Raw genomic sequence first — 57671 nt, forward strand, 5'->3', positions numbered from 1 at the left:
CAATAGTAAAAACATAGGAGAACAACATGTTACCAGTATTATCAAAAGATAAATTATTCAAATTAGCGCCATCCATATTCACACAAGCCAGCTCTTATAAAACGAGTACCAAGTACTCGCCCATTTCAACCGAGCAAATCATTGATAAATTAATGTCAGAAGGTTTTTTCCCCACTTGGGCAACCCAGACCAAAAGCCAGAACCAAGAAGCGAAAGTATTTGCAAAACACATGCTCCGTTTTCAACGCCATGATGTCCTGCAAAATAATCAGGGGCTTTATCCCGAATTGGTTCTTATTAACTCTCATGATGGTTTGTCTTCTTATCGCTTAATGGCGGGTCTTTTTCGGGTTGTGTGCAGTAATGGAATGATCGCTGGACAAGCGTATAACGAAATTAGAATTAAACATCAGGGGGATGTTCTTGGGAATGTCATTGAAGGCACCTACAAAGTGATTGAGACAGCAAATAACATGCTTGATGTATCCGATGATATGGCTTCCATTCACTTGAATGACGATGAAAAAATGATTTTTGCAGAAGCTGCTCACTCACTAAAATTCTCTGATACAGAGGGGGGTATTATCGTTAATCCTAAGAGTTTATTGCAACCAAGGCGTTATGTAGATCAAAAAGATAATGATTTGTTTACCGTGTTTAATGTCCTGCAAGAAAACTTAATTAAAGGTGGGATCCGTGGCCATCGTTTAAATAAATACGGTTACACCACTCGAACCAAAACCAGAGAAGTAAAAGCCATTGATCAAAATGTGAAATTAAATCGTGCGTTATGGACTCTTACTGAAAAAATGATGGAAATAAAAAGATAAGCAGGCATTGATGAGCAAAGGAGTATTCCTTTGTTCATCATTCTACGGATGACAAGCAAATCAATCAATTTTAAAGGACAATTATGAAATTAAGATTATATCATGGACGCAATACCCCAGAACAAGAAATGGATGATTGGGGATTTGAAGGCGCAACCCTTAATGATGTTGATGTGATTATATGGACTTATGGAGTACCAAGGATCTTTTTTGTTACTGAGAGCGCATTGAAGGAGGCCATGGATTTAACGGGGTGGGATGAATTAGGGAATGGTTTAGAAATGTGCGTTTATGAGGATTTAATCAAAACCAAAGAGGGATACTTTGGAGATTGGGAATTACTTTGAATTGCAAGAGGTGTTTTTTGCTAGTCTTTATGCCTCATCTTGTTAGTTTTATACCTTGAATATGCTTTGATAATTAATAGAATGTTGATTGATAAGATCACCAAATAATAAAAAATTTGGTGATCTAAAATAAGAACATCCAATTTGTTAATGATTACAGTTAAAGAGCTCTTTATGTAAGAAAAAATAGCTTTACTATTTATCAGAAAAACAATGAATAAAAGAAACGCCAACTTCCGTTTAATTAAAGAAAAACATAAGACTATAGAATGTGCTTTTATTTGAAGAGATCGAATATTCATTTTTAGGATAATACCCTACCTGACACAAGTGCGACTGCTTCTAAAGGTATGATTTTCGACTCATCATCAGCACACTTTATCTCGCTAATTTTTGCGACTATTTTCCCTGATTTATAATCAGTTTTTAAAATGGAATCAGAGATTGCGGTGCACGAAATGGGGTTGATATTTATTTTAAACTGTAATTGATTAGGACTATCAGAATCATGAAAGGGAGCGATGACAAATGCACTAAAAATTTTGCCCATAGGTATGGATTTTGATTCCTTAATCTCCGGTGTTGAAAATTTAAATTTTTTGATGACTACAACTTCCCCCATCTTGCTTGATGGCACATAAATTTTTTTTGATTCTGAGGTAATTTCTTTTTTATGTTCAGACAGTAATTTGAGATATTCATTCTTATTAATAAAAGCGACAGGGATGAGCCAATCCATAATAGCAATTACTGCCTTATCCAGAAAAGTTGGCTCAACACCTCGATTTTTCGCGGCAAGTTCGGATAACTCTTTTATAGTAATATAGGTTTGTTTTTCTTTCTGCTCTAGTTTTGATTGGACTGAATAAGAGTGAAAAACAAATATGCTAATAATAGCTATGGGTACTATGTATTTACACGTTTTTTTAATACTGTTTTTCACTTGAATATCCTTTTTTAAATTGATTATGCTAAAGTTAATTTTTTCTCTTTTCTGTATTGCTTCCATTCTTTGTCTTTAGAGAAAATCATCGTAGATGATTCTTCAAAAAAATGGCTAATGTTATCAATACCAGCCCATAAGCAGTATTCTTTTATTTCTGAGTAAATATCTTTACTGATTTCGATCTTAATTTTTTCAGTTTCAGGTGCTTTTCTTGCGCTGATTAAAGCCATAATAAATCCTCAATTTAATATAAAAATTAGTGTCTTTTAATAACGATTGTTAAATGGATCATAATTGCTGCTATTGTACGTTGAATAATGATGATAATCATTATTCCAATAATTGTCTCTATCGGATGCACTGGAACCAAAAGAATTTCCCATGCTGTCTAAAGCTCCAATCATTGGTAATCCTGTAGCAGGATTAATTTCTGTATTATTTGATTTGGAGCAAGAACGAAAAGAATTCTGTTTAGCATACTTTGCTTTTTCATTTTCAGTCCATTCGCTATATGGTCGAAAATGAATGATTTTAGCAATTTTTTTCAGAATTTTTTTTAATATGCCCATGATATAAATATCCCTGTTCAGTGACACGATTATAGATAAGAGAATCCGTGAATCACAAGTACGCAATTATTATGCGCTTCCCAAAATATTAATTTAAATAAACTATACTAAAATGGCCAGTGAAACACACACAAAAAAAGCAAAACCAAATAAAAAAGAACACACCCCTCGCAATGTTTATTGCTTAAAACATTTTATTATTATTCAGTAGCTTACGTGCGGATTGGCATTTTAAGATCTGCTAACACCCCTATTTTATATAGGTGTGCATCCACTCTTTAATAATAATCAATAAGTTATAAAATATCAACACCTAATCCACACCTATTGAATGAGTAAAAAATATCTATTGAACGAATATACACACCTATTCGACACCCATTATTAAATGATACAATTATTCTAAACCAGGTAAAAACAATGCACAGAACCTGCATTATAAATTTAAAAGAGGATTGTATGCCCAAGGCTTATTGTTATCTAAATCAAAGAATCATTGATCAGCTCGAAACAATTAAAAAAGATGAAGGACATGATTCATCATCCCAAACCATGAAAGAAATGATCGAATTAGGAATTAAGGTATACCTACACAATAAAGATAATCCAGTAATCAGCGAAGATGAAAAAAGACGCTTAGAAAAAGAGGAGGAATTGAATCGTCAACACACGACTCATCTTTTAAGATTACTGGGAATAAGTGCTGATATTTTTCGCTGTGTTTATGATAAAAATAAACTTTCAGGTGAATCAAATAATGCCGAAGAACATATCGCAGAACTTAAGAAGAAAGTAGATAATTTCATTGAAGGATATATCAATAATTAAGTTAGTATTAATGGTATTTACCAGTTAAATTTAAAAATAATATGGCTTATTTTAAGCTTCAAATTTTACTCTGAATAAGTCATTAATTGTTTCATCTGGAAATATGTTGTCAATCCAATTAAAGCAAATGCCACTAATGAAATAGCCAAACTACCATAATAAAATAGTTCATTCCCTTTAGGAAAATGAACTATTCGATCAATGTATATGATAAACATAAAATACAAGAACCAGATTAAAAATAAACATAAAGTCAATCCATTTTTTACATTAAAATAATAGCAATGAATACGACTTAATATTGCTAAAACCATAAAAATTGGAAACGATATAAAGTAAAAAATCATTTGCATTCCAGATGGCTCATAAGCAACCTGAAGCAGGTTATTCACTTTGGTGGAGCACGCTATTGAAACATAGAGATAAATGAGGTAGACCGATGATCCATTTATCAATAAAAGAGAAATTACTCCAAACATTTTTTTCATATAAAATTCCTAGATGCACTGCGTTCAAGTAATTAATATATTTCCATTTCTCCTCGCTGCAGGGTTTTCAGTTTCTCAATTGGATTATTTTTATTTTCAGGAAGTTCGAGATTCATTTGTCGAGAAATGCTCTCAAGACACTTCTTAATTTGATCTTGATTCATATCTATTTTATTAGGGCAGCCAATAAATTTATCGACATTCGTTGCTTTATTTAATATATCTACCACTCCTTGAACCCCACTGCTTTTATTCACATCATTAAAGTCTTTTTGATGTAACGGAATGGCAATTTCTACAGTTTTTCCATGCTGTTTTAATCGTTCAATGGTTTGAATGATTACCTTATCTTCTTTAATTGATTTGCCATCATTATCCATACAAATGACTATTTTATCTGTAAGTAATGCCATATCGATATTTACAAAATTTTCTTTCCCAAGAGTCGCTATAACCCGTTCATTTTGAACTGCATCTCTAACGCTTAATCCGGTTTCCACCCCTTCTGTAATGTAGGTGACACTTTCATGTCCTTTACCCTCGCTTAAAACGACGCCAACGCCTGCTTTTGAGCCATAAGATTTCTTGGGTTTTATCTTCATTATTGCTTTATTTGCTGTTTCATTATCCAGGTATACCACTTCAACGCAGGCCACTTTATTGTCTTTGTCTCGTGCAATATTTAACAGTGCTGGCCTGTAGCGTACTTCCTCAGTATCTTTGGTATAGACATTAGGATGAAATCGAATATTTTCCCCAGATACATTATGTATCTTTCTAATTTCTTTTAAATACCTTTCTGCTATAGTGCCTGATATAGGTTTGGATTCTCGCACCAATTGCAAACCATAATCTGATGTTTTTCTTTTCTTATCAGTGTCTTTCACTTGAAAATTATTGGGGTTTTTGTTTGCTATTTTAATACGTTCCTTTAGGTCATCACCTGTTAATTTGGCGGCATATTCAAGGCTTTCTTTAAAATTTAGATTCAATGTTTTTTGGATCAAATGAAGCATGTTTCCTTTTTCTTGTGTTTCAAAGTTATGCCAAACTCCTCTTTTTTCTCCGCTTAAACAGAGGCTTAAGCTGCCGTGAGTACCATATCGATATTCTGTTTTGGAAGAAAGCGCTTGATTAGGCTGCCCTAGCAATGATTCTATTACCAGCTCTGCCTGCTCGGATAAGTGTTGTGACAGCATATTCGCATCATAACGAGGCTCCTGGTTCTTCATTATGGGCATTCTTTGCGCTGCTTTGAGTGATGTTGATGGTGCATTGGGTATTGGGGGCTTTGTTTGGACATTCAGATGGTTAAGTGATTCCAATGCAGAAGTTTTCTCAGGAGTAACGCGAAGTTGTTTTTGCAGCTTTTTATGATCGTCTGTATAAATCATTGCCTGCAAGGAGCCTCGCGTTACCATAATATAAAACGACCGCAGGTGATTTACTTGCGCATTTTTAGTCTCAGCAACCCCAATAACAAATGGGGATGAAGCTCCTTGAATTGAATAGCTGGTAGCCGTATAACTATAATCCCAATGGGAGTCGCTCATCAATTTTTTTTGCAGCACGTGTTCCACACCACTACTGTCTTTTACGGTAAATGACTCATTATTTACCGCCGTCACCTGTACCCTTTCATTAGCGAATCGACCTAGAGTCTTATCGGATTTTTTAAAATGAATTTTTTCACCAACTGAAACCCTTCCTGGCATCGATTGAAACAATTCAATTTTCCAGTCTTTATTTTCTTTTTCAGGAACAAAGAGGCATTTATTTCCTTTCGCATCGTTTAATACTACCACTTTCGCTGATTCATCTACTGAAACCACTTTGAAATAGTGCTCCGCTTTCTTTAAAAAATACTCCTCTTGCTTTTTTAAGCAATCCCGATATGTTTCGCAATAATAAAGCTCTGCAGTAGTGTAATTAGTGCTTAACAGTCTCGGAAATTCTTTGTTTTCGGAGCCTAAAGTAGATTCTTTCATAAGGGCATCTCTTATCAAACCATTTGCAACTTCCCGTTTTTTATTTTCATGAATGATAACAATCGTGTTATCACGGCATGATGGTGTACGAGATAAATAATCTCCTACAGCCATTTCGATGGGGTTCTTTTGCTTTAATTCTTCCTGGAATGGATCTATTGATTGCTGTTGTGTGTTTTCCAGTTGCAGGTAGTCTTTGGTCGAATCGCCTGTTTCAATAATTGAAGAGGTAATGCTATGGTAAGGACTATCCGCTTTAGTGCGGGTGATTGAGTCTAAGGGTTGATTGGCTAACTGAGCTAAGGCCTTGTCAATATCACCGGCGATTAATGTTTCGATTGCTTTTTTGTATTCGATAACTTGTTGTCTTACCAAATCATCCATACAGGCCACCCTGATGCTTCCCTCTTGAATTAATATCTTACTTGGCTTACCGCTTTCAATACTTTGATGTTGGCTAATATCGCCAAGCATTGCACAACGAGCGCCAGAATGATGAATTTTTTGCATGAGGTTTGCGCAATCTCGATTAGAGACCATGGATGATTCATCGATAAGAACAAGTGTTTTTTTGCTTAATGTCGATTCCTGTTCTTGTTCAATAAGGAAACTCTTTAATGTTTGGGCTTCAATTCCCAGAGCCCTCATTTCTTTTACAGCCTGGTGAGTGGGCGCAACCGCAATTAGTTCAACCTCTTCATGAGTCATTGATTGGGCATGCTTGATGGTATCAATAGCACTGCGAGTCATGGTTGTTTTTCCAGTTCCTGCATACCCCTGAATCATAATAAACTGATCGGATGTAGTCGTGATTAACTCACAAGCTTCTTTTTGGCCTTTGGTAAGATCTGTCAGTTCTAGTTGTTTTTGCGCTTCATCACTGCTCATCAATGGCTTAAGAATGTTAATACCCGCTTTAACATTCTTTATAATCGATTCTTCAAATGCCACCGCTTCTTTGGTGGTCAAAAACTCGTTCCCTCCAGATATTAAGTCGCCACTGTTTATGGCATTACCCAGGACGTTATCTATTTCATTAAGACCTGCTTTTCCAATAGCCTGATGAACGGCCACTTCAAGTAAATCTGATCGAGTAAAGGCTGCCTCTCGTTCTGAAAGGTGAGCAATTGCAAAGTGCAGCGCTTTTTCCGCATCACTTTTTTGGGGTTTTTTAGCGGTTAATAGGGTTAAGGCCTGCTCTAGTGAACTGAGTAGATCACTCGTGGTTCTATGGTCAATAATCTGTGCACCATGATTTGTTTTGGCGGCATCCAAAGTCAGCGATATCGCGGAGGATTTTGTCGCACTTTTCATGGCAAATCGATTTGCCTTGTCCACATTATCCGTAATAATCATTACGTTTTCTTTACTGGATTCGCATAAAAGCGACATGGTATTTTGTTTGAGCGCATAGGCTGGCAGTGTCATAATGGTTTGTTTCACGGGTTTAAGATCATCGGAATACATGGTTTTGGCATAGGCATGGCTCAATGGGAAATGCTTTTCGTTACTCGTGATAAGATGAATGCTTCTTTTCCCATCTCTTATTTTTATTCCATGTCGGGTAAATGCAGTAACCTCATATTGGTTTCCTATTTTTAATCCTTCAAAGGATAAACTGGCAGTGGCCACTAATTGATCCCCGATTCCTACCGATAAAGGTGTTTGTTCATAAATCTGCATGGAATCTGTAATATTTTTAGCAGCAAGTAGTGATCTTGCCCCATTGGAATTACGAACAATCAATTGATTGTCTTTTTCATTAATACCGAGTACCGTGAATTTTTTTGATTCCGTACGGGTGTTATGGATTAATATCCAATTGGACTGATAACTTTTAGCCAGTTTTTTTTCACTGAGGGTCAAGGGAATACGGGTTAATGTATTTATAGTCTTTTCATCTGATGAAATCTCTCCCTGCTCTTTTAACTGAGTACGGATTGCTTCATTGACTTCTTTAGCTTCGAGCTTTGAGACAGTAAAGACTTTTGTATTTTGCCTCTGGATTACTGGCAAGTTACAGTACATTTGCGCTGTTTTAAGAATACGTCCCTCAACGGTTTGGGCTTCTATAAGATTGATGCTGGTGGCCGGCACCTTTCTGTCATCAACCTCAAATGATTTTATACAGGCTTTATCAAGCAAGTCGGGAATATCGGATTTAAAGCCAGACAGAGATTGTGATTTTTCCAGAAAAATGACCTTGGCACATCGCTTATCGGCAATAGATAATAAAGTATTCATCTCGTCAGGAGCCAGGCGCTGTGCTTCATCCACAATCAGTACTTCGCGCTCCTTTTTACTATGAAAAAAGGGCAATTTATGTTCTGAACCATGACGATAATTAAAGCCTGCTACTGTTTCACACAAATCCTGTTTCCCAATAGATAAAATCCATTGCCACAGTGTAGGCGCTGATTTGGCCATATCCTTATTGATTGTATTGGCAGAAAAAGCAGAGGGACAAAGGATACGAATTATTTTGGAATCCTGTGAATAATCAATTAAAGTACTTAAAAGCTCACGCGAGGTAGCGCTTTGCTGCTTGATGCGTACAACTCCATCTTTATTAAATAAGGCTTGAGTTACTGCCTTTTGAATGGACTCATTATCGGTGAGTTTGCACACTTTATCCATATTTCGTTCGATGCCTTTTTTTTGGTGTGTGAAGTTCACGATTTTTTTTATGAGCTCTTGTTCTTTGTTAATGAGCTTACTCGTTGTAAAAGAGGAGTTTTCTGCATTAAGAGCAATCAGATTTTGTGCATCAATTTCTTGATCAATCCGTGACATCAGCGCTTCAAAGCCCTGTTCACCTAAGGAAAAATAGAGACTTGTCTGTAACACTTCCTGATAGGTAAATGTAAGTTTTTTCTCTTCTAAATGCGCAATTGCATCAAGAACACTTCTATCGAGTTCTTGATTATTGGACATGGCTTCTTTAGGCGTATGCGATTCTTTGGTTTTATCCTTTAAAGTGGCCAGATAGGTGGCAGGATTTACTCCCAGCGCTTCACTTTCTGCTTTCCATCGCATGCGTAATTCCTCTGGGGAAACCACTTCCTTTGACTTTCTTGAATCCAGAGTTGCTCTGTCATATGCTTTTAACGAATTTGAGTGCATCCCTTTAATGTGTTCTTCAACCTGGGTACGGCGTTTAGACATTCGTTCCAGCAATGTCTTATCAAAATGTTTGATTTCAAATAAACCATGGGCATCGCCTGTATGTTCTATTTCGAGCCCCATTTCTTTTAAACCAAGAGCAATTTCAGACCGGTACACAAGCCCTAAAAAGATTTGGTTGTCCATAATCCATTCCATAGTGCCGTGATTACGACTGATATCAGAGGCTAAAGCACGCCACTTGCCATCAAGACGTTCAGTAAAATTCATCAAAAGTGCATGCACATGGAGCTGAGGATCAAGCTCTCGGGAGGTGTCATGGAGGATGGTCGCAAAACACAGATTGCCAGTCTTTTCATACTCCATACCCTCTTTTCCTGATTTGCGTGCTTCGGCAGCTTCCTTCTCAATGAGTTTTAATACCGTTTTTACGGCATTTAAATGCAAATCAATAAACTCTTTATGGCCACAAACCAAACCAAGATAGGACACCGATTTAGGCGCGGAGAAGGTCAGATCATATCCGCCACGATGCTTGATTTCGCCGGATTGGGTTTTGAGGCCAATGACATCGCCGCTCGGTAATGCACCACGAACAACGGCCTCAAGGGATAGTACGTTAACCTCTCCAGAAAGGTTTTGTCGCTCAGCACTTAACCCCACCCATTCGGTGGTCAATTGATTTGAAAAGTAATAATTTTCCTTATCAAAATAATAACCTGGCATTTTAATCGGTTTAACTCGCAGACTTAACATAATTTATTCCTCTATCAAAAAATAGATTCAATCTCGTATTCACCTTGGAAACGCTTGGAATTAGTCGACTCTTGCGCATTAAAGCGACTGTCTGAGGACTCATTAACAACAGGCACATGTTTAATGCTGGTATTAGAAACAGGAAGAGACGGTATGGCACGAGGTAGAAAACCTGAAGCCTTCGCGCTTCTTTTTTGATAATGAAGCTCCAATTTTGTTATAGGATATTGACCTGGCAATCGCAGATAACAAGTAAGCGGATCAAGCCCCATAATTTCAGGATAAGTCACCAAGGGTCGTGTAATACGGTTTTTTCCTAAGGAAATCCCATCACGAATGGAGTTAGCTCCATAAGAATAATTTTCTCGGGTATCATCAATTTCCTCATCCCCAAGTTCCTTACTGACAAGTTGCGCCATTTCATGACTTGGACTTGCAAAAAAGGCTCGGGTATTCAGCAAGTCAAAAATTTCAGCCGCCCCACTACGCCCATATACCTTCTCCAATTGACTAAAGCTCTGCATTCCCAGCAGAAAACAGCCGCCAAATTTCCTGACTTCAGCAATGGTTTCACCCAATAAGGGTAATTTGTGCAGGCTTGGTAATTCATCACAAATAAACCAAATTCGCCTGTTCGCATCTTCTGGCAAGCTCAAAAGTGTCAGGGATGCCATGGCAATCCACATCGAAATCAATGGTTTTAAAGATTTATGCTGTTCCCCATTGCTTGATATAAAAAGCCAGCCCTCCAAATCTTTATTTAACAGATAATCACGAATGGAAAAGGAAGGCTTACCAGATTCATCAAGCCCACTTAACGACTGCATTGATTTAAGGTAGGTTGTGATGACGGAGCGAATGGAGATGGCTGTTTTTTCTATTTTATTACTGACCAAAGTCGCTGCAGCCGTGCCGTTGAGATAAGGTTCCAACTCACTAAACTCGCCCGTTACCAGTAACCCTAACAGCTTGGATAGGGAACGTTCCTTATCCTCACGCATTTGACTTGCAAGACAGGCAAACACGGTGCGTGCTGCATTAACCCAAAATGGATCGTTTTCTCCATGCATGGGGATGAGGCTTTCTGCCATGTTTTCCAGTAATTCATCTTTTGGGGCTTCCAGCCATAAATCCCAATTAGCACAGCGTGCATCAAAAGGATTAAGTAAAACATCATGATCTTCCTGAAAATAAGCCTGAGTAAACGTGCATCCCTTGTCATAGACAATGACTCGGTCGCCTCGTGCACGTAAACAATCCATCAATTTCATAATGAACTGACTTTTCCCCATCCCAACCGTGCCATGAACCAATAAATGCTGCACCTCTGCACCTTGCAACAGGGGAAATCCATCAAGATGTAAATCAGATGCTTTTCTTTGCTTTATGATCTGTTTTTTAAGTGTTTCTGATGGGACTAAACTAGCCCCTCGTATAAATTGGTTTTGTGTTTGTACCTTTCCTCGATAAATGAAATATCGGCTCACCAAAAGTGCCACAATCAACGATAGGGGAAAACTCCATAGAGTTGACTGTAACAGGAGTGTCAGTAAACGATCGGAGGTAGCAGAAAAATAGTGATTGTGGAGAAGCTGTTCGACAGTTTGTGATGCATACCCCCCTTTAACAGGGATAGAAAATACATGTGGCACCCCTGCCAGGTGATAAAAATGAGCCGCATGATAGGACACAGTCTGTCTTATCATTCCATGTGGCGCAAAGATACAGGTCATTACAATGCTTAACCCTGCCCAAATGAATAAGTAAACATGAAAGAGCGCTTTGTTAATCTGAAACCACATCCGCAGATTATGGAATGAGATCTGGCCGCCCCGTGTATAATGTTTGTAATTGGATTCATGGCGCATTATATCTTCCTCCAGCTTGTTTTGGGCAAAGCAGCGGCTTCCACTGCTTGTATTTGTGGTTAAAAATTATTCTTTTTGATGTGTTTTGTTTATTTTAAGGGTATTGCCGCACTGGCATTTTTGTCCTTATCAAAATAATTCTTTATGAGAGTAAACAGCACGCTGATGCCTATCCTATTGAGCTCCATTTCAACAAGGATGCTCGTTAAAATCCCGCTGATGAAAAACGCGCCAAAGGATATGAAGAAGGCAGCACTGGGAAACAAGAACAGTGAAGGAATCAAAACAATCCCCGCAAATATTCGATAGGCTATAGTTCCAGCCCTTCTTATTTGTTTTACAATCAATGAGCCTGTTCTTAGTTTGTGTTTCAATTGATAGTCAATCAAAATGTATTGATTTAATGTGCTGTAAATGAATAGAAAAACAAAAAGGCATAGTCCTAGAGCCATTAATGGCAGCCAGAAAAACATGTAGATGAGCTCGTGCGTTGAAATCTCCACCATCAATACGTTCCAATAAAAAGGGAGTGGAAGTAAAAATCCTAGAAGTATTGTTCCATATAGTTTAAAAAAAACATGCAAAAACAAACGCCTGTTCGCCTGGTAATACTCCTTGGCCGGCATAATATCCACGTCCAATGTTTTTAATGTTTCTATATCCAAGGCGATGGCCTCTTTTAATTCTTGTGAATTCATTTCTTCATTATTCATGGATAAGCTCCTTCTTTGGGGCTGATTTATCATGATGATCAACCCATTTAGTAAAATAGGCGAGGTATAACTGCGTTGACGTTACTTTGCCCCAGTTTTTTCCCCTCGCCTACATCGTTGTTCGTTGTTTCAACCGCTTGCTGGTATTGACTCTTTAAACGCCCTCCTCCACTGCTTGTTTTATTTACCGCCGCATCGACCTGATTATTAATTTTTTGCTGCATGCTTTCGGCTCTTGATGCATCCATGCCAACTCCCAGAGTCCTTCCAGAATCCTCCAATGCATTACTGTTTTTGTGGTAGTCCGCTCTCATTTGTGACTCTTTGGTACTTAATGGATTTGCTGCATCCTGATAAAAGGAGTCAATCCGAGCATTTTTAGAAGCATTGCCGTATCGTGCGATTAAACCTTCTCGTTGTTCACTGATAAACTCATTAGCTAGCATTTGTAATTGTTTTAATGAAGCCAGATCTGAAGGATTAGAATACAATTCATCTCGTGCCTTTTCTCCAATGCGGTGTGCCACAAAGCCAGGAAATGCCTGATTAAGATCGGTTGTAATCTGATCGGAGTTTGATTCCACATAACTCCTGGCCGTGCTAATGCGAGCGGCTTTAGACATCGAGGCATCGTAGTTTTGACTTGCCGTTTGTGCTTCCCGCAAGTCAGTACCCATTTGATTCGAAAGGCTTGCCCCTTCCGAATGGCTGTTATCAAAATGATGGTTTTGTGCAAACTGGCTCACGTAATTAAGCGCCTGATTAAAGTCTTCTGCTTCCTTCGCTGACATGCTGCTGTCCGTACCCTCATGGTAACGATCACTACTCGTTGATGACCTATCGAACTTGGCATGACTATCAGCACCTCCTGTTGCTCCAAAAGCAAATCGCCCAATACTTCCCAGCATACTTTTTTCACTTGCGACTCCGACGTGGGCATTTAATCCAGCTGAGGTCATATGAGCCAGCGCATCCTCTTGGCTTATCCCTTCGCGCTTAGCTACATCCGAGGCAATATGCGTCATGGTCGATAAGGCCTGGCTGTATTGACCGGATTCGCTTTCAGATACTCCATCGCCTAAACGCATATCATGTCCCTGCATTTTCGATAATTGTACGGCACTGTGCGCAAAACTGGATAAGGACGTTTGATAATGCTGGCTTTCATTGGCTGCAGCCTGCCTGGATTCCTCAAAAGCCTGATTTAAAGAGCCACTTAAGGCCTTTGTATCTGAAATGTGTACGGGTCCTCGTGACATCCCAGGACTTACATCAAAAACAGCATCTCCATGGCCTGTGGTCGTCTTAAGCACTCCACTTCCCAATTGTTCCGTGTGCATCCCATGCATGTTCGTCCAATTGGTATCGTGCTTGTTAGCCGAAACATTATTGGCGCTGGTATTTTCATAGTTCATATTCCAACCGCTGTAACTTGCCATTGAGATGTTACCTGCAGCTGCAGATTGTGCTTCACTGACTGACAAAGATTGTGCCATACCACCAAAATGCTGGGAGGAGGTACTTAAAATCTGTCCCAATCCTTTCGTGATGTACAGGGCAATAACAGGAACACTTGCCGCCAATGCGCCTGCCGTATAGGCGAAATTACTGTGCATGCTCGCTAATGAATCGATATTAGAGAAGGTCACACCTCCGGTTTTTTGACCAAACAAAGTAATGGTAGTACTTGAGGCCATAGAAACAAACCAATGAAAAATAATAAACATCGGCGGCCATGACCAAAGGTAGATTTGAGATTGTACCCACAAGAAATAAGCGTTACTCAGGGTCGGGAAAAATGAAATTAAAACAACTAATGGAAAAATACACAGCGTTAGCATCCACATCACGGTCATATAGTAAGGCAGGCGAAATCCTGCAAGCCAAAAGCTATTGGCTTCGGCAATGTGCATTTTTTGAGTGCTGTCCGTATTGGTGTAATTCATGAGTGCCGCATCAGCTCCTGAAAAAGCAAAAGCATCGGCAGCAGCATCTCGGGTCGCATTAATTAAGATATTCTGCGTAAGTGTTTCAGCCGCATCTTCGGTAATGTTCATGTAATATTTGTGAGCAGCTTGCAGCCGGTCACCAAAAGTCTTTTCGCCTGGTAAAGAACTGCTGTCCGTGTTGCGTGATCCTAAAGCACCTGTGGTTACCAGATGATTAAGACGCTCCAACTCTAATTTGGCTGCAACGGGCAATCGAGTTTTTAAATTGGCTGCTGCATCAGCACAACTTAAATTGTCTCCATTGTGCAGAATCACCCGATAAATAGGCGATGGGCTCTCAAAATAGGTTTTAGATAGATGAGCACTTTGGGTAAGCTCCTGAGGGCTTAATTGGTGACTTGCCAAAAGTTTTGCCGTAAACACGCATTGACGGATATAGGACGATAGGTCTTGTGCCAAATCAGGCGACATGGAGAGCCTTGTCTGGGTTGCCGCAAGCCAGGTTCTTGCACCAAAAATCATTCCGGTTTTGTTGTACTCCAGGCTATCTGGCATGTGAAATACATCACTAAAAGCAGTTGTTATTCCGTACCCCATGCCACTAATGACTGCTGCAGGTAATGCAACACCTAAAGGCACATGATCAACTGTTAAGGCCTCTCCTGCTCCTTCGGCTGTCTGCATGTCAATTATAGCCACAGGCACTTTAATGCCTAGCACGCAATACATGACTAAAAAGGTGGTCAGCACAAAGCGAGTTAATGATTCGAGCTTTTTCCCCATCACGTACTGATAACCGACCATACCAACGGATAGAATCATGATAATGTCACACGCCGTACTAAAGGTAGATTCAGTAAGCAAAGCGGCCATACCATCAAGCAACTCTTTTAAATAAATCCCATTTTGTGGGGTGTAGATTAATAATGGGCTCATTGTGCCCCTCCGGTATATGATTTTCTTAAGATGGGATTAAGGGCATTAAGCGCCTGCTTCACGTTGTTTTGAACCAATTGATTGGTGGTCAGTGCGGCATTAAAACGTGCTCGTGATTCGCTATTAAAATTATCTACAAATTGTTGGGCTACCTGCAGGTTTTTAAATAATTTCTCTTCATGATCACTACCTAAATCACGCCCTGCAAGGGATGCTCGAATCACTTCAAGTGAATTTGCAAGATACTGGGCAAGCAAATCCGTTGCTACACTCTGAGCAAGTTCATAACTGCTTTGTATGCCGATATTCTGTTGTGCACTGGCTGAAATGAGCTGAAATACAGACGGCTGGGTTAGTTCAATTAACCCTTTTTGTTGTGGCGTTAAGGCCGTCCCTGATTTGATATTCTCATAAACTCCCTGCAGGATGGCTTGTACCTGAGAAACCAGAGCATCTTTGCTGCTGATCTCCTGGCTTCCTTTCACATTGATGGCAACACATTTTATGGGTTTGTTTGAATCAGTGCACTTATAGCTGGGTAATTTGCCTCCATAGAGCAAGGCTTTTACAAAATCCTGATTAGTCGCTAAAGAGGGATACGTTTGCATCCCTCCTTTGGCATCAAATACCAGTGTTCCTGAAATCGACATATAGACTTCTGAAATTTCTGTATCTGATTTGATGAATTCATTCAGTTGTAATGCATCCCAAACTACGTTGGTATTCAAAAGAGCCCTGTCTTTATATTCTGAATCGTTTTTTGCCTGTTCCAATCGCTTTTCAATCTCCCCTCCTGTCGAACATTTATGTCGGGCTTCTGCCCAATCGGTGTATACATTACGATTACGCCCGATGTCCTCACACAAACGCTGATGTGCCGCTCTATTTTTGGGATAAAGCGCTGCAGTCAGGTTTTCTCCCATCTCACACGAATTAAAATTTGTCCCATTAATGTCATTTGCCAGCTTTTGCATGTATTGCATGGCATGAGCAATTTCAGGCAGCTCGGTCTCCAGTGCAAGGTTCATTGCATAGCCTGCCCCGTTACTTAAAATATTCTGCATGAAGGAAACAATCTGCTCTGATTTAATAAAGGAAAAACCACCTGCAAAAATATCAATTCCGCCACATCCTGAGCGAAACCCAGGTACATCAACGTGAGCTATCTGAATGGAACGCACCTGATTTCTGGCATAGACAGAGCCTAATGATGCAAATCCTGCTGCCTGTGATTCATAGGAATGGCTACCCGTGACATTCGCAGAATAACCAAGATTATTAAAAAAATGATTTAAATCGGCACTGGCTGATGCATGAACACCATTTCCTGTCACGCAAGTAAAAGACGCAACAACGGTTAGCACAAGAGCTCTAATCATTAAATTTCTCCTCAATGTGTTGCTTTAATTCATGTACTCTTTGTGCCAGCTGATAAGGAGTTGCTTCTCCAAACAAGACAGCGTAGGCCTCCAGGGTATGTCGATTGACTAAAAACAAGGCGGGAACCGTAGGCTTATACCCTCCTGATACATAGAATGTTTGAAAAAGCTCAGGTGTTAATGGTGTGGTATCGAGTCCATCCAGGGACTCTCCATCCAGGCTAAAAGCACGAACCTTAATATGGAATGTTTCTGAAAAATCCTTTAAAACAGGGGAGAATTTTTTACAATGTGGGCAGGTGCTTCGATAAATAAATGCAAAATAATAATTTTGGGATAAATCTTTAGCTTCAGCTGATTCCTTCTGTGCAAAAGCTTTAGGGGCTTGCTTTTTCAATAACAGTGCATTGAGTTCTTCAACTGCCACATTGGCGTGCAATGGATTAATTACAGAACAAAGCAGTAAAAAAATGATGCGGACAATCATGCTTCAAACCCCTCATAGCTGTATCGTTTGTAATGAGTCGCCACATCCAGCAGGCGTTCTTTTAACTCGGTTGTGGAGACGAAACCATAAGATAAAGGCGACATTTTTTGTGTTTTTAAATCAACAAGAAACAGTGCGGGCATGTAGCGTGACTGTAAATTCATTGTTTTTTGTATTTCATGAAGAGGTATGTTTTTAGGATTAGGCAAACCTTCAATGGGTTGTCCATCTGTTGTGACCGAAATCATTGAAAAGTGGGTCTGATTGACGAATGGCACAAGATGAGTGATGAATTTTTGCGAAATGGAACTGTTCCCTTTGTAAAAAAGGATTAATCCATAACGTTTAGCCCCTTCTCGGACTACCCTCTCCATTAAAAGATTCATTGAATCATTGCGAATGGCCACAGCCGTATTGTCAGTTGGAAAATTTAAGGAATGATCCAGCTCAGGATGAGACAACAGCACCTGTTGCCAGTACTGGACAAATTTCTGATTGTTTTTGGCATACACCTGCTGGGCTTTCATGTACTCATAGGTTGCATCAAATGATGGGGCAATTAATGCCGTTGCGAGCTTATTCATGGTGGCTTTGCGGACTTCCATGAGCTCTTCATATGGAGTCAGCGCAGGCTTTGACACCTTTGGAATTTGAACAGGTTTCATCTGAGGTTCTTTGTTTTCTGTACTGTACCAATGAAACCCATGAGCAGGTGGACTTACTAAATCAGCCATGGCCGGCATGGAAAGTAACATTAAAATAATAGTAAATAATCTCATTTTTGTTCTGCCTTTTTCTGGACTCGCCGTTTGATTTCATCCATTGCTTTTGAAGCGTCGGGGCTATTTAAAACGACATCGCCTACAATTCCTGCTTCTTTTGTTGGTTGTCCTTGGGGAAATGGATAGACAGGGTTTAAAAAATCGATGCGCCCCATGTCAAGGCTTTGTAATTCATTCACACTGAGCCCCGCGCAGCGTGTATGCTCCGCATCTCCTAAAGCATTGGGATTTAATTGTCTTAAACGTCCTTCGGCCTGGATAATGCGCGCCATTTTGCTGTCAAAGACACAATAGGTGCGTTTGTGCTCCAGACAGGTGCCAAAAATGGGATCTTTCTGACTGCAGAATTCGCCTACGTAATGAGCCAGATAATTGAGTTTGGCTTTGCCTAAAGCCTTATCTTCTTCACGACACAAATCGATATGGAGTTTGTCAGCCCAGCCTTCATTCGAACAACAATCAATAATGTCCCAAACCCAGATTTTGCACTGAACGGGATGGCCTGAAAATAAGGTGGCCTGCGTTTTACCAAACTCAGCGCCAGCAGCTCCTGCAACGGCCATGGGTGCCATGGCCTCTCCAAAACCATCATTCTGAGTCGCAGCATGTTCCGTGCAGTCTCCATCGGCACAAAAGAGATCACGCACACAAGCCACAGGCTGTGGGCAGACTGTCTCATCGCAACGATATACCTGCTCATAGAGTGAACAGGCATTATTGTTCATTAATGTACAGCGCGAGCTTGCCTGTAAGCATCCTTTTTCACGTTGCGTTTTACATTCATCAGCTGCAGCGGATGCGCATTGATATCGTGCATTAAGCTCCCAGCAATCGCGGGTGACGGGCAGGCCATTAATGACACGGGTTGGATTGGAATCAGTACACTGCTCTTGTGTTTTTTGACATAGGTTGTTTGTCTCAAGAGCAGCGCATTCATTATCCCAGTGCTCTTCTTCCACATAGGATTTAGAATGAGCATTAATCGTCAATGCCACTTGAATTGGGTAATAGCGACTGAACTTATCTGAAATATACAGGGTGATTACTCCTCCATTCTGGCAGGTTGGAAGTCCCACAACACGCACCCAATGAGCAGAACCACCATTATTTAGAATGGAGTGTACTGTGGCTTTCATCTCCTCGCAGGGATGATTTAATTTAACAGGATTGGTTAAATGTCCTCCTGCGCTATTGGTCATCGCACCCGTTATAAGATTAACCGCTATGAGTCCAGTCCATTTTTTATGAACCCATACCTCAAAGTCAGCTCTTTGACTCCATCGTTCTGTGTTCACGGTTACTTTGCGTTTTTTTAAACACTGTTGTTCTGGTAATTGCCTTGATGTATGACAGATTTCCTCATGCGACTTAATCTCACAAGCCTGTGGCTTTTCATCGCATTTAATCCGCTCATTAGATTGTCCATGGGTAATCGCATAACTTTCTTCTTCAATTAATTTGGCGTTTTTAATCGCTTCATTTTTAGTATTGATTTCAAACTGGCGCTGACCAAAATGCTCGGTCACAGTATGTCCACCGGCATCATTTTTTAAGGCATTCGCAGCCAAGGTACTTAAATCCGTTTTTTCAGTTTCAACCCCCTGATAATGAAGCGATTGCGAGGGATTTTCCGTATAGTCTTTGAAGGTATTCTGGGGCTTAAATTCATTCATGGCGCTCAGTGGCTGATTCCCCAAAGATTTTGCGTATTCTTTTAATTTCTGAAAGTCCTGCGCTGTTGTATTGGCAGCTGAGAACGTGCCAAATCCAAAAATACAGACGATGGCCAACATGCATCTAAACATGGCCTTTCTCCAATATGGTGGCCGCTAATGTGGCTCCTGCATCTCCTTTCTGGGCGATGAGCTCCAGTCCTTTTTTTATGCTTGCATTGCCATAGACTACATCAAAGGGTTGATTGGCACAGAACTGCCCTGAACCGCAAGACTTGGAGGGCTCTGTGACTACAAGCGCTGGAACCGTTGTAATGTGGAATTGACTAAACCAGACCGGATCAATAGAAATTCCCTTAAAGTTTAAATGCTGCTTTTGAGCTTCGCTATTAAGGCGTTTAAATGTTTCTATGGTTTGTTTAAAATCACCATCCACTAAGCCATTAATGACCACGGGAATATGAAACCGTGCTGCTTCATCGCTCAATGCAAATAGAAGTGAGTCGGGCATGGAAAAGGATACAAATAAAATGGCACCTTCTACTCTCTGCGGTTTTTGATTGCTTTGTAAACCGTCCGCGCTGCGTTGCATGAGTGTATCAATCAATGATTGGTGCTCTGATTGATTCCGTGAGGACGTACGATTTAGCATTTCGATTGTCTTACTCGAAATGGTTGATACTTGGTGAGCCCCCTCCTCTTGATACTGCCTTAATTCATCATTAGTGTTTGCAAAACATCCGCCAATCCCGGTCAGAAACAGGATAATGATTTTAATGTAGTGCGCCATTAAAGGCCTCCTTATAAAAAACAACAATTTCTCTTGCGCCAAATCATGAAGCCAAAATTATCCCCATCTCCAGGGTAGGTATGTCCGGCCTCCCAGGTAATGACTGAACGGCCAAAGGGCTGGCAGCGTTTCGCATCAGGTAATGTATTGACTAACTGGTAGCGATACCGGCTTTTAGGCAAAATGGAAGAGTGATAGGTGCGACAAAGTGCAGGCCAATCTTTACCGACCGAATCTTTAATTGCTCCAAGGCGATGAAGCTTAAAGTCGGTGCGTTCTGCCAGGAGCGTTGCGGCACTGATGGGACTTGCCTGATTTGCCACAAAACCATTGAGCGGATAGGTAGATCCTTGAGCGCCCTGGCACCAGAATAGAGAATCCATGGCCGTTCCTGCCAATGCTTTGGTTGCATCTGCTGCACAAGACGCCCGTACTGGCGATGTGGTAAATAAGGTGGCCTCTGGATTAAGAACAAAAGCAAACTCAGAGTCATTCCATGTTGGATCAAGTTCACTCAAATACATCACATCAAAATCTTCTGTCTCCATACAGCCGATGGATGTAAGTACCTGCAGCCAATACATCAGAGGGTATTTGTACCAATGCACGTAATAAAATGCGCCTCGCCCATCCGTATCGGGCATTTGTGAACCACCAAGACCCTGGTCTTTAATATGTAGTTGCACCCCAAGATTCACCATGCAATATGGCTTTCGTGTCACATCGACTAACGCAAAGGGTTCCCAATAACCTATAGTAACTCCTAAAAGTTGTAATTTGTTTGGGCAGGAACAGATAGGGTTCCCAGGATTTTTAGTATCAGGATACTGGCTTTTTACTACTTCGGAGGAACCAATGGTTAAAGGGAACAAACAATCCCAGCAAATGTCGGTAATAGGATTGACAAAATGCCCTTTACACTGCGATGCGTGCAATGAACAGATGAAGAATAAGCCTGCAGCAATTGAACAGAAAAGTCGTTTATTCATCATTCACTCCAATTTCTTTAATTTGCCAATCAAGACCTACCTGACTGACTATGCTTGGAACGTGTTGAAGCTGCAGCCGAGATGAAATGATGCCGTTCACATCAAAATAAATTCGACCAAAAAGCTCTGCAGCAACTCGAACATCACCACCGGTTAAAATGAACTTAACGTGCTTAAAATCGGTGTAATGGTTCTTAACCCAGGCAACCTGTCTTGCATCATCCGCATTAAAGAAAATCAGGGTTTTGAGGAAGTGAACGCGCTCAAATGGGTTTATCCGCGTTCCTGCTTTTGCAATTAAATACCCATCAGGAGTCCAGATATCATGAGATACAGTCACTGCCGGTGAGATGCGAAACGTCTTAGGCGTGCGAGTCGTGCTCAATGCCAAAGGGTGTGGTCTCATCGCCTGACGCGCTGCTTTCTGCTCTAAATCACGCTGAACATGCTCTAAATCACCACTTTGCTGTAATGCATTGAGTTTGTTCATAATGACTTTTCTTATATCCTCTTCTCTAACAGGGAATGTCTGGCCATACTGACCAATATTTTTTGCATGACTTACAGGCTCTAATAAGAAGGCCAGACCAAGAATCAGGGCTAAAAACCGTTTGTTAGTGCGCTTCATGCTTTATCCTTGCTATGGTCAAAGCAATGAGCTCGTCTGTTACATCCACTTGGGAGGGTTTGTAACCAGTCAATACAGGTGCACTGACTAAGGTTACCCGGTGAGACCTTCCATAGTCCTTGATGACTTCTGGAAGGGCTCGTGAAAAGCGATCCATAATGTTTAATTGTTCTTCATGAGTCAGTTTAGAACGGGCAAGCAGCACCGAAGGTGCCTCTATGGCACGATTCATATCAACCACCAAAAGAGGTAACGGCTTAGGCCACATCATAAACATACCCGCCAGGACTCCAATGAACCCACAAACTCCTGCAATGACCCAATATGTGGTGTTTAAGCGATTAAATGGCATAACCCCTCCCATAATGCAGTTCTGCGACATGCGATACCGCATCAAGAAATGCAATCCCTTGTGCCACATAATTAATGACCGCCTGATAATCATCTCCATCAGAAGATAAAAGCACGCGAGTAAATGGATCAACGAACAAGCGATGAAAGGAGGAAATACCGTTGGCGCGCAACAAAACTTGCGAAAAACCAGCTTCTTTCGCTATTGGGAATGATTTCAGAATAGTCATCTCGTAGTCCGAAAAAGTCTCATGCTTTTTTTGATGCTCTAAAAGCGGTGATTCTTCTTGTAAAAAAACAAGCTTTAAAGCGGAGTTCTCCCATGCGGCACGAGCTTCTGAAAATTCAAAATAATCCTCAATCCCCTGAGTAATCGTGACAAATGATGCTTTATGCCGCCGACCAGTACGAAAGCCTTTGGTAATAAAGTTCACTGCAATTAAATCCCCTGTAAAAAAAGACCAGGCTTCATCAATGATGCACATCTTTTGTTTGTTCCTGTCCGAGTTGAACATACGTCTTTGAAACTGAGAAATAACGGACAGGAGAACCGGTGCGCGAATGCTTTGATTGTCTTCAATTTCCTTCAAATCAACTACAATTATGCGGGCATCAGGCGATAACTGGGATGGTTCATTAAACGCCTTTCCATGCTCTGAGGCAGAACAGTAACGCTGAAGGTTTTTAGACAAAATGCGCGCTGTAGGATAGGTTTCGCGGTCGTGCTCGTACAATGACAATAAGACTCCTGCAACCTCATCAATGCGCGTTTGATTCTGAGTTGTTCCAAAAGCGGTTAAAATGGCTTCTCTTAAAGTGCCTCTGTCGTCATCTGTAGCACCGCTGGTCGGGCAAGTTAATAATTCAAACAAGGCAATAATGTCATCAATCTCTCGTAAAATGTCCGTAACATGGGTAAAGGGATTCATCGCCAAATTGCTGTATTCAAGATAAGTCCCACCAAGCGCCTCACACAGTTTTCTGTAGCTTCCACCTACATCAATAATAAAAATATCCCCGCCATTAAATAAAATATTGAGCATCAGCATCTGAATGAAAAAACTTTTACCACCGCCCGATGTTCCGGTTACAGCCATATTGTAATTGCTGCCAAATGCACCCGAGAAAGGATCGATGCAGGCAAACTGATCGCGCATGGTGGGCAACAAAATACCCTTGCCCACCCCGCGCCAGTCAGAAAGAATTGGCATGTATTGGGTTGCATTCCATGAAGAAATTGGCCACATCATGGTTGGAAGAGAAAAATCCTTAGCCAGATTTCCTGTGAAAAAAAACGGCATCGAGACTAAAAAATACGGACATTGCATACGTTTACACAATGCCAATTTAATGTCATTGAACGCAAATACCGTGCGAGCAGCCTCCACATCACGCTCTTTTTCATGAGGTCTTGAAAAAAGAACCACGTTATAAAGCATCTTTACAGAACGAGTCTTCTGTGAGGATAAATCATCTCGAAAAGTACGCCATACTCTTGCCTGCTCCTCAGTTCCCGCTACATTCAAGGCATAATCACTTTTAGATTTTTTATCCAAATCACGGGTCTTGCGGTTCGCTCTACCCTGAGCACGTCCCTGCTCTTCAACCAGATAGATGACCGAGATGATGTGATTACAGGATATTCTTTTATCAGGATGAAAAATGTTGCTGGTATTATTGATGTTCTCCCATAAACAATACTGACGAGGGAGGCGATCAATGGTCAGAACAGATACAGCTGTTTCATAAGCATGTCCAGTTTCATTAGCCCCTTGAATTACTACTTCATTGTTTTTAATTTCAATATCAAAGTCATGAGACAGTGCCTGCTCTTTAAGTAATTTGGTTTTGTCGTATATAACAGGGCGTGGGGTAATTGCATCAGGGCAATTATCCAGATAAAACTGAAGCAAATGCAAAAAATCAGTCGCATCTGCTTGCTTAAATCCAATTTTTGCAGCACTTAAGGATGCTTCAAATGAAACGCGAAACTGGCCAAAACAGGCTTTTAAATCGTTCTCAGATTCTTTTTTGATTTTATCAATGACGATATAGCAATCCGTATGCGTTAATCGAGGTGCAAGCATCGTGTTGGTTTTAAAACCGTGTATGGCGGCTTTTTGATAAAATGCCTTAAGGTTCTCTCCTAACAGGCTTAAATTTTCAAATTCGCTTTTTGTGAACTGCGAAGTAAATGCCTCAATATCTTTCCCTACCTGATTGTGTTTGACGCAAATCAACTGCAAGGTGAACTCATGAGACACTTTAGATTGAAGCAGCGCATCCAGCTGCTCTGCTATGTGTTCATTCGCACCCGTTAAAGGGACAATGCGATAAATTAAACCCGCATTGTGTTCATTAAAAAACAGCTTCGATTCCTCATCAAAATATTGATAAGGTAATAGCTCCTCAGTAAAAGAAGGATATTGATGCGCCTTGAGGTCAAAAGCGGCTCCGTTATCGGCTAGCCCTTTGTCATTCCAGGTCTCCTTTAGCAACTGATAAGTATCTTGAACCCATTCTATAGCGTTTGTAAGCATTGCTTCTCTCCTGTATTCGTGCCAGCGCCTATTTATAATCTGAATACAGATCTTGAATTCTTGCCTGCTGCACGAATTGACCATCGGGTGTATAGCGTTTTTCCTGCACCATACGATTCACCATTTCCATACTTTGACAACCACCCCTGTCAGAAAAAGGACATCTTGCATCCTGATTGTCGAGGATGGATTTCGAGCAGGCACATAACTGCGACACTAAGAAAAGGGTACTCAATAAAAATAGAGGTTTAGTCATGAAGTGGCTCCTCATTTTGTACGGTTGAAAATAATGGGGTAGAGGGTTGTCCTGGTTGATTTAAGAGGGGATTCTCAACAGGATTAACGGTTTGAACCATGGGCTCTTGATTATTGGACTGCATCAATGAAGCGCCATTCACAGGGTGTGTATTTAATTCATAGGCACGGCTTACAGTGGTTGTAACCCCAGACTCGTTTTGGGCATGTCCTTCATTGATAGCGCGTCCTGACTCGTACACCTGATGTTCTTTGTCTATCCAAAAGCCTTTAGTAAATAAAACGGACACACGACGACCAGCACGTGCCACAACCAGTGGATGATAAATATCAGCAATGCGCATTACATAGTCTGAAATACGATTGGCAGGATTACTAAGCGCACCACCAGCAGCCGATTGAGCAAGGGTTGATGCCTGCCCGTAGGTCGTAATGGTGCCAGCCCCCGGATTGATTGTTTGAGCGGTATTTAAATTCTTTAAGCCATCACCAAATCCTGCCAGCATGCCTGCCGCTGCCGAATAGGTTAAGAGCGGCTTTGTTTTTAGAATGGATGTTCCGCGTAAATCCTGCATGGCATCCAAATCAAATACAGAGCCGTAGGCCTTTTGTTCAAAATTGATGTTGTTTCCTGCGCAAGACAGTGTTTCTAAATGCATCACCACGGAACTTCCTGATAAATCACCATAAGTGGATACCAGGGCGACACAGTCTTCCAGATGAGAACGCTGATTGTTGGGCATGATTCCTCCGCTGGTAAGGCGGATTAAAGCAGTTCCCATGTTTTTTGAGCCGTTTATTCCTGCATCACCTAAAACCCCAGTCAGCAACACCCCTTCAACAAAGGTTCCCGCCCAAACATAATTTTTAGAGGTTCGCACTTCCTTGTTTTTTTTCTTCCGGTTGTTAAATTGCACTGTTTCCAGTCCTGATTTTGCGAGCAGTTCGCGCTCTGCCTGATGCTTTTTCTTTTGCTGTGCTTCCATTTCTTCACGAGTTGGCGGCCTAACGGTGACCAGGCTTGCCTGACGGGTAGAAACCAGTGCAACCTGTAATTGTTCGTTCATTTTTTTATTTTCTTCTTCAAGGTGTGAAAGCTGTTCTTTCATGGCCTGGATCAAAGCTTTTGTTTCCGAATTTTCTGTTTTCACAGGTGCTGCTTCCTGCTGTTTTTTATGATGTTCTGCCACTAACTCTTTTAAAGAATCAATTTGTTGCTGCTGTTGCAGAAGGAGTGCTTCGTCACTGCCCTGATTAAAAGTACTTTCAAAAATACTCTCGAACGGAGCTTCTTCCTGGTGGACTGGTTTTTTTTTCTCAGCTGATGAGTAACAATAAAATCCATAGGATGCCCCACCCACCAGTAATAAAATGGCTGCGTGCTTCAATTGTTCCTTTTTGGCCAGTTTATTGGCGTTTTGAGGTTTTAGCGTCAACCATTGTTTTATTTTTTTAAACATTACCTACTCTCCTTCCAACTCATTTTAAGCAGCTTCTGGTTTATCCCTGATTGCTGTATAACCCATATAAATAAGCGATTTTTTTAGGTGGGAGCGCCTCATCACTTAATGACAGGGATTCTGCGTCCTTATGGGCAAATAAGGCGGTTGTAAGCGCCAGCTCATGATTTGATGTATTTTCTAACCGATAGATAAAGCCGGTGAAACGCTTCCCCTGATATTGTTTTTCAAGAGTTACCTTAATGTTTTTTTTAATGTAAAAAGAACGTGGAGTAATTCGTTTCTCATTAAATTCTTTGGGGGTCTCCCCTGCTTTCATGGCAGCGATTGCCTCATCTACTTCACTGGCATCAGGGGTATCCAGTTTCACAAATTTCAATTTTGTTTGAGCGCGCGGCACAAGCCTTAAGGTTTTTCCAACCGATTCATCAGGTGTCAGGGTAAGTGATACGTGATGTCCTTTATCTGTAGTTAGGAACAGGGTAATGGGAACTTGAAAATTGGGCTTTATATACACCGAAGAATCCGTGCTTTCAGGGTTATCCATCTCACTTTTATCTACTGTAATAGCATGCTCTGGGTAACTTAATTTAGTGATCGATTCCCCTTCAACAAACACACGATTAAAGTTAATACTCGATAAGGTCAGATTAAACTGCTCTCCTTCTTCAAAAGCGATGACCGAAGGAGCTGTGCTTGCACAAACAATTCCTGAGCACAAACAACTTATAAGAAGAATGTTTTTTTTAACTTGATCATAAATTGAGTTAGTCATGGTGTATCTCCTGAATGGACACAAGATTTAAAAGGCCTGATTGATGTGAAAACTGCACTCGATACATTTTGTGTTGTGGCTTTAATTGAAGCCCATGGCTTGTGCGATACAATTGCCCTTCGATTTGACCTTGATTTTTAGAGACATCCACGGATACTTTTTCAACATAAAAAACTGAGCTTACATTTTTTTCATGTACTGTTTTTCGCTCGGCATCCAATAGTTTGGAAAACGATTCCTGGTATTTCGCTGGAATCAGATGAGACAGCATGGTGTAGCGTGCATCAATGGTCTCAGGATTGTAGGTCAGGCGTAAGTCAGCAGCTTTCTGCGTCATTTCTTTCAGGTATTCGGGTGAATAGCCTTTATCACCAATGCTAAACTCTAGACCAGTACACACTGGAAGCCAGTGAACCTGCTTATGCAGTAAGGTATAAAAATTTAAGGCGCAAAGGACAATAATTGCAAACGTACTCGATAGCGCCCAAATCAGTGTCAGCTTGAATAACAGTCTGTTTTTTGCAATCGCATTATCACGAAATGAAGTATCCATTAAATCACCTGATATAAATTCGGTTGGCAGAATCGGGAAAAGCTCGAAATACAAGGGACGTTAACCTGTGAGGCAGCGACCAGTATACGATGGCAAACAGACTCCGCAGAGGCAGTCCTCCATACTTGATATGCATCGCAACGCTTAGGGCTGCGCCTATCATAAAAAGCTGATAGGCAAGTCCTGTTAAAAGCCCAATTCCCGTGAGTAAAAAAATGGGCAGGCCTGTGGTAACAGGAATACCCGCAATTTTAGGCTCATCAGAGAGCATAAAGGTTTGGTAGTTGCGAGCCATTATTTCAATGCCCAGTGAGTAAACACCATCAATACAGGAACACCCGCAAGGACTGCGATATTTTTGGTTTTGATGTAGGCATAAGCCCCTGCAAGCCCTTCTGCTAACAAAAGAAAATAAGGGAGATCTGAATCCGCTCCAAAGGTTGCCTTTACTTCCTCTTTTAATCCAGAAAGCCGATTCTCAGCAGCAAAACAGGAGTCTGGCATCAAACACAACAGTGCCAAACCAATCATTAAAAAAGGGAGCAGCTGCCTGGCATACAGATATCCTTTAATGCTCAAATCGTTCATTGCTGTTCTATAGTTCATCACATTCTCCTTTTTTGGTTAAAAAAATCCCCCTGAGCCCCAATTTGTGCTCATTTTTTATTCTTTTTATTTAATGAATCGTGTTTTTGTGGTTTTATAAAGAGCGCTTATCCATCCATGGTTACTCCTTTATCAAGCATGCTTTGACTTAATAGGTGGTTGTTCTTTTTAAGTTCAACTAAAATTTGCGTCAGTAGGTGATTTGCAGAATCCAGTTTTTTGAACAAAGCCACATACTCAACTGCTTTTGCTATGTCAGGAACCTCCTTATCCATTGCTAGCAAAAGCGTAAAAAGCGCTCCACTGGAAAGAATGTGTTTAAAATATTCGACATCCTGTTCATCATTTTCAGTTGAAACGGCAGTCAGATTCTGATTAATCTTAAAATTGTTTTCAGGCAGTGTTGTGGGCTCTGCATGAATAACTCCACTCACAACGATGAGGGTCATCGACAGCATGAGTGTTTTAATTGGGTTCATTGAGCGCTCCTTTTATTTTTGTTATGAACTTAAGCTTTTAAAATTAGTCCGATGTTTGGTCTGTTTCTGGTATGTTGATGTTCTCAAGTTCACTTTTCATCACAATAACTCGTGCAAGATAGGGTTTTACCTTCGGTGATAAATGTGTACAGTAGCTTCTTACATTGCTGATTGCTTTTAATTCATTGTATCCATAAGCCATAGAAACAACTGCACTGTCTTTTTTATGATGCTGCAATTGGGCTCCTGCTGATTCCAGGTAGGCTGCAGCAATTGCGACATCTCCAGAACATAAATCGGAATTGTTTTCTTTGGCAATCTGGTTGAGTTGATAAGACGTATCAAAAATTGGTCTTTCTAAATCGTAGTGATTCGAACTGGTTGCAACAGCACAGGGTGAACCCAGTGCGGTGATGATAAGTCCTGCTATTACATTGATTCTCATTACTATTCCCTCTTTAACTCATTATTGTTTTTTAAATCCTATGCACTTTTTTCATGAAGCTCTAATCAGGCTGCATCAAAAAATGCCCGCTAATGTTTTTACCAGACCTTGTTCCAATGCGGGTCGTGCTTCTGCAAAACTCAGATTGACTTTATCGGCATTGGATACCACCCGCGTTCTATAGCGTTGGTAATCACTGTGTTTGCTCAATGTCTGTGTGGTTCCAGATGCAGTGCCATTTTGAAGGTTGGAATTAAACTGCTCATGAACAGTACCTTTTCCAACGCGCTCAGAAATTTGTACATCGGTAATCATCGTGTAATTCACTGCCTTGACTAGAGAATCTGCAGCCAAACCAATAATTCCCCCACCAATACCTGCACCAATCATGGTGCTTGAATGACCGCTTAATGCACCCAGTGCAGTTCCTGTTGCTGCCCCTGCCAATGCACTGCCATACCCGCCACCTAGCGCGGATTGGCTTGCAGACGCGCTCATTTTTCCCACCTTAAGAATATTGGCCTGCAGCAGGTAATGGGCTTTGGATGGATTTCCAACCACTTTATAGCCATGTTCTTCTAATGCCTGCTTTAGTGACTTATCAATGGATAATGACTCTTGAGAAGTATTCTTAATTGTGATGTAAATCGTTTTTTGACTTTGAGCCACAGGATCAAGAAAAATCGTTTGGCTGAGTTTTGTATCTGTTTCTAAGTTACGATGTTCGATCACTGTTGATGTTGCAGCACAGCTCACCAACAGGGCAAAAGATCCAGTTAAAGCTAAAGTGGTAATTGCCTTTTGTATCTGGTTAATGCATGGTTTCATATTATTCCCTTAACTCGTTAGTATGGTGATTTGAATGGTTAATGAGTCTGTACGCCCCGTGCTTCCTTCCACTGACCAGGCTTATTTAAAAACAGAGATTGTTCTTTTTTAATTTTTTGATGTATTTCCTGACGATGAATAATTACATCTTGTGGTGCATCGAACCCTAAGCGGACTTGATTACCCTTAACACCGAGCACGGTGATATAAATGTCATCATTGATTAGTACGGTTTCGCCTATTCTACGTGTAAGTATTAACATGCTGTGTTCCTTTTATTGGTTAGTGAATTGAATATTCTTTTTTTTGTGAATCAATCTCGAATCGAAGCGCTTCGCATGCCAATCGTGCCTCCATTGCAATGTGCCAGAAATCGCATTCAGGGATTTCCTGATAGGCCAGAGCTAATGACTCAGAGCAGGCGTTTAAAAGACAGTACAGCTCTTCCTTTGTAAACAGTTTTAAACATGGAATTTGTTTCATCATGCAACTCCCAATAACTGGCGAATTTTCGCAAGGTGTGTTGTTGCAATGTCTTTTGATTGAGGCAAAGTGCACAGCACCTTCTCTTTAATTTCCGGGATCTGGTGTCCTTGTCTCATTAAATGACATACCCGTTCATATGCCTCTTTAAATACTGCAAAAGAATGGCCTTCATTATCAATTTCCAGAAATTTAAGCCCCAGTCTTTTGGCAGTAAATTTAACCACTGCATGACTCCAGTTTGGGTTCGTTGAATAAGCGCTGTTTAAAACCTCCCTATGCGCCTCGGCAGCAGAAGGCAGGCGCAAATCACTATAAAAGCCAAGACACAAAGCTCGAAACTGCAGGCAATTGGGTGGAAATTCACAAAACTTGTCGCCTTTACTCAATGTCATTAATCGCTCCACACCACTGTCTAATGCTTTTGGAGTTAAATCTTTAAGTGCAGCAAACCAAACTCCTGTATCATTCACTCCATGCTTACTGATAAAAAGTTGCCCGTATATTGCAGTCAGCTTCATCCAGAGGCTGGACAAGTGTTCCTTCGATAAATGAACCGGAGTTGAGTTCATTGCCTGAGGTGTCCCAGAGTGAGTCGATTGAAATGCCATGATGTTCGCTGACTCGCTCAAGTGCTGTTTGGTTAAGAGTGCTTTGATTTGTACCACGCTCATTGTGATGACTCCTTAATTGTCCTTGTGCCTTTTGTAGTTGTTTTTGCATGTATTGGGCATCTCGCTCAAGCCAGTTAATGAATACTGGATTAAAGTCAGCCCATAGAGTGTTTTGTTTTTTGTTGTGCTTGATAAACGCCTGAATTTCTTCTTTGTCAGTTACTTTGGTTAGTCCCATGGAAAATGCCATTTCGATGGTTTTTGTGTTTGGGTAAAAGTCATCGCAAATTGGTTTTTTGCTGCAACAAAAATCATTGCTCGCAATTTCAGTTTGTTTGTTTGAGTTAGTTATATTAAATATATTAATATTCTTTGCAGAGCTCTTTAGTGTGTTAGCTTCTCTGTTAACTTCTATGTTAGATTTTCCCTCTGAATCTCCTTCTCTATCAGAATCTATAAGGGATTTAGGTGAATTAAGATCTGTGTTAACTTCTTTCTTTATAATCAATTGATTATAGATCTTAGGGACCTCTGGGAATATAAATTTTAAATTTTGCCCTTCAGTTATAACTTGAAAGTATTCGCTACACTCATGTTCTATAGACTTTATGAAATTTCTGATGGTTTGCTTAGATGGAACACCACTGTTGATTCGACCTGGAGCGGTTTTAATCTCTAAGGATCTTGATAGATCACGATAACTAATGTCAGATACAATTCCCGTAAGAGGATTTGCAAGATTTAATAGTTCATAAATAATTAATCTAGGACCATAGGGTAATAATTGAAACTTTTTTTCTATTTGTTTCCTAGCATTAATGTATAACTCAACATCAAACTTCATCAACAAATCCTTTTATTTATCTAATTTATTAGATAAGACTATCAGCCAATGGTAAAAATTACAATAATTTTTTTACCATTAAGGTAAATTTATAATGATTTGTCATACCTAATATGCTATAACGCATTGTATTTTGATGTTTTTTATACTATTTTTTTGGTAAATTCTTACGAAGATTTATTAACCATTTTGGTATATCATAGAATAAACATGCACCTGACTGAATTATTTAAATATGAGCAATCCTGTAATAGACAATGTTTCATCCCCCGAGTCTCGGGGCAAGAGAATAAGATTCATACGCGAGCATCTCCTGTCTTTTACACGAGAAGATTTTTGTCGCGATTCTAATTTTACTGCTCAATCATTAAAAGGATGGGAATTAGCATGGGGAGGAGGTTTATCCCAGCAGGGGGCTGTAAAAATCGTTAAACGAGCTAAAGAGTTAAATATTTATTGCACAGAATCATGGTTAATGCATGGCATTGGTAAAAATGCCACAAAAATCACAAAAGATTTAGATATCCAAGAGGGTGACGAAAGCCACATAGCTAAAGAATTACTACTATTCAGAGAACTACAACACTCTATTGACACCGTTATAAAAGATGATGGCATGATCCCTCTCTTATACCCTGGGAATTATGTTGGCGGTATAATAGTCAACAACATTGAGAGTGCCATTGGCAAAGATTGTATTATTATTGCGGACAATGATGAAGTATTTGTCAGGATCTTAAGGCATGGACAAGAACCAGCTCGCTATGACTTAGTTTGTTTAAATGAAAAAACTACATTAGTGAAAAAAGAAATAAAAAATACCGCCATTAAATTTGCAGCCCCAATTGTATGGATCCGCAGAATATTTCGAGAAAATAATTACTAATGAAAGCTTACAAAAAAGATATTTTGCCACATCAAGAATTTTATATAATCAGATTTACTAAAAGCTCGAGTCTACCTTATGCTCTTTTCATTCATGGTGGCCCTGGTCTCAATTGTGGAACCATAGAGTATCTTATTGATCATCATAATTTATTTAATTCTCTCCAGTGCAATATTATTCTGTATGATCAACGAAATTGCGGTAAATCTAATAAAATTAAAAAGTTAGTATTACAGCAAGATAATATAAATGATTTGCAAAAAATAATTCTATACCTTGATGACCATTTTAATCTTAACATCCATGCTTTGATTGGACATAGTTATGGTGCAAAACTTCTTTTTGATTACTACAAAAATTATGAGTCGACCATCCCTGGTGTTTTTGTTTCTACCGCTCAATCAATACTAACACCTCGTTTGAATAATTTAATGCTAGACCTATCCTATCTGAAAAAAAGTAATTTAGAGTTATATAACAAAATATTAAATGAAATTAATAATCTTGACCTTAATAAAATCTGGGAACTATCAGAACAATTAACTCCAGTTTTCCAAGAAAATAAAGACAGACCTTATTTATATTGGGCCAATTTAGAATATTATAATTTGGTTCAAAATGCACAGAAAAAGATCAATCTACCATTGGATATGAACACGTTTATCAGTGTAAGAAAAGATCTTTATTCAAAAGAAGCCAATTTTTCTGTTAATATTAATGAGCTTAAAATACGTAAATTATGGATAAATGGTTTTCACGATTTTGTCATGAACGGACACCAAATAGCATTGTCGAACATTCATGAAATTATAACTTTCAATAAATCGTCTCACTACCCACATCTAGAAGAGAATGATCGTTTTAGTGAGCTTTTAAATGAATTTATTAAATAGCTCTAAGGCAATCATCTTATTGTTTTCTATACTAATATCCCCTGTTGTTCACGCACAATCTAAAATTAAAATATGTTTGACCGGTAGGATTGTAGAAAATTTAAAATCATATGGTCAGTCTTTTTTAAATGCAGCATATCTTGCCAAAGAAGAAAATGATCTCTCTAACAAAGTTGTGATTAAGAGTTATTTTTATAATAACAGACCATTGGAGCCAATGCATATTTATAATCAAATGGTAAATGACTCTTGCTCTGCAATTATTGGGTTTGAATATCTATCAGACTTGTTATTAGCTGTAAAAGAACAGAAAAATGACACCATTCCTATTTTTACTTCCTACGCTAGCACCACCAACTCTGATCAATTACCTAAGAATATTTTTATCTTTATGCCAAGCTATAATTACCAAGCTGAAAAAATGATGAGCTACTTACATGAGCGCTATAAAAATATAAACAACGTGTTGCTTATAACGGAAATTAACCGTGATGAGATGCTAAAGTATAAGGAAGTGTATTCCAGCATTCTAAAAAAGGAACACGTACAATATTCTACATTTGATTTTCTAGAAAATGACAGCGATATAGAGGGAAAATTGAGCATTTTTTTGAATGAACGAAAATATCAATATGTTTTTTTATTGTCAGGTGCAATAGCATCAGCAAAAATTGCCAATATTATGAATAACCATAGCACTGTTTTTATTGGCACAGAAAACTTTGGTTCTTCAGTTAGTCAAACATTTTTTATGCGACTAAATGATAAAGTAATTCACTCTCATTTTATCCGCAATTTAGATTTTATACAGCCCTATGATGCTTTAACTAAATTTGAAAATATTTATATTCAAAAATTCCATGAAAAACCCACTGTATTGGCAGCATACACTTATGATTCGATGAAGATTATTTTGAAAGCATTGAATAGAACCGGTATCGTCAATACAAACAGCATATTAAGTACTGATTATATTGGCATTACCGGGGCTTATTTAAATAATGGTCAATTTTATCGATCGACCAATTACGTTATTTTATCAGTTAATAGCAATGGATATGCTTATGAAAAATAAAAGCTCTTCAATCAAAGCAATTTTTATCAAGAAAATGGCATATTCTGCTCTAATCCAATTTATTATTTTTGGATTTATACTCATGCTTGCAAAAGATTATTTTCATAATCAGATGAGTGTCTTTTCCAGAAATTTAATTATTAATGACTCATTTACCACTGATGAAATTGGTAGATATCAGCTTCTTAATAATAAGGATGCTCTTGATTTAGTCCTATACAATTTAGGTAATGAACGCAAACTAGACTCAATAAAATTTGTTCCTTTAAAAAATAAAATTGAAGATGTAGGTACTTGCGAAGAAAACAGCAAAAATAATTACCTTCTATGCAAAAAAGATAATGGGCAAATTTCCGGTATAACATTAATTAAAAATGATGAAAAGATATTGGGCTCGGTGGTTGCAAGTAAGCAATATAATTCTATCTATACTTTGCCAGTGTCCTATGGGCTTTTGTTAATTTTATTGATCGTACTTGGAATATTTCTTTTTAATTTCTTATTTCTATTCCTTTCTATGAGAAAAAAAATAGCAAACAATACCGAATACTTGCTTGATTTTATTTCATCACATCAAAGTAATAATGCTGTTGATTTTGCAAAAGTTGAAATTAATGAATATAGACAAATTGCTAATAAATTTATTGATGAACATCGAGAAATAATCAATTTACAGAAAGAAAAAGCCTATTACGAGGTAAGAAAAAATATTGCTGAGCTTGTTGCTCACGATATCCGATCACCATTAGCGGCAATAAACACCGCACTATCAGATGTAACATCGATTCCTGAAAATAAACGCATTATGATCAGAAATGCAGCTAAAAGAATCAATGATATTGCTAATAACCTACTCTTACAATCTAAAAATAATTTGCTTGACTGTAAAAGTAGTGAAATATATATGAATAATTCTCCAGAATTAATATTTGTAGTTTTAGATAATATCGTTGCAGAAAAAAGATATGAATATTACGCAACCAAAATCCAAATCAACTTACTTGGGTCCGACCACTCATATAATTGTTTTTCTAAGATACACCCTGATTCTTTTAAGCGCGTTCTATCTAATCTCATTAATAATGGTATTGAGGCAGTTAATTCTAATGGCTCTATTATTATCTCTCTAACATGCAATACTACGCATGTCGAAATTATTATTGAAGATAATGGCTGCGGCATTCCTCCCGATATCTTGCCAAAGGTTACAGAGCAAGGATTTAGCTTTAATAAGAAAACTGGTGCTGGTTTTGGTTTATCTTATGCTAAACAATATTTAGAGCAGATCAATGGTTCAATGCATATTCACTCTGAAGAAAAAGTTGGGACAAAAATTCATATCACTCTAATTAGGTCTAACCCCCCTAGTTGGTTCTGTGACTCAATGAATATTAGGTATGGTACTAATATTGTCGTATTAGATGACGATATATCCATCCATGACGCATGGAATGAACGGTTTTCAAATATTTCACACGTTAAAATGTTTCATTTTTATAACGCGATCGACTTAGTTCAGTATAAAGTTGATCCAAAAACTCCAATATTATATTTAGTGGATTATGAGTTGCTCGCTGATATTAAAAATGGTTTAGATGTGATTGAAGAGCTTAATTTAAATGGTAAAGCTATTTTAGTTACCAGTTGCTTTGAAGATATTGCTATACGAAATCGATGTGAAAATATTGGCGTTAAAATCATACCAAAATCTTATGTACCTTATATTAAAATTATTGAGACTCCAGAGAAAGAACTTATAAATACGGTGGTTTTTATTGATGATGATGAAATGATGCGAATGACTTGGATCTTTGCGGCTGAAGAGGCTGGACAAAGTATTTCAACCTATTCGTCATTTGATGAGTTCGTAAATGAAATAAATAATTATTGTAAGAATACTCTTATTTATATTGACTCAGATCTAGGAAACAATGTTAGAGGCGAGGATTGCGCAAAACTCCTTTTTGATAAGGGGTTTATTGACGTTCATCTTGCCACTGGCCATTCGCGAGATCGATTTCGCCAAGTGCCATGGATTAAAACAATTGTTGGTAAAGAGCCACCTTTTCAATTTGCACACGGGAATTCAACATGAACTCTACGGATAAAGATAAATTAAAACACGATTTTTTAAACTCAATTGTTATCATCAACAGCATGACAAAATCTGCTTCGAGTTTCATGAATACAATTTCACAGTCAATGGATACCGTCGATATTAACCAAAAGCAGATGGAAAAATTTTTATATTCTATGAGCGCTATACGTGAGCAAACTTCAAAGATTGAAAATTATTTTTTATCTCTTTTTAATGAATAATTGTGACAAATTATCTCTCTGCTAGATATGAGGAATATGAAACCACCCTTCCCCAATCTATAGAATCAGTTAAATGATCTTTGGTAATACTGTAGTAGTAATTGTTATCTAGCTTTTGCGCATCAAATAAATAGTTAATCCACTCAGCTATTGGTTTTTTATATTCTTTTTCTGATAACAAGAATAATATTTTCTCTTTTTTTGTAACAGCGGCCATGGTCTGTTCGGGTAGCTCATATCCCCGCATTAAATCTAATTGATCTGACAGCTCTTTTACGTGTCTAAGGATAAGCCATGTAGGTTTGGCGTCTTTGTCAAGAAATAAAAAACTACCTGAGTTATCAACTAGATAATACTCAACAGCCTGTGCTTGTATTAGAACACTAGCAAATAATTTTTGATATAATTCATTATCAAATAAATTATTAATGGAGTTTTCATACGCATTAACTATATTTTTTGTTAACTCTCTGAAATAGCGCTGAGTTAGGTCATCCACAGCTAATGTAATTTCTGGATATAGATTTTCACTTGTCTTGAGTATAAATTTATCAATTAAACCGTGATTGAAAGCTTTTATCGCAGTATCTTTATCTGCTTCAGCCGTTAGCATAATTTTAAAGATTTTTTTCTCTTTAATTTTTTTGCAAAATTCAATTCCGTTAATACCGGGCATTTGATAGTCCACAACTAACAATGGTGCATTCTCAAACCTTGCTTTATGATAAAGCTGATTTAACATGTTACTAACATCAAAGCCAATAACTCGATCATTAGTAGTATCTAAATTCACATCATTCATTAATTTGAAAATTGATTGGGTGATATCTTGACAATCGTTATCAATAAGATGAAAAGCCATATCTGAGCTTGTAAGTGTTAGTATATTAAACTTTTGGCCAAATTCTAAATCTAACGCATCCAAAAATGCTCTGTTATCATCTAAAAAAATGACTTTTATCGGATGATAAAAACAGGTAGGTCTTGCATCAATAATAGTCATATAGTAATTCCTCTACGTTACAGCCACAATTGCATCACCCATGATAAGTTGCCAATATTTCAGACCTTTAATTATAATGTATTGCTGTTAAGAAAAAATAATTAACATGGATGTCGCCCTGTATAATAAATGATTCTTCAAGTTTTTTCCTCCCAAATTTTATATTTAATCACTTAAGTTATTGAGATTTATGTTTTTCCGATTAAGTTAGAATCCTTTCTTGTTAATCTTCTTCAATTTACTCTAGAATTTTCTTTCTCATAAATCTACACCATTCCACAACCGTTAATTAAAGAATTAATTATATTTTTATTATTTATAATCAATGAGTTAACGATATTATCCCCCGGGGACAATTTATTAAATCGATAATCCATAACAGTGGTCCCGTGAAATTTAAAGTGCCATTAAAACAGATCCAGGATTAAATTTAATAAAATTCAAACGGCCCAAAACAAAAAAATATCAAAGACAATTAAGAGCATCACAAACCCTTTAAAATTTAGCACACTAAAGCCTCACGTTACGATTGAACTGCTTTTTCTAGGATTAATGTAATAGCCATTGCTTCAACATTAAAAAGCCTGATTAAATTAGGAGAATAAATTTAGTAGAGAAATCCATCTATTCCATCAAAATAAAAGATTTAATATAATGCCCTGAGAGATATAGGACTATTGTTAAATAGGTTATTGAAAAATAACAAACGACACAACCATTTATCTTGATAATAAGCGCATAGCTATAAAAAAGATTTGTCCACTTAATCAAAAACACAAATCTCAGCCAAACAATATATTCTTCGCCATGGGTAAAGATAGATAAAACAGATAACTCTATACGAAGACTAATATTACCAACATATATTGCTTAACAATCAATATTCTAAATATGAATTAATCATATACACTGGCGCAGATGGGAAAACAGTTCTTTTATTTTTGACATTTAGCTTACTAAAGGAGCCGTCATTCATCAGATAATGAGATGCTCTATTTATAGAAAGTAATTTATTACAATTAAAAATGATATCTAAAACATGAAAATAACATTATCTTATATCCATTCTCGAATTTAGGATATTATCAAAATAAGTCAATAACTTACTCGTAAAAATGCAAAAAGTATAATTTAATGTAACTTTTGCAATATTACTCTGTCTTCAAGATAAACACATCTATTTGATAGTTGGGCGGTTAGTATAAACGCGCACAAAACGCTGGAATAATTATTTTACAAAAATTCACAATGCGAGATACTAATCAAAATTTTAAAGGTACTAGAGTAAAAATCCAGTATCTGTCAGAAGTTTCCGACATTAGAAAATGTGGATAAAAGCTAAAAACACCCCATAAAGCTACACCATTACCATATACCTACACCATGACCTCCCATAAAGCCACACATGAAATTTTAAGTCCCATTAATCCCCATATTACTACACACAAAAACTCATAAACCTACACTATCAATCCCAAATAAATACACAATAGCTCTTATATAAATCATTTAAAATCATATGGTTATGATGTTTTTATTTGATGAACTTATGAATAGAAGAAAAAAGATATATATTTTCCTTTTTTTAGAATTAAGATGAATAGTACAAATTACCGCTTGCAAATTTGTTTCAATAAAGTTAGTCTAAAAAAATAGTACAAAGCACCTTATTGCAAAGGGGGATGGATGAAAGTAATTACAACAGCCGGAAACAAAGGAGGGATTGGCAAATCAACTATTGCTCTCACTCTTGCACAATATCTAGCTAAATGTAAAAACATGAAAGGGGCCTTTATCGATTTAGACCCACAAGGCAACTCTTCATCTAGCTTAATTCCGACTACAAGAGATCCAGCTCACCCAACTGGTTACATGCCTAAAGCACATCCAGAGTGGGATCCAAACAACTTACCAGAAGATGATCCTCATTGGGATGGAGTTAGTAGTATTGCAGATATATTCATAGGTAAATCTATTTATCCATATCCAACATGGGTTGACAATTTACATTGTTTTCCTTCTTTTGCTTCATTATTGGAAGATGCACAACGTGTTCTAAAAGTTGATGTAAAAGAAAAGGTTATAAATCGTCTTAAAGAATTTACCGAAATGCTATCAACCCACAGTGATTACCAATTTGTTATTATTGATACGAATCCACAGTTTGGCCCACTAACAATGGCAGGGTTGCGAGCAGCAACTCATGGACTATTGCCAACTGAACTTGAACAATATGGTATTAATGGAACCATAGGCATGATCCAAGCAATTTCACAAGAGCAACTTAGAAGAGTGAAAGACGATACTATTAAAATAGCGGGAATTTTACCTAACCAAGTTCGTAAAACAGCAGTACATACTAAGTTCCTTAATGATTTGCGTTCAATAGAAAAATCAGAAGAATGGTTATTACCTCCTATAGCCCAAAGAACCATTTATTCAGAATTGGTAGTAGAGGATGCAAAACCTAATTGTGTATTTAACTTACCACAAACACATCTCGCTAGAATTGAAAGTGAGAAATGGTGCTCTTATGTATATGACAGGGTATTTCATAATGTATACAACAAAATAGAAGAAAAGGAGGCTTCCTATGGTTAGTAAATTCAAACTGAATTCAGTTAAAACTGGAGAGACAAAGGATGCCATATCAAGAACACTGGCAATTGCCAATGATTATGCTGGGGAACTGTCAATAGAAGTATTGTCCTTAGATAAAATAGAACTTGATCCGGAAAACAATCGTGAACTAGCACTAACACTTCATGATGCAATAAATGGAATAGATCCCTCTGATCCTGAATATACAAAAAAGAAAAATGATTGGAAATCGCTTGAGTCATTAGCAAAAACTATACTAGATGATCAGTTAATTAACCCCATATTTGTATACAGATTTGGGAACAAATGTCGTTTAATCGCTGGTGAACGTAGAACCTTGGCCTCAGCGATTGCCGGTAAAAAGGAAATTATAGCAAGAATTGCAAGTCAACGACCTGTTGGTTCAAAGTTAAGAGTTCTACAGTGGATTGAGAATAATGAGCGTGTAGACTTATCTCTGGCTGAAAGAGTTGCGAGTATTGAGGCTATTGTTAAAGAGTATTTAAACGAAAATAAAGAAAAAAGTGATAGCGAGAAAATAACATCAAAAGTATTAAGTGATTTAACGGGAATGTCTATAACACAATCTCGAAGATATATTCTGATTTTGCAAGCTAGTCCAGAGATAAAGCAGGCGATTGCTGAAGGAAAAATAGAGAATGTAAAATTAATTGAATTAATTATTTCAGTTGAAAACGCAGAACATCAACAAGTTCTCTTAAAGGCAGCCATAGAAAATCTATCCTTTGATGCAATTGTAAAGCTAAAAAAAGAACTTGAATTTTCGTTAGTTACAAAAAAAGAAATAAGAGGACGTAAACAATTAAATGTTAGTTTAGGTAAGGTAAAACCCAATATTGCCAAAATTATCTTTGATGCCTTAGTTTCAAGCAACATTCTACACGAGAGCATCGTCGAGCAAATGAATATGTTAAGCAATAATGTCCAATGGAATAATGGTAAGTCAGTTGAGGAGTGCTTTAAAAAAATAATTCCTCTAATTGCTCAGGAAGTGTGATTAAAATGAATAAGCTGAAACTCAATAATAATGAAGACGATAAGAAAATTATTACATTTACTATTAATAAAGAAATTAAAGAGTCACTCAGAGAAATTCTGTTAAATTCTGAAAAATATAATTTAAAAAAGAAAACTGATTGGGTAAACGAAGCCATCATAATGTTAAAGGAAAATCCTGATTACAAAGAAATGGTACTCAATGCAGAAGGGAATAGTGAAAATTTCGTATTTGATAAAATTTATATGACATTTAAGCAACGATGTTTTTTTTCTGATATGAGAAATGAAGTTGTAAAGGAATATCCTGATATAAGAGGCCCTCAAACTGCCATAATACGCGCTGCTATTTTGAGTAGAATGATGAGGAAAAAATAAGAAAAAAGGCCAAACGGAATGGGTAATGTTCGCTGAAAAAACAATACGTAAACATGTAACAATTATTCATGCATACTCTTTAATGAGTGTATTGCAACGGAAAATTGTCAATGTGCTTTTGTATGAAGCAATAAAAGGAGATGGTCGCATAAATAACCATCAAAATTCGGTCGCTGTCGAATGTAATATGCCTTTTTCTAAGCTGTTAAAAGCAGTCAAGTTTAATAGTAATAATACCCAATATCTAAAAGAGTCCATTGATGGGTTGGCATCATTAAAAATAGAATGGAATTTATTGAAAGATAAGGTACCTACAGATATCTCGTTTTTAAATTTACGAGTTTTACATGGTGCGCCTACGTTCTATCAAGATAATACCATCAATTTTTCTTTTCATAAAATCATGCTTGATTTACTAGTTAATCCATCTATATACGGTACAATCGACGTTGATCTGCAATCTGAATTTGAATCGAAATATGGTCATGCTCTTTATGAAAATAGTACACGGTTTATTAACTTACAAAAAAATAAAATTATTTCATTAGATACATTTAGAAAAATTTTAGGAGTTCCTGAAGATAAATATCCAAGTATGCGGGAACTTACAAGAAATGTCATTTCGCCCTCATTAGAAGAGGTTAATGATCGAGCTAATTTTGCTGTTAGCTTGGATCCAATAAGAGTTGGTAGAAAAATTACTGGATTTGAGGTTCTAGTTAAGAACAAAAAAAATACAATAATATCAGAAGTCAGCTGTATTGATCGTGAAAATGAGCAGATACATAAAGAAATAAAATCAACTTTTGGCATATTAAATGAGTCAATATTAGAAAATATTATAAATAACTACTCAGAAGAGTATATTCAAGAGAAGATTAACTATACCAAGAAATATGCAAAAAAAGAGCGGACAGGTTTTTATCCTATCCCATATTTTATTAGCGCCTTAAAACACGATTATAAATTTAAGGAAGAACCTAAGCCAGAAGTTTCTCAAGAAAAAGCATCTAATGATGAAGCTGAGTGGGAAAAGAAATTATTCGCTTTACAGGCAGAACTCAATCATTGGGAAAAACTATCAGGATATACTAAAGCTGGAGATAACCAAGAGCATGTTAAAAACATGCAGAAATTTGTTCTAGAAGCCCAAGAAAAATTAAAGCAACATTATTTAGAGAAGCCAATTAAAATGGAGGCGGTTTAATATGAAATTTCCGGCCTTTGAACCAATCAATCTAAAGAATGAGCTCCAGTCCTTGGAAGCAATTGATCTGTGTTTATCAAAAATTTATCCAGATCAAAATCAGGCTAGAAAGTTTTTTAGCGATGCTTCACTAGAAGAATTGGCTTCATCAATTCGGCAGCATGGGATTATACAGCCTATTCTTGTCAAAGAAATAGATCATAATAGGAATGAATATCAAATTATTGCAGGTGAACGGCGTTGGCGCGCAGCTAAAATAGTTGGATTAGAAAAAATCCCTGCAATCATTAGAAAATACAATAAAGCAAATGGGATGGCAGTATCTTTAATTGAAAATATTCAAAGAGAAGATTTAAACCCATTGGAAGAAGCGCAAGCTATACAGCGATTAATAGAAGAGTGTTACATGACGCATGGTGAAGTTGCTGAAACTTTAGGTAGATCTCGAACAACGGTTACTAATCTTCTTAGATTGCTTACTCTCACAGATGAAGTAAAAGAAATGTTAAAAACGGGATTATTAGAAATGGGACATGCTAGAGCTTTATTAAGTTTGTCGAATGTACAACAAGTAGAAACAGCAAAAATAATTACTAGTAAGTCTTTATCTGTTAGGGAAACTGAAAAATTGGTTCAGCGCTTAAATAGGCCAGAAGATAAACAGGAGTTTTTTCTAAATCATCAATTTGAACAAAAAACGAAAGATTGGATGGCACAATTGTCGAAAAAACTTTCATCAAAAGTTAACATGCATTTTAATGATGGAGGAAAAGGTAGGGTGGTGATAAGTTTTGACTCTTTAGAGGAAGCAGATTGGTTAATGGCCCATCTTAAGGTGGAAGGGTAGGGCTATTTTTTATTCACAAAATTAGTGGATAACTATGTGGAAAAATTGGAAGTTGTTTGCCTTGAGCCTGTAGTTATAATTTTACTGGTATACCGGAAAAAAACGACCTCCAAATTTTACTTTCAAGAGACGATTGGACTACGTCGAATGGTAAAGTGTGGCAAAAGATCATCTTCTTTCTAATCACTATTAAAGCGTGCTTAAATCGATCTGATTATTTAATAACCACTTTTCTTTTAGAAATTAAAAAGTAAGTCAAGTTGGAATGCTGTTGTATGAGATAAGTTGTTGTGAACAGTCGTGGAGCAATTATTTTGACTCAATTCGGACCTTGGTTTTTTCTTCCTTTTGGTATTGGTTTTATTAGTATATTTTTGTGATATTAAAAGAAACAGCATATTGTGAAGGGAAAAAATATTTTCACTATACAAAGTTTTAAGTCGATAATTATGCTGATAACGGATTTTTATCATGCTTAAGAATTGAGCAAACGCATTTGTGTACGTTGAAAAAGCTAATGTTCTTCTTTGTCCCAACTTAGATTTTATTCTTCCATTAATGGCGGTGATTGTCCAATCATCCAGTAAATCTTTCTCTAGACGAAGCACATAATAGCGTTTGTCTTTCTCAAAGCGTGCCTCATGGTAGACTTCTTTGTAGGTAAAATCCAAATAGTGTAACCAGGGTAAAGTAATAAACCAGAGCGTCATTTAGAAAATAGCCAAATTAGCAATGCGTTTTAGGCGATCAGGATTGTCTTCAACATAAATTGCGGTAGTCACAATGTTAGCATGACCTGCAAGACGTGAGACTGCTTTAATATCCGCGCCTTGTTCAATTAATCGGGTAATGAAAGTACGTCGACCAGAATGGGAGCTTGCCCCAATGATTCCTGCTTTATCATAAAGTGACTTGAACCATTTTTGCAAACTATTGGGTGTAAAGCGACTTTTACGTTGGGTCTGAAATAAGGGTTTGTCTCGTGCAACATGTTTTAGGGTATCGAGATGTGCTTGGAGTGCTTTGCGGATTTTTTCATTGGCAAGATAAGCGTAACGTTGCTTTTCACCTTTGGTCATTGAGCGCTTCAAACAAATCTCTTCAAGTAATTGATAGTTGTAATCGGCTACATCTGCAATAGTGAGAGAGGCGATTTCTTTCACTCGCAATCCAAGACCAAAAGAACAATACACAAGGGCGCTATTTCTTATAGCGAATTGCCCATCTTTGGCAACAATAAGCAGTCGCTTAAACTCCGCTTCACTTAAGACTCTGGCCTTTCCTTCTTTTGGCATAAAAGACTCAATATTTTCCTGTTATAATGGTATTCTAAATAAATCAGGCTGTCTTGGCAAAAGCAAAAATAAAATTGTGGTTTATAGTAGAACTTTAGTATGAATACACTCATCGATGCAGCAATAAAATATCTTTCGAATCATTATTGCAGTGAAATAGAACTCATAAGGCAATTGGAGAGGGATTTTTCGCATGTGCCCGAGTTAGATGCTCAGATTCATGCAACCCTAGCTCGCCTTCGGGAATTACATTTAATTAATGATAATCGTTTGGCTGAATCATTAAGTGCCCGTTATATCCATAAAGGAAACCGTTTTATTCAAGAAATATTAAAACAGAAGGGCGTTAAAGAAGAAGTGATTGAGCAAGTCTTAGAACATATTGAACTGGAAGATGTTCGCGCCCTGGATGAAGCTCGGAAAAAAATGCGTGGATTTAAGAATGAGACAGATGAGGCAATAAATACAAAATTGGCTCGTTTCTTAAGTGGTCGAGGTTTTTCTCATGCCACGATAAAAACTGTACTTAAACAGTTAAGTGAAGAACAGACTACTTAACGTTTTAGATAGTGTAGCGGATGAATACAACAATCATTTGCATCTATAAGAAAAGAAAACTGTAAATTAAACTCTGAATGAAATGATAAAGTTACAACGTATCATGATTATTGGTAGACCAGGAAGTGGCAAGTCCACTTTTTCTGTTATGTTGCAAAAGAGTCTAAATATTCCATTGTTCCATTTAGATAAATATTTTTTTATTGCCGATTGGGTGCCACGAGAATATGAGAATTTTTTGTCACTCCAAAAAGAATTAGCTGCTAAGCCTTGCTGGATTATTGATGGTAATTCCAGCAAATCATTTGAGATACGTTATCGCGAAGCCGATATGTGCTTGTACTTTAATTTACCCAAGTGGCTATGTTATTGGCGGGTATTTAAGCGCTTGTTTTATAAGGCTTCAGAAATTGATGATAGAGCCGCTGGTTGCAATGAAACGGTCCGATGGTCGCTATTAAGTTATATGTGGAACTATGAACAACGGATTAACCCTTTATTAAATGTCTTAAAGAACCAATATCCAAAAGTGAAATTCATTGAACTCCGTAGCCCATATGATGTGGCGCACTTGATGCGTGTGCTTAAACATAAAGAAGAGTAAAGTATTGTGACAGGATTTTAATAAATGATGCCGACGAATATGATAATACTCTTGATGGGTATTGCAGGTACCGGTAAAAAAACCATAGGCGAGGCAATTACAACGCTGGCCCCTCAGTTTCGATTAGCGCATCACCATGCTTGGATCGATCCGGTTCTAAAACTTTTAGGTAACGATGCTCAAGTATTTTGGTCTCTTGATGATAAAGGATGGGCAGCGCTTAACAAAGCTCGTGATGTGATTTTTGATACGATGACTGCGGTTTGCTCTAAAGAAGCGAGCTTTGTTATTACCTATGAGCTCTTAGCGAATAATTCTTGGCATCAGGAATTTTTTAATCAAGTACAAACCGTTGCTCAAAAACGGGGAGCTGTGTTTGTTCCTATCCGACTGATTTGTAATGGTGCAGAGCTTGTTAAACGCTTAAAAGACTCAGATAGAAAAGGCTATTTTAAAACACAAGATGAGGCGCTTATTACAAAAAGATTGTTTGAAGAAGACGTTTATTTTAGCAAAGAGCCGTATGAAATGACTCTAGATGTGAGCCTCCTTTCAGCAGAGGAGTCAGCGCGTTGTATTTTGGATTGGACTTCCTTAGTTTATGGGAGTAAAAATCAGAATCTGGAATTTAAACCATTGAGTCAAAAAGATTTGAACTTAATGACCCAATGGTTTGCAGAGCCTACAGTGAAACAAGGGTATGCACGAAATCAACAGTTTTCTTTGGAAGATATTAGGGCAAAGTACTTACCCCGCATTGAAGGCATGGATCCAGTCCCGAGTTTTATTATTTATTTGGATCAAAAACCAATTGGTTTTATTCAATATTACTGTCTTGCCGACCATTTACCCGAAGGAATTTCAGGACATAATGCTTCCTTGTTTGACAAGGCTACACCTGAACAATTGGCTGGTATCGACCTTTTTATTGCAGAGCCATCGTGTCGTGGAGTAGGGTTGGGTAGACAAATTATAAGGCATTTTATTGCAAAACAACTCTACAGATTTAAAGCCGTTGTCGTTGATCCTCAAATTGGAAACGAACAAGCCATAGCGTGCTATCAAAAGGCTGGTTTTGTTCCCACGCAATACAGTGAAGATCCCAATTACCTACTCATGATAAACATGCTTACTTATAGAGGGTCCCATGAATATTCTTGAAACTCCCCGTCTGATTTTACGAACATGGCAGGAAGCTGATCTTGATCCTATGGCACTTATTGATCAAGACAAAAAAGTATGCCAATTTTTACCAGGAATAGGGAGTAAGAGTGCTACAAAAGCAGGCATTGAGCGGATTATTGCACATTATAAAGAGAAGGGATTTTCTTTGTATGCTGTTGAACTGAAAAGTACAGGGGAAATGATAGGATTTTTAGGGTTAATGACCCCTTCTTTTGAAGCGGACTTTACTCCCTCTGTTGAAATCGGCTGGAGACTTTCCTCAACACATTGGAATCAGGGTTATGCTACGGAAGGAGCAAAAGCAGTTTTGCATTATGCCTTTACCTCTTTAAATATTCCCGAAGTAGTTTCATTTACAACAGTGAATAATCTAGCTTCAAGACGTGTTATGGAAAAAATTGGTTTACATCACAATACCAAGGATGATTTTGACCATCCCAAATTGGAGCCTAATAGTCCCTTGAGACGACATGTGCTTTATCGATTATCCAGGGCTGATTATCTAAACAACAAAGGTATTCAAGCATGATTTGGGAGATCACGTTAAAAAAAATTACGGATACAACAGCGAACCATGCGGCGCAAAAATGGGTAAAAAACCCTACCCATCTTAAGCTTATCAATAATCAAATTAACTGTGTTTATCGATTTGAATCTAATGGACAAGGATTTTACCTACGCATGACGCATGAAAAAATACGAAAAGCTCGCGAACTTTTGAGTGCCATTGATTTTCAGAAGTATTTATTTTTGTGTGGTACGCCTATTTGTGAACCGGTGGTATCTCAAGAAGGAAATGATGTTGAAACTGTGCACCAAGAGGATTTGGAATTTTTTGTTCATGTTTGCCGGGAGGTACCAGGGCAAATCATGCATTTTGATTATTCAGATAAAAAAGCTTATCTAACATGGGGAAGGGCTCTAGGGCTATTGCATCAAGCCTCGCAAAGTTATGTTGCAGAGAAACATCACTTTTTAACTTGGGAAGATTTGTGGCGTGAGACTTTGGATTATGCGCGTCAAGAAGAGTCCTTGATTCAGGATTTATATGAAACGATTACGACACGCTTCAAAACTTTTTCAATCGACTCATCTAATTTTGGCCTAACCCATGGGGACCATCGTCCTGGAAATGTGCTTTATGATGGTGAGAGCGTTCATCTGATTGATTTTGATGAGCCAGTATATCATTGGTATCTTGCCGATATTGCCAAACCTTTTTTGGACTTATGCAATAAACCATGGCCTCTCTGGCAACCACTGTTTGAATGGTTTATAGAAGGATATAGGCAAATCCGGCCATTGAGCTCAGAAGAATTAAAAGAAGTGAATCATTTTTCGCAAATGAAAAGCTTAGATATCTACCTCTGGTGTAAATACAACTGGTTTGAAGAAACAGCTCCAGGAGGAAAGCCAGGGGATGAATGGCTTCATGACTTAAAAACTATGGCATTAACCCCTTTGTTTTATGTGCCATAACCGATTAAGGGAACTCCTATTGAGGTGGGTAATGAATAATATCATGGATGCGCGATAGCTCATTGGTTGGATTTCGGTAGCCATGCGGTTGATTGGCATTAAAACGCAGTCCTTCTCCTTTGGAAAGTGATTTCCAGAACCTACCTAACAAAATTTCAATGGTTCCATCCACAACAATGACATGCTCAATGACTCCATGTTTATGAGGAGGTGAAAGATGTTCGCATCCGGGCAATAACTCAATAACAAACAATTCAAAATGTAGCTGTTCATCAAAAGGAAACAGAGGAAGTACTCGTATTTTTTCATCATCTGGATGCAAAGTTTCAGCATGCCCTGTTCTATAAATAGGATTGGTTGAATCATCCAGACTGTCTTCAATAAACGATGAAAAGGAGGTTTGAAAGCCGCTCGCAATTTTCCATAGGGTAGAAATCGTTGGGCTTGACTCTTCGCGTTCAATTTGCCCAAGCATCGCTTTAGAAACGCCCGTTTCAAGCGCTGTTTTATCTAAGCTCCAACCTCGATCTTGTCTTAATGATTTTAGTATTTTTGCAATGCGGTTTGAAATTTCTTGCATTATGTCCCTTATTAAAAAAAGCTTGTGCGTTTTAGCGCACAAGTATATACTGGTTTATTATGCGTTATAACGCACGAATTGTGAAGTAGATTGTGGAGGATTGTATGGTTGAACACCCTTTTAAAAACAAACTGGTTGCAGTGCTTAACAAACGTATCGAGCCTGGCAAAGTAATGAATGCACTTGCTCATATGTGTATTGGTTTAGGCGCTGTGATTGGTACAGAAGAACTGCGTTTAACCGATTATCGAGATGCAGACGGAGGCTCTCACCCGTATATTTCAGAAATCCCTTTTATAATTCTTTGTGAGAATTCCAACAAAATTAGAACATTACGCCAGAATGCTTTAGCAAAAAATGTTCTCTTTAATGATTTTACCGATACGATGACTGTTGGGTCCTATCAAGAGCAAATTGAAAGAACGGCACAGGTTAAAGAGAACGATCTGATTTATTATGGCATTGTCTTGTTTGGGGATTGGGACGTAGTGACAGAGCTCACTAGAAAGTGTTCTTTGTGGCGATGATGGGATGGTGATAAGCGATGAATAAAGAGAAAAAGTTAAGTAAACGCGCGCAAATCATACAAGATTTTTTATCTCAAAAAGGGATATCGTGTGAGGTCAAAGAACTTGATTCGAGCACTCGCACGGCAAAAGATGCTGCTGATACTTTAAGATGTGGTGTTGCTCAAATTGTGAAGTCATTACTATTTTGCACAGAAAAAACCAACAAGCCAGTATTAGTATTAGCAAGTGGTGTTAATCGTGTGAATGAGAGCTTGATTGTTAGTCTCATCAATGAACCTATTGGGAAAGCTGATGCAGATTTTACACGAGAAATCACTGGTTTTGCGATTGGTGGAGTTCCTCCCGTTGGCCATAAAAACGTTATTGATACGGTTCTTATTGATGAAGATTTGTTATGCCATGAAGTTCTTTGGGCTGCAGCAGGAACGCCCAATGCAGTGTTTTCATTATCTCCTGAAACATTGAAACAGCTAACAAATGGGATGGTGGTAAAGATTAGAGAGTAAGTCATGCAAAAAATATTCTGGGATAATCCCTATCAACGCCAATTAATGACTAAAGTGGTGTCAGTCAATGAGAATCGACTACTTTTTGCAGAGACTATTGGTTTTTCGTTTTCCGGTGGTCAGGAAAGTGATACAGTCCGCGTGAACGGCCTGATAGTCACTCATTCTGAAATAGAAGATCACTTGATTTATTATACATTACCTGCGGAGCATGGACTTTCTAAAGGCGATGTTGTCCTTATGGAAATTGACTTTGTTCGTCGTTATAAATTGATGCGCCTTCATTTTGCTGCTGAATTAATCTTAGAGCTTGTCCAAAGAATGCTGCCCGTTGAAAAAATAGGTGCTCATATTGCTGAGCATAAGGCTAGAATTGATTTTAGCTATCAGCACAATATTTCGGATATCTTTGACTCTCTTTTGTTTGAATACAATCAAATTATTGCAAAAGATATGCTTATTCACACTGGATTTTCTGATGAGAAGAGTCAAATGCGTTATTGGGAAATCGAAGGATTTTCTAAGGTTTCTTGTGGTGGAACACATGTAAAATCAACCGCTGAAGTGGGTTATATTACGTTAAAAAGGTCGAATGTGGGTAAAGGTAAAGAACGAATTGAAATTTATCTGGTACAATAAATTCAGCTTAAACATAAAGTGTCTTAATCAAAAAAGTAGCTTAATACTACGGGAGTTATGAGTGAATGCAGAAGAAATTACAGTTTTAAATGATTTAAAAAACGATATAAATCAATTGCTGGGATTTCATGAAGAAACACCAAGGATTAATTATGGTCCTTGTGGCGCGTTTGCTAAATTATTTTTTGATGCTTGGAATGACCGCTTTCAGGATAAAGTGCATATTGTTTTTGTGATGATGAAATCCCATGAAGAGTGCTGGCACATTGCATTGCGCATGCCTTCAGGAGAACTTTATGATGGAGGAGTTGGCCTTCATTGTGAAGAAACTTATGGAGAAGATTACTTGTTTGAAGACATGATCGAATATGATCATGAACGTTTGGAAAAATGGTCTTATGGTCTTGAACGTGATTATCCACGTTTTTGTCCTGATTTTAATAAACAAGTGGTGAATTCATTGATTATTCATCATCTAGATCGATTGCGATCTCAAGAAAGTTGACTTAATGCGTTATTTACCTCAATAAGCAATTCAAAAATTAAGTAAAGAGCATTACTCAAAACCGCGTTTTGTTTTTTTGGACTGGCTCTGTTTCTCGATGGTGAATAACACAAGCCCAGATATTTGATGAGGATATCGCTATGAAACAAGAACACCAACTGATTTATGAGCTAGAGACTTCTCTTTTAAATCCGAAAACGAGAAAATCGATTACCCAACTGAAGCTACTGATTGCTGATAAATTTATCGAGTATGGGGCCTCTGGTTCAATTTACAATAAGAACGACCTACTTGATTCTCTTCCAGAAGAAGAGTCACGAAGTTATATGGTTAATGACTTTTCAGTATTAGAGGTGTCGCCCGAAGTCATGTTGGCAACTTATAAGGTTACTGTTGCCTCAAAAAGTTCCTTACGTTCTTCGCTCTGGCAATACAAACACAACCGTTGGCAAATGGTGTTTCATCAAGGCACGCCTTGCCAAGAGGAATAATTCATTTTTACAGGTATTAAGATGATAACGATAGCCTATCTAAAACATCACTCCGATTGCATTCCAGAGCTTGCTAAGATTTGGCATGAAGTATTAGGAAAAATTTGGGTTCCTGATGTGCCCACTTCGCGTGTAGAAGAAAATTTACGAAATCATTTAAACATCGAGCAGTTACCGCTCACTGTTGTTGCTTTTGATGAAGATAAACCTGTTGGGATGTGCTCTTTACGCGTGAATGATGGGATCCGTCCTGAACTAACTCCCTGGCTAGGCTCGTTAGTGGTAGCGCCAGGCCATCAAAAACAAGGTATTGCAAGACAGCTTATTCTTCGAGTAAAAGAAGAAGCCCAAACATTAGGGTTTAAAAATCTTTATCTTTTTGCTTTTGATCCTACCATTCCAGAATATTACAGTCGTCTTGGTTGGCGCACGATTGGCATGGATGAATTTAAAGGACATCCTGTCACCGTCATGGAGATAATATTGTGAAGATTAGACAATTGTTTGATGCGGATTGGAATATATGGAAAGAAATACGTTTAGAGGCTCTGGCCAACTCACCAGAAAGCTTTGGCTCTTCTTATGACGAGGAAGCGTTAATGTCCGATACTGATTTTCAAAATGGATTAAGTAAAGGATACGTATTAGGTGCCTTTGTTGATGATTTATTAGTGTCTTGTGCTGGATTCTATAAGCTTAATTCACTTAAAACCAAACACCGTGGTGTACTTTGGGGTATGTATACTCGTCTTGAATACAGAGGGAAAGGTATTGCAACAGCATTAATTCAGACCCTGATACAACATGCAAAAACCTGCGTTACTCAATTGCACTTAACCTGTGTTACGAGCAATTTTGTGGCCCGCGCTTTTTATCAAAAGCAAGGGTTTCGAATTTATGGTACTGAACCTAAAGCACTTAAAATTAATGATACCTTCTATGATGAATATTTAATGGTATTGGATTTTAAAGAGGAACCCATGAAAAAACTAGATACCTATCAGAGCCTGTGTACTGAAGTATATGATTTAAGTAAACCCAATGTGCCACAAGATGCGTACTCTTTTTACCGAAGCTATGCTGTAGAGGCTAAAGGCACCATTTTAGAGCCTATGTGTGGTACGGGTCGATTTTTATTGCCTTTGGCTGAAGAAGGATTTGATGTTCAGGGCTTTGATGCAAGTCAACCGATGCTTGAGCGACTGCATGCAAAAGCAAGGAGCAAAAATCTTAATCCAAAAGTCTGGTATGGTTTTATTGAAGATTTAAATCAATCTGAGAAGTACTCTTTGATTTTTATACCCAGTGGTTCATTTTGTCTCATTACTGAAAAGGCGGATATCCAAAAAGCCTTAAAAATCATTTATGAGCACCTAGAAGATAAAGGACTTTTTGTATTTGAAGTAGAAACACGCTATGCAGTTCCTAATGAATTAGGTATATGGAGAGGCTCAAGATGGCCCAAAGAAGATGGAACTCTCATCGTATTAAGTCAATTAGCCATGCTCAATGAAGAGGTTTGTTACTCTATCGGCAAATACGAGTTGATTGAAAACAACCGTGTGATTCAAACAGAGGTAGAGGAATATAAAATTCGCATTTATCAAAACTCTTCTTTCTTGCACAATTTGCTTACTGAGGTTGGTTTTAGCAATGTACGGATGGTTAAAGGATTTGACCGAAACGCGCCACCTGATGAAAAAGACGAAAGTATTGTTTTTGAATGCAGAAAATAATTGAGGTAATAAATGAAGATTCTATGTCCAGCACCACTGCAAAAAGGAGATATCGTAGGGCTTATTTCACCGTCGAGCCCTATTATGGAACAGGATATAGAAGCGGGAGTTCATTTATTAAAGTTGAATGGATTTAAGGTAAAGTATGCAAAGCATATGTTTGCATCAGAACGATTTTTAGCGGGAAAAGACAGTGAACGTGCCAATGATGTGATGGATTTCTTTAAAGATTCTGAAGTGAAAGCAATTATTGCAACCCGAGGCGGACAAGGTTCACAACGTATTTTACCTTTTTTAGACTATGAATTAATTAAGAGAAACCCAAAACAATTATTCGGGTTTAGTGATACCACCGCGTTGCAATTAGGCCTATTTAAAAACAGTGGCTTAGTAAGTTATACAGGATTTACTTTGACTATTCATTTGAGTACCCAGGTTAAAAAAACATTACTTTCTTCTTTATTAGGCCAAGAATACATAATTTCCAAAGGAATAAAGGTTCATGCAGGTGTTAGTCGAGGCCCTTTACTTGGTGGAAATTTAACTCTGATGACTAATTTAATGGGCACACCTTATCTGCCTAGTTTTAAAGAAAGTATTTTGTTGGTAGAAGACGTTGGTGTCGAGCCCTATAATATTGATGGCATGCTCTCCCAACTAGATTTAGCAGGAATTTTTGATGAAGTTTCTGGCGTTATTTTTGGTACATTTGAACACTGTAAAAGTAAGAACTCGCATCAGCATGATGGTACGGTAGAAGATGTAATCAATGAATGGGCTTCAAAATTAAAAGTACCTTGCATTAAAGAGTTTCCCTATGGGCACGGTAAGCAAAATTGCATTCTTCCAATTGGCAAAGTGGTTACTTTAGATGCAGATAATGCTTGCGTTACAATTCAAATTTAAAAAAAGAAATAACCACTACTGATGAGAACATTGTTTTAATAGAGGCATAAATGAATACACAAGAAATACCCAAAGAGTATCAACATATCTCTCCAGCAGGTGCTGAAGTTCGATTGCTGATGAATAATCATTTAGGTGGAATGGCTCACTGTACTTTGAAAGCAGGAACAATTTCCAAAGCAGTTCGTCATAAAACTGTATCTGAATTTTGGCATGTCCTTTCTGGTGACGGTGCAATTTGGCGTAAATTGAACGATGAAGAGAGTATTACGCCTTTAACACCTGGAGTCAGCATCGATATTCCCTTGGGAACACATTTTCAATATCGAAGTGATGCAGCAGATTTAGTGTTTATTTGCGTTACTATGCCACCTTGGTCAGGCAGTGATGAGGCAAGTTATGTGGAGCATGGTGCCTGGTCTCCTACAGTGGGATAAATTAAATGACTTTAAAGTTATCGTTTTTAGAAAATCCAAACCCTGATGATGTTCAAATATTAACAAATGGGATTAAGGCGTATGCCAAACAACAAAGAGGCTTCGAATCTTTAGATTTCTTTGCATGCTTTATTCGTGATGCAGACAATAGCATTGTGGGTGGTTGTAGTGGCGGAACACTCTATGGAGGTCTTCATGTCGATAATCTTTGGGTGAGTGAATCCATCAGACATCAAGGATGGGGAACAAAACTCATGCAAAAGGCATTGAAGTATGGTAGTGAGAAAGGCTGCGCTTTTGCAACAGTTAACACTATGGATTGGGAGGCAATAGAATTTTATAAAAAATTAGGGTTCAAACTTGAATTTGAGCGGCATGGATTTCAAAAAAATTCTATTTTTTATTTTTTGCGTAAAGAATTTCAAGAAACAACAGACATCGGGCTCTTAAATGGTGATTCAGTCTCCGGCTTAAGTCAAAGCCTAAAATCGCATGTATTAGAATCTGTAGTGAGAGAAGAGGCTGTCTCAATAAACAATGCACTCCATTTTAAATGGGGACAAGGTTGCGATGGATGGTGGTTAAAAAATGAGGGGCAGTTTAGTGTTATTTATGAAACGATGCCTGCTGGAAGTTGTGAGATAAAGCATTATCATCAGAAAACAGAACAATTTTTTTATTGTTTACAAGGACAATTGGTTATTGAGTTTGAAAATTATGAACAGGTGTTGCAGGAACAGGAAGGAATAACTATTAAAGCATGGGCAGCTCATAAAGTGAAAAACAGTTCCGGAAATTTGGTTTCTTTTTTGGTGATTTCATCTCCTAATCTATCCGGGGATAGAGTGAATCTGGAGTCCTAAAATGTCTGTTGAATTGATTATCCGCAAAGCAGTAATTGATGATGCTCAACATCTTCACCCTTTAATGGAGCAATTGGGCTATCCGCAATCGCCTGATGAGTTGCAAAGAAGACTTGAGCTATTTACTAATGAACTGCATTACGGTGTTCTTCTTGCGGAAATTGCTGGAAAAGTTGTTGGTTGGATTGCTTGGTCTAAGAGCTATCTTTTTGTTTCAGAAACAACAAGATTTCATATTGAAGGCCTTGTGGTCGACCAAGGATATCGTAATCAAGGAATAGGTAAAAAGCTTATGATTACTGTTGAGGAATTTGCCAGGCAGTTTAGTCCCTGTATCATTGATTTGACATCGGGACTTAGGCGAGCCAAAGAGGGCTCTCATGATTTTTACAAATCGCTTGGTTATCAGAATGAAGGTCATATGGCAAAACTGTATTTAAGGAAAGTGCTGTGAACATCAAAGAATTACAATCTGCTTTAAAAATTGAGACAGCAACATTAGATGATTATCCTATCATCCAAAATATGGCACGATTTTATGTATATGAACTCTCTCGTGACTGCGGTTTTATTTCAGAGGATTGGGCTTTGCCTCCCGATGGCCTTTATGAAAGCTTCGATTTTAAAAAATACTTTGAAGAGCCGACAAGAAAAGCCTTTCTGATTAAAGTAGGTAATGAATTAGCAGGTTTTGCCCTATTAAATCAAGAAGGAATTTACCCAGATACTATGTGGAATATGGGCGAGTTTTTCATTACTGCAAAGTTTCAAGGCAAAGGTTTAGGTTTTTTGGTTTCCTCTGAACTTTGGAACATGCATCCAGGCTTAT

General features: G+C 38.1%; 64 protein-coding genes and 1 pseudogene (1 of these 65 running past the window's edge). 31 read left to right on the plus strand and 34 right to left on the minus strand.

Features of this window, described 5'->3' with window-relative positions; genetic code table 11:
* The first annotated feature begins 26 nt into the window (after positions 1–26).
* Both ACWTE2_RS16470 and ACWTE2_RS16475 read left to right on the plus strand, forming a co-directional pair.
* Complete coding sequence (locus ACWTE2_RS16470) at positions 27–830, plus strand: DUF932 domain-containing protein (protein WP_014845128.1); 804 nt, start codon at positions 27–29, stop codon at positions 828–830.
* Positions 831–913: 83 nt separating this feature from the next.
* On the plus strand, positions 914–1177 hold the full coding sequence (locus ACWTE2_RS16475) for a hypothetical protein (protein ID WP_014845129.1): 264 nt from the start codon (positions 914–916) through the stop codon (positions 1175–1177).
* A 304-nt stretch (positions 1178–1481) separates the two neighbouring features.
* On the opposite strand, the gene ACWTE2_RS16480 is transcribed toward ACWTE2_RS16475, so the two are convergent.
* From ACWTE2_RS16480 to ACWTE2_RS16490, 3 genes are read right to left on the minus strand one after another with little or no spacing between them, the layout of a single operon-like run.
* The gene (locus ACWTE2_RS16480; protein WP_014845130.1) at positions 1482–2120 is read right to left on the minus strand and encodes a hypothetical protein; all 639 of its coding nucleotides are present in this window, start codon (positions 2118–2120) and stop codon (positions 1482–1484) included.
* Between the two features lie 23 nt (positions 2121–2143).
* Positions 2144–2353: a hypothetical protein gene (locus tag ACWTE2_RS16485; protein ID WP_014845131.1), complete on the minus strand. Its 210-nt coding sequence runs from the start codon at positions 2351–2353 to the stop codon at positions 2144–2146.
* A gap of 36 nt (positions 2354–2389) precedes the next feature.
* Complete coding sequence (locus ACWTE2_RS16490) at positions 2390–2758, minus strand: hypothetical protein (protein WP_255464430.1); 369 nt, start codon at positions 2756–2758, stop codon at positions 2390–2392.
* A 393-nt stretch (positions 2759–3151) separates the two neighbouring features.
* Between ACWTE2_RS16490 and ACWTE2_RS16495 the strand changes: the two genes are divergently transcribed.
* Entirely contained in the window at positions 3152–3520 is a 369-nt protein-coding gene (locus ACWTE2_RS16495) for a hypothetical protein (RefSeq protein WP_014845133.1), read from the plus strand.
* Between the two features lie 65 nt (positions 3521–3585).
* On the opposite strand, the gene ACWTE2_RS16500 is transcribed toward ACWTE2_RS16495, so the two are convergent.
* The 27 genes from ACWTE2_RS16500 to ACWTE2_RS16630 form a co-directional block, all read right to left on the minus strand.
* Positions 3586–4008 (minus strand): hypothetical protein, encoded by a 423-nt coding sequence (locus tag ACWTE2_RS16500; RefSeq protein WP_019350439.1) that lies wholly within the window; start codon positions 4006–4008, stop codon positions 3586–3588.
* 32 nt (positions 4009–4040) lie between these two features.
* Positions 4041–9875 (minus strand): conjugative transfer relaxase/helicase TraI, encoded by a 5835-nt coding sequence (gene traI, locus ACWTE2_RS16505; protein WP_014845134.1) that lies wholly within the window; start codon positions 9873–9875, stop codon positions 4041–4043.
* A gap of 14 nt (positions 9876–9889) precedes the next feature.
* Positions 9890–11743: a type IV conjugative transfer system coupling protein TraD gene (gene traD / locus ACWTE2_RS16510; RefSeq protein WP_014845135.1), complete on the minus strand. Its 1854-nt coding sequence runs from the start codon at positions 11741–11743 to the stop codon at positions 9890–9892.
* Positions 11744–11832: 89 nt separating this feature from the next.
* On the minus strand, positions 11833–12456 hold the full coding sequence (locus ACWTE2_RS16515) for a hypothetical protein (protein WP_014845136.1): 624 nt from the start codon (positions 12454–12456) through the stop codon (positions 11833–11835).
* A gap of 47 nt (positions 12457–12503) precedes the next feature.
* On the minus strand, positions 12504–15341 hold the full coding sequence (locus ACWTE2_RS16520; RefSeq protein ID WP_014845137.1) for a conjugal transfer protein TraG N-terminal domain-containing protein: 2838 nt from the start codon (positions 15339–15341) through the stop codon (positions 12504–12506).
* On the minus strand, positions 15338–16720 hold the full coding sequence (locus tag ACWTE2_RS16525) for a conjugal transfer protein TraH (RefSeq protein WP_014845138.1): 1383 nt from the start codon (positions 16718–16720) through the stop codon (positions 15338–15340). Before ACWTE2_RS16525 ends, ACWTE2_RS16520 begins: the two co-directional genes overlap by 4 nt.
* On the minus strand, positions 16713–17207 hold the full coding sequence (gene trbB, locus ACWTE2_RS16530; RefSeq protein WP_014845139.1) for a type-F conjugative transfer system pilin assembly thiol-disulfide isomerase TrbB: 495 nt from the start codon (positions 17205–17207) through the stop codon (positions 16713–16715). Before trbB ends, ACWTE2_RS16525 begins: the two co-directional genes overlap by 8 nt.
* Positions 17204–17986 (minus strand): type-F conjugative transfer system pilin assembly protein TraF, encoded by a 783-nt coding sequence (gene traF / locus ACWTE2_RS16535; RefSeq protein ID WP_014845140.1) that lies wholly within the window; start codon positions 17984–17986, stop codon positions 17204–17206. The genes trbB and traF overlap by 4 nt, the downstream gene beginning before the upstream one ends.
* On the minus strand, positions 17983–19794 hold the full coding sequence (gene traN, locus ACWTE2_RS16540; RefSeq protein WP_014845141.1) for a type-F conjugative transfer system mating-pair stabilization protein TraN: 1812 nt from the start codon (positions 19792–19794) through the stop codon (positions 17983–17985). The genes traF and traN overlap by 4 nt, the downstream gene beginning before the upstream one ends.
* Positions 19787–20452, minus strand: a complete 666-nt coding sequence (gene trbC, locus ACWTE2_RS16545; protein ID WP_101901819.1) for a type-F conjugative transfer system pilin assembly protein TrbC — start codon at positions 20450–20452, stop codon at positions 19787–19789. Before trbC ends, traN begins: the two co-directional genes overlap by 8 nt.
* An 11-nt stretch (positions 20453–20463) precedes the next feature.
* Positions 20464–21441: a conjugal transfer pilus assembly protein TraU gene (traU, locus tag ACWTE2_RS16550; RefSeq protein ID WP_014845143.1), complete on the minus strand. Its 978-nt coding sequence runs from the start codon at positions 21439–21441 to the stop codon at positions 20464–20466.
* A complete protein-coding gene (traW, locus tag ACWTE2_RS16555) occupies positions 21434–22069 on the minus strand; it encodes a type-F conjugative transfer system protein TraW (protein WP_014845144.1) in 636 nt (211 codons plus the stop codon). Before traW ends, traU begins: the two co-directional genes overlap by 8 nt.
* Positions 22056–22421 (minus strand): TrbI F-type domain-containing protein, encoded by a 366-nt coding sequence (locus tag ACWTE2_RS16560; RefSeq protein WP_014845145.1) that lies wholly within the window; start codon positions 22419–22421, stop codon positions 22056–22058. The genes traW and ACWTE2_RS16560 overlap by 14 nt, the downstream gene beginning before the upstream one ends.
* On the minus strand, positions 22411–24960 hold the full coding sequence (traC, locus tag ACWTE2_RS16565; protein ID WP_014845146.1) for a type IV secretion system protein TraC: 2550 nt from the start codon (positions 24958–24960) through the stop codon (positions 22411–22413). Before traC ends, ACWTE2_RS16560 begins: the two co-directional genes overlap by 11 nt.
* 28 nt (positions 24961–24988) lie before the next feature.
* Positions 24989–25216 carry a hypothetical protein gene (locus ACWTE2_RS16570; RefSeq protein ID WP_014845147.1) on the minus strand — a complete coding sequence of 76 codons (228 nt, stop codon included), beginning with the start codon at positions 25214–25216 and terminating at the stop codon, positions 24989–24991.
* Entirely contained in the window at positions 25209–26675 is a 1467-nt protein-coding gene (locus ACWTE2_RS16575; protein ID WP_014845148.1) for a TraB/VirB10 family protein, read from the minus strand. The genes ACWTE2_RS16570 and ACWTE2_RS16575 overlap by 8 nt, the downstream gene beginning before the upstream one ends.
* Before the next feature lie 40 nt (positions 26676–26715).
* Complete coding sequence (gene traK / locus ACWTE2_RS16580; RefSeq protein ID WP_014845149.1) at positions 26716–27450, minus strand: type-F conjugative transfer system secretin TraK; 735 nt, start codon at positions 27448–27450, stop codon at positions 26716–26718.
* A complete protein-coding gene (locus ACWTE2_RS16585; RefSeq protein ID WP_041174155.1) occupies positions 27443–28003 on the minus strand; it encodes a TraE/TraK family type IV conjugative transfer system protein in 561 nt (186 codons plus the stop codon). Before ACWTE2_RS16585 ends, traK begins: the two co-directional genes overlap by 8 nt.
* Positions 28004–28007: 4 nt before the next feature.
* Complete coding sequence (gene traL / locus ACWTE2_RS16590; protein ID WP_014845151.1) at positions 28008–28298, minus strand: type IV conjugative transfer system protein TraL; 291 nt, start codon at positions 28296–28298, stop codon at positions 28008–28010.
* Entirely contained in the window at positions 28298–28609 is a 312-nt protein-coding gene (locus ACWTE2_RS16595; RefSeq protein ID WP_014845152.1) for a type IV conjugative transfer system pilin TraA, read from the minus strand. The genes traL and ACWTE2_RS16595 overlap by 1 nt, the downstream gene beginning before the upstream one ends.
* 107 nt (positions 28610–28716) lie before the next feature.
* Entirely contained in the window at positions 28717–29088 is a 372-nt protein-coding gene (locus tag ACWTE2_RS16600; protein WP_014845153.1) for a hypothetical protein, read from the minus strand.
* Positions 29089–29131: 43 nt separating this feature from the next.
* Positions 29132–29533, minus strand: coding sequence for a hypothetical protein (locus tag ACWTE2_RS16605; protein ID WP_014845154.1), 402 nt, complete (start codon positions 29531–29533; stop codon positions 29132–29134).
* 75 nt (positions 29534–29608) lie between these two features.
* On the minus strand, positions 29609–30361 hold the full coding sequence (locus ACWTE2_RS16610) for a complement resistance protein TraT (protein ID WP_014845155.1): 753 nt from the start codon (positions 30359–30361) through the stop codon (positions 29609–29611).
* Between the two features lie 38 nt (positions 30362–30399).
* On the minus strand, positions 30400–30624 hold the full coding sequence (gene csrA / locus ACWTE2_RS16615; protein ID WP_014845156.1) for a carbon storage regulator CsrA: 225 nt from the start codon (positions 30622–30624) through the stop codon (positions 30400–30402).
* A 19-nt stretch (positions 30625–30643) separates the two neighbouring features.
* Positions 30644–30847 carry a hypothetical protein gene (locus ACWTE2_RS16620; protein WP_014845157.1) on the minus strand — a complete coding sequence of 68 codons (204 nt, stop codon included), beginning with the start codon at positions 30845–30847 and terminating at the stop codon, positions 30644–30646.
* Entirely contained in the window at positions 30844–31365 is a 522-nt protein-coding gene (locus ACWTE2_RS16625) for a hypothetical protein (protein WP_014845158.1), read from the minus strand. The genes ACWTE2_RS16620 and ACWTE2_RS16625 overlap by 4 nt, the downstream gene beginning before the upstream one ends.
* On the minus strand, positions 31325–32302 hold the full coding sequence (locus tag ACWTE2_RS16630; protein WP_014845159.1) for a hypothetical protein: 978 nt from the start codon (positions 32300–32302) through the stop codon (positions 31325–31327). The genes ACWTE2_RS16625 and ACWTE2_RS16630 overlap by 41 nt, the downstream gene beginning before the upstream one ends.
* Before the next feature lie 235 nt (positions 32303–32537).
* Here ACWTE2_RS16630 and ACWTE2_RS16635 point away from each other — a divergent pair, with 235 nt between their 5' ends.
* From ACWTE2_RS16635 to ACWTE2_RS16655, 5 genes are read left to right on the plus strand one after another with little or no spacing between them, the layout of a single operon-like run.
* The gene (locus ACWTE2_RS16635) at positions 32538–33188 is read left to right on the plus strand and encodes a helix-turn-helix domain-containing protein (RefSeq protein ID WP_014845160.1); all 651 of its coding nucleotides are present in this window, start codon (positions 32538–32540) and stop codon (positions 33186–33188) included.
* Positions 33188–34081, plus strand: a complete 894-nt coding sequence (locus ACWTE2_RS16640) for an alpha/beta fold hydrolase (protein WP_014845161.1) — start codon at positions 33188–33190, stop codon at positions 34079–34081. The genes ACWTE2_RS16635 and ACWTE2_RS16640 overlap by 1 nt, the downstream gene beginning before the upstream one ends.
* Positions 34065–35156, plus strand: coding sequence for an ABC transporter substrate-binding protein (locus ACWTE2_RS16645; protein WP_014845162.1), 1092 nt, complete (start codon positions 34065–34067; stop codon positions 35154–35156). The genes ACWTE2_RS16640 and ACWTE2_RS16645 overlap by 17 nt, the downstream gene beginning before the upstream one ends.
* Complete coding sequence (locus tag ACWTE2_RS16650) at positions 35146–37251, plus strand: sensor histidine kinase (protein WP_041174156.1); 2106 nt, start codon at positions 35146–35148, stop codon at positions 37249–37251. The genes ACWTE2_RS16645 and ACWTE2_RS16650 overlap by 11 nt, the downstream gene beginning before the upstream one ends.
* Positions 37248–37475: a hypothetical protein gene (locus ACWTE2_RS16655; RefSeq protein WP_019350432.1), complete on the plus strand. Its 228-nt coding sequence runs from the start codon at positions 37248–37250 to the stop codon at positions 37473–37475. The genes ACWTE2_RS16650 and ACWTE2_RS16655 overlap by 4 nt, the downstream gene beginning before the upstream one ends.
* Positions 37476–37485: 10 nt before the next feature.
* Here ACWTE2_RS16655 and ACWTE2_RS16660 read toward each other — a convergent pair whose 3' ends face one another.
* Positions 37486–38478, minus strand: a complete 993-nt coding sequence (locus ACWTE2_RS16660) for a response regulator (protein ID WP_014845164.1) — start codon at positions 38476–38478, stop codon at positions 37486–37488.
* A gap of 1686 nt (positions 38479–40164) precedes the next feature.
* On the opposite strand from ACWTE2_RS16660, the gene ACWTE2_RS16665 reads away from it, so the two are divergent.
* From ACWTE2_RS16665 to ACWTE2_RS16685, 5 genes are read left to right on the plus strand one after another with little or no spacing between them, the layout of a single operon-like run.
* Positions 40165–41079: a ParA family protein gene (locus ACWTE2_RS16665; protein WP_010655313.1), complete on the plus strand. Its 915-nt coding sequence runs from the start codon at positions 40165–40167 to the stop codon at positions 41077–41079.
* Entirely contained in the window at positions 41072–42097 is a 1026-nt protein-coding gene (locus tag ACWTE2_RS16670) for a ParB/RepB/Spo0J family partition protein (RefSeq protein WP_014845018.1), read from the plus strand. Before ACWTE2_RS16665 ends, ACWTE2_RS16670 begins: the two co-directional genes overlap by 8 nt.
* A 5-nt stretch (positions 42098–42102) precedes the next feature.
* Positions 42103–42474: a hypothetical protein gene (locus ACWTE2_RS16675; protein WP_010655311.1), complete on the plus strand. Its 372-nt coding sequence runs from the start codon at positions 42103–42105 to the stop codon at positions 42472–42474.
* 25 nt (positions 42475–42499) lie between these two features.
* A complete protein-coding gene (locus tag ACWTE2_RS16680) occupies positions 42500–43681 on the plus strand; it encodes a replication initiation protein (protein ID WP_014845020.1) in 1182 nt (393 codons plus the stop codon).
* 52 nt (positions 43682–43733) lie between these two features.
* Positions 43734–44528 (plus strand): ParB/RepB/Spo0J family partition protein, encoded by a 795-nt coding sequence (locus ACWTE2_RS16685; RefSeq protein ID WP_225316559.1) that lies wholly within the window; start codon positions 43734–43736, stop codon positions 44526–44528.
* Positions 44529–44764: 236 nt separating this feature from the next.
* Here ACWTE2_RS16685 and ACWTE2_RS16690 read toward each other — a convergent pair whose 3' ends face one another.
* Both ACWTE2_RS16690 and ACWTE2_RS16695 read right to left on the minus strand, forming a co-directional pair.
* Positions 44765–45238 carry a hypothetical protein gene (locus tag ACWTE2_RS16690; protein WP_014845022.1) on the minus strand — a complete coding sequence of 158 codons (474 nt, stop codon included), beginning with the start codon at positions 45236–45238 and terminating at the stop codon, positions 44765–44767.
* Positions 45239–45823, minus strand: coding sequence for a tyrosine-type recombinase/integrase (locus ACWTE2_RS16695; RefSeq protein ID WP_014845023.1), 585 nt, complete (start codon positions 45821–45823; stop codon positions 45239–45241). It abuts the gene before it with no gap.
* Between the two features lie 99 nt (positions 45824–45922).
* Here ACWTE2_RS16695 and ACWTE2_RS16700 point away from each other — a divergent pair, with 99 nt between their 5' ends.
* From ACWTE2_RS16700 to ACWTE2_RS16720, 5 genes are all read left to right on the plus strand, one after another.
* On the plus strand, positions 45923–46381 hold the full coding sequence (locus tag ACWTE2_RS16700; protein WP_014845024.1) for a regulatory protein RecX: 459 nt from the start codon (positions 45923–45925) through the stop codon (positions 46379–46381).
* Between the two features lie 82 nt (positions 46382–46463).
* A complete protein-coding gene (locus ACWTE2_RS16705; RefSeq protein WP_014845025.1) occupies positions 46464–46985 on the plus strand; it encodes a P-loop NTPase family protein in 522 nt (173 codons plus the stop codon).
* Between the two features lie 24 nt (positions 46986–47009).
* Positions 47010–48146 (plus strand): GNAT family N-acetyltransferase, encoded by a 1137-nt coding sequence (locus tag ACWTE2_RS16710; protein WP_014845026.1) that lies wholly within the window; start codon positions 47010–47012, stop codon positions 48144–48146.
* Entirely contained in the window at positions 48133–48699 is a 567-nt protein-coding gene (locus ACWTE2_RS16715; RefSeq protein ID WP_014845027.1) for a GNAT family N-acetyltransferase, read from the plus strand. The genes ACWTE2_RS16710 and ACWTE2_RS16715 overlap by 14 nt, the downstream gene beginning before the upstream one ends.
* Complete coding sequence (locus ACWTE2_RS16720; RefSeq protein WP_014845028.1) at positions 48696–49649, plus strand: phosphotransferase enzyme family protein; 954 nt, start codon at positions 48696–48698, stop codon at positions 49647–49649. Before ACWTE2_RS16715 ends, ACWTE2_RS16720 begins: the two co-directional genes overlap by 4 nt.
* 16 nt (positions 49650–49665) lie before the next feature.
* Here ACWTE2_RS16720 and ACWTE2_RS16725 read toward each other — a convergent pair whose 3' ends face one another.
* Positions 49666–50229, minus strand: coding sequence for a helix-turn-helix domain-containing protein (locus tag ACWTE2_RS16725; RefSeq protein ID WP_014845029.1), 564 nt, complete (start codon positions 50227–50229; stop codon positions 49666–49668).
* Between the two features lie 104 nt (positions 50230–50333).
* On the opposite strand from ACWTE2_RS16725, the gene ACWTE2_RS16730 reads away from it, so the two are divergent.
* The 13 genes and pseudogenes from ACWTE2_RS16730 to ACWTE2_RS16790 all read left to right on the plus strand — a co-directional run.
* Positions 50334–50756 carry a DUF2000 domain-containing protein gene (locus ACWTE2_RS16730; protein WP_014845030.1) on the plus strand — a complete coding sequence of 141 codons (423 nt, stop codon included), beginning with the start codon at positions 50334–50336 and terminating at the stop codon, positions 50754–50756.
* Positions 50757–50773: 17 nt separating this feature from the next.
* A complete protein-coding gene (locus ACWTE2_RS16735) occupies positions 50774–51265 on the plus strand; it encodes a YbaK/EbsC family protein (protein ID WP_014845031.1) in 492 nt (163 codons plus the stop codon).
* Between the two features lie 3 nt (positions 51266–51268).
* Positions 51269–51904, plus strand: a complete 636-nt coding sequence (locus ACWTE2_RS16740) for an alanyl-tRNA editing protein (RefSeq protein WP_014845032.1) — start codon at positions 51269–51271, stop codon at positions 51902–51904.
* A 61-nt stretch (positions 51905–51965) separates the two neighbouring features.
* A complete protein-coding gene (locus ACWTE2_RS16745) occupies positions 51966–52409 on the plus strand; it encodes a hypothetical protein (protein WP_014845033.1) in 444 nt (147 codons plus the stop codon).
* A 140-nt stretch (positions 52410–52549) separates the two neighbouring features.
* A complete protein-coding gene (locus ACWTE2_RS16750; RefSeq protein WP_014845034.1) occupies positions 52550–52900 on the plus strand; it encodes a nuclear transport factor 2 family protein in 351 nt (116 codons plus the stop codon).
* Positions 52901–52921: 21 nt separating this feature from the next.
* Positions 52922–53389 carry a GNAT family N-acetyltransferase gene (locus tag ACWTE2_RS16755; protein WP_014845035.1) on the plus strand — a complete coding sequence of 156 codons (468 nt, stop codon included), beginning with the start codon at positions 52922–52924 and terminating at the stop codon, positions 53387–53389.
* Positions 53386–53838, plus strand: a pseudogene (locus tag ACWTE2_RS16760) (GNAT family N-acetyltransferase); the annotation flags it as partial. The gene ACWTE2_RS16755 and the pseudogene ACWTE2_RS16760, both read left to right, overlap by 4 nt.
* Before the next feature lie 42 nt (positions 53839–53880).
* Positions 53881–54636, plus strand: coding sequence for a class I SAM-dependent DNA methyltransferase (locus ACWTE2_RS16765; RefSeq protein WP_029489094.1), 756 nt, complete (start codon positions 53881–53883; stop codon positions 54634–54636).
* Positions 54637–54648: 12 nt separating this feature from the next.
* Complete coding sequence (locus ACWTE2_RS16770; protein WP_014845037.1) at positions 54649–55542, plus strand: S66 peptidase family protein; 894 nt, start codon at positions 54649–54651, stop codon at positions 55540–55542.
* Between the two features lie 50 nt (positions 55543–55592).
* On the plus strand, positions 55593–55979 hold the full coding sequence (locus ACWTE2_RS16775) for a cupin domain-containing protein (protein ID WP_014845038.1): 387 nt from the start codon (positions 55593–55595) through the stop codon (positions 55977–55979).
* A 5-nt stretch (positions 55980–55984) separates the two neighbouring features.
* Positions 55985–56842: a GNAT family N-acetyltransferase gene (locus ACWTE2_RS16780; RefSeq protein ID WP_014845039.1), complete on the plus strand. Its 858-nt coding sequence runs from the start codon at positions 55985–55987 to the stop codon at positions 56840–56842.
* A 1-nt stretch (position 56843) separates the two neighbouring features.
* Complete coding sequence (locus tag ACWTE2_RS16785) at positions 56844–57296, plus strand: GNAT family N-acetyltransferase (RefSeq protein WP_014845040.1); 453 nt, start codon at positions 56844–56846, stop codon at positions 57294–57296.
* Positions 57293–57671 carry the start of a GNAT family N-acetyltransferase gene (locus tag ACWTE2_RS16790; RefSeq protein ID WP_014845041.1) on the plus strand. Its footprint extends 659 nt past the window's final position, so only the first 379 of its 1038 coding nucleotides appear in the window; the start codon lies at positions 57293–57295; its stop codon lies beyond the right edge, outside the window. Before ACWTE2_RS16785 ends, ACWTE2_RS16790 begins: the two co-directional genes overlap by 4 nt.

It is taken from the genome of Legionella nigrisilvae, assembly GCF_977063395.2.

Coding starts and splice junctions, on each gene's coding strand:
- csrA (WP_014845156.1), bottom strand. CDS start 30,624: ATGTTAATACTTACACGTAGAATAGGCGAAACCGTACTAATCAATGAT.
- ACWTE2_RS16585 (WP_041174155.1), bottom strand. CDS start 28,003: ATGGATACTTCATTTCGTGATAATGCGATTGCAAAAAACAGACTGTTA.
- ACWTE2_RS16520 (WP_014845137.1), bottom strand. CDS start 15,341: ATGAGCCCATTATTAATCTACACCCCACAAAATGGGATTTATTTAAAA.
- ACWTE2_RS16630 (WP_014845159.1), bottom strand. CDS start 32,302: ATGAAGTTTGATGTTGAGTTATACATTAATGCTAGGAAACAAATAGAA.
- ACWTE2_RS16705 (WP_014845025.1), top strand. CDS start 46,464: ATGATAAAGTTACAACGTATCATGATTATTGGTAGACCAGGAAGTGGC.
- ACWTE2_RS16765 (WP_029489094.1), top strand. CDS start 53,881: ATGAAAAAACTAGATACCTATCAGAGCCTGTGTACTGAAGTATATGAT.
- traW (WP_014845144.1), bottom strand. CDS start 22,069: ATGAAGCGCACTAACAAACGGTTTTTAGCCCTGATTCTTGGTCTGGCC.
- ACWTE2_RS16665 (WP_010655313.1), top strand. CDS start 40,165: ATGAAAGTAATTACAACAGCCGGAAACAAAGGAGGGATTGGCAAATCA.
- trbB (WP_014845139.1), bottom strand. CDS start 17,207: ATGATTGTCCGCATCATTTTTTTACTGCTTTGTTCTGTAATTAATCCA.
- ACWTE2_RS16620 (WP_014845157.1), bottom strand. CDS start 30,847: ATGATGAAACAAATTCCATGTTTAAAACTGTTTACAAAGGAAGAGCTG.
- ACWTE2_RS16785 (WP_014845040.1), top strand. CDS start 56,844: ATGTCTGTTGAATTGATTATCCGCAAAGCAGTAATTGATGATGCTCAA.
- ACWTE2_RS16635 (WP_014845160.1), top strand. CDS start 32,538: ATGAGCAATCCTGTAATAGACAATGTTTCATCCCCCGAGTCTCGGGGC.
- ACWTE2_RS16750 (WP_014845034.1), top strand. CDS start 52,550: ATGAAACAAGAACACCAACTGATTTATGAGCTAGAGACTTCTCTTTTA.
- ACWTE2_RS16690 (WP_014845022.1), bottom strand. CDS start 45,238: ATGACGCTCTGGTTTATTACTTTACCCTGGTTACACTATTTGGATTTT.
- ACWTE2_RS16680 (WP_014845020.1), top strand. CDS start 42,500: ATGTTCGCTGAAAAAACAATACGTAAACATGTAACAATTATTCATGCA.
- ACWTE2_RS16725 (WP_014845029.1), bottom strand. CDS start 50,229: ATGCAAGAAATTTCAAACCGCATTGCAAAAATACTAAAATCATTAAGA.
- ACWTE2_RS16645 (WP_014845162.1), top strand. CDS start 34,065: ATGAATTTATTAAATAGCTCTAAGGCAATCATCTTATTGTTTTCTATA.
- ACWTE2_RS16625 (WP_014845158.1), bottom strand. CDS start 31,365: ATGAAGCTGACTGCAATATACGGGCAACTTTTTATCAGTAAGCATGGA.
- ACWTE2_RS16735 (WP_014845031.1), top strand. CDS start 50,774: ATGAATAAAGAGAAAAAGTTAAGTAAACGCGCGCAAATCATACAAGAT.
- trbC (WP_101901819.1), bottom strand. CDS start 20,452: ATGGCGCACTACATTAAAATCATTATCCTGTTTCTGACCGGGATTGGC.
- ACWTE2_RS16515 (WP_014845136.1), bottom strand. CDS start 12,456: ATGAATAATGAAGAAATGAATTCACAAGAATTAAAAGAGGCCATCGCC.
- ACWTE2_RS16595 (WP_014845152.1), bottom strand. CDS start 28,609: ATGAACTATAGAACAGCAATGAACGATTTGAGCATTAAAGGATATCTG.
- ACWTE2_RS16770 (WP_014845037.1), top strand. CDS start 54,649: ATGAAGATTCTATGTCCAGCACCACTGCAAAAAGGAGATATCGTAGGG.
- ACWTE2_RS16650 (WP_041174156.1), top strand. CDS start 35,146: ATGAAAAATAAAAGCTCTTCAATCAAAGCAATTTTTATCAAGAAAATG.
- ACWTE2_RS16780 (WP_014845039.1), top strand. CDS start 55,985: ATGACTTTAAAGTTATCGTTTTTAGAAAATCCAAACCCTGATGATGTT.
- ACWTE2_RS16575 (WP_014845148.1), bottom strand. CDS start 26,675: ATGTTTAAAAAAATAAAACAATGGTTGACGCTAAAACCTCAAAACGCC.
- ACWTE2_RS16655 (WP_019350432.1), top strand. CDS start 37,248: ATGAACTCTACGGATAAAGATAAATTAAAACACGATTTTTTAAACTCA.
- ACWTE2_RS16730 (WP_014845030.1), top strand. CDS start 50,334: ATGGTTGAACACCCTTTTAAAAACAAACTGGTTGCAGTGCTTAACAAA.
- ACWTE2_RS16640 (WP_014845161.1), top strand. CDS start 33,188: ATGAAAGCTTACAAAAAAGATATTTTGCCACATCAAGAATTTTATATA.
- ACWTE2_RS16670 (WP_014845018.1), top strand. CDS start 41,072: ATGGTTAGTAAATTCAAACTGAATTCAGTTAAAACTGGAGAGACAAAG.
- ACWTE2_RS16495 (WP_014845133.1), top strand. CDS start 3,152: ATGCCCAAGGCTTATTGTTATCTAAATCAAAGAATCATTGATCAGCTC.
- traN (WP_014845141.1), bottom strand. CDS start 19,794: ATGTTTAGATGCATGTTGGCCATCGTCTGTATTTTTGGATTTGGCACG.
- ACWTE2_RS16570 (WP_014845147.1), bottom strand. CDS start 25,216: ATGACTAAACCTCTATTTTTATTGAGTACCCTTTTCTTAGTGTCGCAG.
- traU (WP_014845143.1), bottom strand. CDS start 21,441: ATGAATAAACGACTTTTCTGTTCAATTGCTGCAGGCTTATTCTTCATC.
- traK (WP_014845149.1), bottom strand. CDS start 27,450: ATGACTAACTCAATTTATGATCAAGTTAAAAAAAACATTCTTCTTATA.
- ACWTE2_RS16695 (WP_014845023.1), bottom strand. CDS start 45,823: ATGCCAAAAGAAGGAAAGGCCAGAGTCTTAAGTGAAGCGGAGTTTAAG.
- ACWTE2_RS16700 (WP_014845024.1), top strand. CDS start 45,923: ATGAATACACTCATCGATGCAGCAATAAAATATCTTTCGAATCATTAT.
- ACWTE2_RS16660 (WP_014845164.1), bottom strand. CDS start 38,478: ATGACTATTATTGATGCAAGACCTACCTGTTTTTATCATCCGATAAAA.
- ACWTE2_RS16605 (WP_014845154.1), bottom strand. CDS start 29,533: ATGAGAATCAATGTAATAGCAGGACTTATCATCACCGCACTGGGTTCA.
- ACWTE2_RS16610 (WP_014845155.1), bottom strand. CDS start 30,361: ATGAAACCATGCATTAACCAGATACAAAAGGCAATTACCACTTTAGCT.
- traL (WP_014845151.1), bottom strand. CDS start 28,298: ATGGCTCGCAACTACCAAACCTTTATGCTCTCTGATGAGCCTAAAATT.
- ACWTE2_RS16485 (WP_014845131.1), bottom strand. CDS start 2,353: ATGGCTTTAATCAGCGCAAGAAAAGCACCTGAAACTGAAAAAATTAAG.
- ACWTE2_RS16475 (WP_014845129.1), top strand. CDS start 914: ATGAAATTAAGATTATATCATGGACGCAATACCCCAGAACAAGAAATG.
- ACWTE2_RS16775 (WP_014845038.1), top strand. CDS start 55,593: ATGAATACACAAGAAATACCCAAAGAGTATCAACATATCTCTCCAGCA.
- ACWTE2_RS16600 (WP_014845153.1), bottom strand. CDS start 29,088: ATGAACCCAATTAAAACACTCATGCTGTCGATGACCCTCATCGTTGTG.
- ACWTE2_RS16500 (WP_019350439.1), bottom strand. CDS start 4,008: ATGAAAAAAATGTTTGGAGTAATTTCTCTTTTATTGATAAATGGATCA.
- traC (WP_014845146.1), bottom strand. CDS start 24,960: ATGCTTACAAACGCTATAGAATGGGTTCAAGATACTTATCAGTTGCTA.
- ACWTE2_RS16525 (WP_014845138.1), bottom strand. CDS start 16,720: ATGATTAGAGCTCTTGTGCTAACCGTTGTTGCGTCTTTTACTTGCGTG.
- traD (WP_014845135.1), bottom strand. CDS start 11,743: ATGCGCCATGAATCCAATTACAAACATTATACACGGGGCGGCCAGATC.
- ACWTE2_RS16755 (WP_014845035.1), top strand. CDS start 52,922: ATGATAACGATAGCCTATCTAAAACATCACTCCGATTGCATTCCAGAG.
- traF (WP_014845140.1), bottom strand. CDS start 17,986: ATGAGATTATTTACTATTATTTTAATGTTACTTTCCATGCCGGCCATG.
- ACWTE2_RS16715 (WP_014845027.1), top strand. CDS start 48,133: ATGAATATTCTTGAAACTCCCCGTCTGATTTTACGAACATGGCAGGAA.
- ACWTE2_RS16720 (WP_014845028.1), top strand. CDS start 48,696: ATGATTTGGGAGATCACGTTAAAAAAAATTACGGATACAACAGCGAAC.
- ACWTE2_RS16560 (WP_014845145.1), bottom strand. CDS start 22,421: ATGCCATTTAATCGCTTAAACACCACATATTGGGTCATTGCAGGAGTT.
- ACWTE2_RS16710 (WP_014845026.1), top strand. CDS start 47,010: ATGATGCCGACGAATATGATAATACTCTTGATGGGTATTGCAGGTACC.
- ACWTE2_RS16675 (WP_010655311.1), top strand. CDS start 42,103: ATGAATAAGCTGAAACTCAATAATAATGAAGACGATAAGAAAATTATT.
- ACWTE2_RS16470 (WP_014845128.1), top strand. CDS start 27: ATGTTACCAGTATTATCAAAAGATAAATTATTCAAATTAGCGCCATCC.
- traI (WP_014845134.1), bottom strand. CDS start 9,875: ATGTTAAGTCTGCGAGTTAAACCGATTAAAATGCCAGGTTATTATTTT.
- ACWTE2_RS16740 (WP_014845032.1), top strand. CDS start 51,269: ATGCAAAAAATATTCTGGGATAATCCCTATCAACGCCAATTAATGACT.